At 63.0% G+C, this 56,685-nt stretch carries 53 protein-coding genes and 2 tRNA genes (2 of these 55 only partly in view); 33 read left to right on the forward strand and 22 right to left on the reverse strand.

Annotation, left to right across the window (positions count from 1 at the left end; all coding sequences use genetic code 11):
* Window positions 1-535, reverse strand: partial view of an AEC family transporter gene (locus AC1DXN_RS25470; protein ID WP_477276803.1) — the 5' portion only. The gene continues 416 nt to the left of window position 1, outside the view; only the first 535 of its 951 coding nucleotides appear in the window; its start codon is at window positions 533-535; its stop codon lies beyond the left edge, outside the window.
* A 147-nt stretch (window positions 536-682) separates the two neighbouring features.
* Here AC1DXN_RS25470 and AC1DXN_RS25475 point away from each other — a divergent pair, with 147 nt between their 5' ends.
* From AC1DXN_RS25475 to AC1DXN_RS25520, 10 genes are all read left to right on the forward strand, one after another.
* Entirely contained in the window at window positions 683-3,694 is a 3,012-nt protein-coding gene (locus AC1DXN_RS25475) for a caspase family protein (RefSeq protein WP_477276805.1), read from the forward strand.
* Between the two features lie 94 nt (window positions 3,695-3,788).
* A complete protein-coding gene (locus AC1DXN_RS25480) occupies window positions 3,789-4,337 on the forward strand; it encodes a histidine phosphatase family protein (protein ID WP_477276807.1) in 549 nt (182 codons plus the stop codon).
* Window positions 4,338-4,555: 218 nt separating this feature from the next.
* Window positions 4,556-4,629: transfer RNA gene (locus AC1DXN_RS25485), tRNA-OTHER, on the forward strand.
* 2 nt (window positions 4,630-4,631) lie between these two features.
* Window positions 4,632-4,707, forward strand: a tRNA-Asn gene (locus tag AC1DXN_RS25490).
* Window positions 4,708-5,071: 364 nt separating this feature from the next.
* Window positions 5,072-6,214: a slipin family protein gene (locus tag AC1DXN_RS25495; RefSeq protein ID WP_477276809.1), complete on the forward strand. Its 1,143-nt coding sequence runs from the start codon at window positions 5,072-5,074 to the stop codon at window positions 6,212-6,214.
* 176 nt (window positions 6,215-6,390) lie between these two features.
* On the forward strand, window positions 6,391-6,672 hold the full coding sequence (locus tag AC1DXN_RS25500) for an acyl carrier protein (RefSeq protein WP_006335407.1): 282 nt from the start codon (window positions 6,391-6,393) through the stop codon (window positions 6,670-6,672).
* A 58-nt stretch (window positions 6,673-6,730) separates the two neighbouring features.
* The gene (locus AC1DXN_RS25505; RefSeq protein WP_477276811.1) at window positions 6,731-7,921 is read left to right on the forward strand and encodes a beta-ketoacyl-ACP synthase; all 1,191 of its coding nucleotides are present in this window, start codon (window positions 6,731-6,733) and stop codon (window positions 7,919-7,921) included.
* A 14-nt stretch (window positions 7,922-7,935) separates the two neighbouring features.
* Window positions 7,936-9,207 carry a beta-ketoacyl-ACP synthase gene (locus AC1DXN_RS25510; protein WP_477276813.1) on the forward strand — a complete coding sequence of 424 codons (1,272 nt, stop codon included), beginning with the start codon at window positions 7,936-7,938 and terminating at the stop codon, window positions 9,205-9,207.
* 36 nt (window positions 9,208-9,243) lie between these two features.
* The gene (locus AC1DXN_RS25515) at window positions 9,244-10,272 is read left to right on the forward strand and encodes a zinc-binding dehydrogenase (protein WP_477247852.1); all 1,029 of its coding nucleotides are present in this window, start codon (window positions 9,244-9,246) and stop codon (window positions 10,270-10,272) included.
* Window positions 10,273-10,276: 4 nt separating this feature from the next.
* On the forward strand, window positions 10,277-11,266 hold the full coding sequence (locus AC1DXN_RS25520; protein ID WP_477276814.1) for a lipid A biosynthesis lauroyl acyltransferase: 990 nt from the start codon (window positions 10,277-10,279) through the stop codon (window positions 11,264-11,266).
* A 126-nt stretch (window positions 11,267-11,392) separates the two neighbouring features.
* On the opposite strand, the gene AC1DXN_RS25525 is transcribed toward AC1DXN_RS25520, so the two are convergent.
* Entirely contained in the window at window positions 11,393-12,268 is an 876-nt protein-coding gene (locus AC1DXN_RS25525) for a hypothetical protein (protein WP_477276816.1), read from the reverse strand.
* Window positions 12,269-12,452: 184 nt separating this feature from the next.
* Window positions 12,453-12,884: a L,D-transpeptidase gene (locus tag AC1DXN_RS25530; protein ID WP_477247846.1), complete on the reverse strand. Its 432-nt coding sequence runs from the start codon at window positions 12,882-12,884 to the stop codon at window positions 12,453-12,455.
* Window positions 12,885-13,102: 218 nt separating this feature from the next.
* Here AC1DXN_RS25530 and AC1DXN_RS25535 point away from each other — a divergent pair, with 218 nt between their 5' ends.
* The 5 genes from AC1DXN_RS25535 to AC1DXN_RS25555 all read left to right on the forward strand — a co-directional run bounded on the left by AC1DXN_RS25535 (window position 13,103) and on the right by AC1DXN_RS25555 (window position 19,705).
* Window positions 13,103-14,392, forward strand: coding sequence for an acetylornithine deacetylase/succinyl-diaminopimelate desuccinylase family protein (locus AC1DXN_RS25535; RefSeq protein ID WP_477247843.1), 1,290 nt, complete (start codon window positions 13,103-13,105; stop codon window positions 14,390-14,392).
* Window positions 14,393-14,534: 142 nt separating this feature from the next.
* Window positions 14,535-16,013: an ABC transporter substrate-binding protein gene (locus AC1DXN_RS25540; protein ID WP_477276818.1), complete on the forward strand. Its 1,479-nt coding sequence runs from the start codon at window positions 14,535-14,537 to the stop codon at window positions 16,011-16,013.
* A gap of 259 nt (window positions 16,014-16,272) precedes the next feature.
* Entirely contained in the window at window positions 16,273-17,220 is a 948-nt protein-coding gene (locus tag AC1DXN_RS25545) for an ABC transporter permease (RefSeq protein WP_477276820.1), read from the forward strand.
* On the forward strand, window positions 17,217-18,086 hold the full coding sequence (locus tag AC1DXN_RS25550) for an ABC transporter permease (protein WP_477276822.1): 870 nt from the start codon (window positions 17,217-17,219) through the stop codon (window positions 18,084-18,086). Before AC1DXN_RS25545 ends, AC1DXN_RS25550 begins: the two co-directional genes overlap by 4 nt.
* Entirely contained in the window at window positions 18,083-19,705 is a 1,623-nt protein-coding gene (locus AC1DXN_RS25555) for an ABC transporter ATP-binding protein (RefSeq protein ID WP_477276824.1), read from the forward strand. Before AC1DXN_RS25550 ends, AC1DXN_RS25555 begins: the two co-directional genes overlap by 4 nt.
* A gap of 62 nt (window positions 19,706-19,767) precedes the next feature.
* On the opposite strand, the gene AC1DXN_RS25560 is transcribed toward AC1DXN_RS25555, so the two are convergent.
* The gene (locus tag AC1DXN_RS25560) at window positions 19,768-20,199 is read right to left on the reverse strand and encodes a TerB family tellurite resistance protein (RefSeq protein ID WP_477247833.1); all 432 of its coding nucleotides are present in this window, start codon (window positions 20,197-20,199) and stop codon (window positions 19,768-19,770) included.
* Between the two features lie 112 nt (window positions 20,200-20,311).
* On the opposite strand from AC1DXN_RS25560, the gene AC1DXN_RS25565 reads away from it, so the two are divergent.
* From AC1DXN_RS25565 to AC1DXN_RS25580, 4 genes are all read left to right on the forward strand, one after another.
* Window positions 20,312-21,097 (forward strand): TSUP family transporter, encoded by a 786-nt coding sequence (locus AC1DXN_RS25565; protein ID WP_477247831.1) that lies wholly within the window; start codon window positions 20,312-20,314, stop codon window positions 21,095-21,097.
* 52 nt (window positions 21,098-21,149) lie between these two features.
* Window positions 21,150-21,320 carry a hypothetical protein gene (locus tag AC1DXN_RS25570; RefSeq protein ID WP_477247829.1) on the forward strand — a complete coding sequence of 57 codons (171 nt, stop codon included), beginning with the start codon at window positions 21,150-21,152 and terminating at the stop codon, window positions 21,318-21,320.
* 96 nt (window positions 21,321-21,416) lie between these two features.
* Entirely contained in the window at window positions 21,417-22,250 is an 834-nt protein-coding gene (locus tag AC1DXN_RS25575) for a helix-turn-helix domain-containing protein (RefSeq protein WP_477276826.1), read from the forward strand.
* Between the two features lie 91 nt (window positions 22,251-22,341).
* Window positions 22,342-22,761, forward strand: a complete 420-nt coding sequence (locus AC1DXN_RS25580) for a VOC family protein (RefSeq protein ID WP_477276828.1) — start codon at window positions 22,342-22,344, stop codon at window positions 22,759-22,761.
* Between the two features lie 245 nt (window positions 22,762-23,006).
* Here AC1DXN_RS25580 and AC1DXN_RS25585 read toward each other — a convergent pair whose 3' ends face one another.
* Together AC1DXN_RS25585 and AC1DXN_RS25590 are read right to left on the reverse strand one after the other, a co-directional pair.
* The gene (locus AC1DXN_RS25585) at window positions 23,007-24,482 is read right to left on the reverse strand and encodes a cobyric acid synthase (RefSeq protein WP_477276830.1); all 1,476 of its coding nucleotides are present in this window, start codon (window positions 24,480-24,482) and stop codon (window positions 23,007-23,009) included.
* On the reverse strand, window positions 24,482-25,096 hold the full coding sequence (locus AC1DXN_RS25590; protein ID WP_477276831.1) for a dimethylsulfonioproprionate lyase family protein: 615 nt from the start codon (window positions 25,094-25,096) through the stop codon (window positions 24,482-24,484). The genes AC1DXN_RS25585 and AC1DXN_RS25590 overlap by 1 nt, the downstream gene beginning before the upstream one ends.
* A gap of 163 nt (window positions 25,097-25,259) precedes the next feature.
* Between AC1DXN_RS25590 and AC1DXN_RS25595 the strand changes: the two genes are divergently transcribed.
* A complete protein-coding gene (locus tag AC1DXN_RS25595) occupies window positions 25,260-26,426 on the forward strand; it encodes an isobutyryl-CoA dehydrogenase (protein ID WP_477276833.1) in 1,167 nt (388 codons plus the stop codon).
* Window positions 26,423-27,334, forward strand: a complete 912-nt coding sequence (gene mmsB, locus AC1DXN_RS25600) for a 3-hydroxyisobutyrate dehydrogenase (protein ID WP_477277258.1) — start codon at window positions 26,423-26,425, stop codon at window positions 27,332-27,334. Before AC1DXN_RS25595 ends, mmsB begins: the two co-directional genes overlap by 4 nt.
* Window positions 27,335-27,617: 283 nt before the next feature.
* Here mmsB and AC1DXN_RS25605 read toward each other — a convergent pair whose 3' ends face one another.
* The 6 genes from AC1DXN_RS25605 to AC1DXN_RS25630 form a co-directional block, all read right to left on the reverse strand.
* Window positions 27,618-27,983: a hypothetical protein gene (locus tag AC1DXN_RS25605; RefSeq protein WP_477276835.1), complete on the reverse strand. Its 366-nt coding sequence runs from the start codon at window positions 27,981-27,983 to the stop codon at window positions 27,618-27,620.
* Between the two features lie 144 nt (window positions 27,984-28,127).
* The gene (locus AC1DXN_RS25610) at window positions 28,128-29,507 is read right to left on the reverse strand and encodes an aspartate aminotransferase family protein (protein ID WP_477421711.1); all 1,380 of its coding nucleotides are present in this window, start codon (window positions 29,505-29,507) and stop codon (window positions 28,128-28,130) included.
* Between the two features lie 50 nt (window positions 29,508-29,557).
* Window positions 29,558-29,683, reverse strand: coding sequence for a capsid protein (locus tag AC1DXN_RS25615; protein WP_477276839.1), 126 nt, complete (start codon window positions 29,681-29,683; stop codon window positions 29,558-29,560).
* A gap of 33 nt (window positions 29,684-29,716) precedes the next feature.
* Entirely contained in the window at window positions 29,717-31,786 is a 2,070-nt protein-coding gene (locus tag AC1DXN_RS25620) for a prolyl oligopeptidase family serine peptidase (RefSeq protein WP_477276841.1), read from the reverse strand.
* A gap of 97 nt (window positions 31,787-31,883) precedes the next feature.
* Window positions 31,884-33,044 (reverse strand): MFS transporter, encoded by a 1,161-nt coding sequence (locus AC1DXN_RS25625; RefSeq protein WP_477276843.1) that lies wholly within the window; start codon window positions 33,042-33,044, stop codon window positions 31,884-31,886.
* A gap of 94 nt (window positions 33,045-33,138) precedes the next feature.
* Window positions 33,139-34,314: an MFS transporter gene (locus AC1DXN_RS25630; protein WP_477276845.1), complete on the reverse strand. Its 1,176-nt coding sequence runs from the start codon at window positions 34,312-34,314 to the stop codon at window positions 33,139-33,141.
* Window positions 34,315-34,566: 252 nt separating this feature from the next.
* On the opposite strand from AC1DXN_RS25630, the gene AC1DXN_RS25635 reads away from it, so the two are divergent.
* The 3 genes from AC1DXN_RS25635 to AC1DXN_RS25645 all read left to right on the forward strand — a co-directional run bounded on the left by AC1DXN_RS25635 (window position 34,567) and on the right by AC1DXN_RS25645 (window position 40,164).
* Window positions 34,567-36,144, forward strand: coding sequence for a trimethylamine methyltransferase family protein (locus tag AC1DXN_RS25635; protein ID WP_477276847.1), 1,578 nt, complete (start codon window positions 34,567-34,569; stop codon window positions 36,142-36,144).
* Window positions 36,145-36,232: 88 nt separating this feature from the next.
* On the forward strand, window positions 36,233-38,803 hold the full coding sequence (locus AC1DXN_RS25640) for a GcvT family protein (protein ID WP_477276849.1): 2,571 nt from the start codon (window positions 36,233-36,235) through the stop codon (window positions 38,801-38,803).
* Window positions 38,804-38,808: 5 nt separating this feature from the next.
* Entirely contained in the window at window positions 38,809-40,164 is a 1,356-nt protein-coding gene (locus AC1DXN_RS25645) for a M24 family metallopeptidase (RefSeq protein WP_477276851.1), read from the forward strand.
* Here AC1DXN_RS25645 and AC1DXN_RS25650 read toward each other — a convergent pair.
* Both AC1DXN_RS25650 and AC1DXN_RS25655 read right to left on the reverse strand, forming a co-directional pair.
* Window positions 40,129-40,956: a phosphate/phosphite/phosphonate ABC transporter substrate-binding protein gene (locus AC1DXN_RS25650; protein ID WP_477276853.1), complete on the reverse strand. Its 828-nt coding sequence runs from the start codon at window positions 40,954-40,956 to the stop codon at window positions 40,129-40,131. The genes AC1DXN_RS25645 and AC1DXN_RS25650 overlap by 36 nt on opposite strands.
* Before the next feature lie 91 nt (window positions 40,957-41,047).
* A complete protein-coding gene (locus AC1DXN_RS25655; protein ID WP_477276855.1) occupies window positions 41,048-42,058 on the reverse strand; it encodes a fatty acid desaturase in 1,011 nt (336 codons plus the stop codon).
* 229 nt (window positions 42,059-42,287) lie between these two features.
* Between AC1DXN_RS25655 and AC1DXN_RS25660 the strand changes: the two genes are divergently transcribed.
* Both AC1DXN_RS25660 and bmt read left to right on the forward strand, forming a co-directional pair.
* Window positions 42,288-43,130, forward strand: a complete 843-nt coding sequence (locus tag AC1DXN_RS25660) for a helix-turn-helix domain-containing protein (RefSeq protein ID WP_477247795.1) — start codon at window positions 42,288-42,290, stop codon at window positions 43,128-43,130.
* An 89-nt stretch (window positions 43,131-43,219) separates the two neighbouring features.
* A complete protein-coding gene (gene bmt / locus AC1DXN_RS25665; RefSeq protein WP_477276857.1) occupies window positions 43,220-44,236 on the forward strand; it encodes a betaine--homocysteine S-methyltransferase in 1,017 nt (338 codons plus the stop codon).
* Between the two features lie 8 nt (window positions 44,237-44,244).
* On the opposite strand, the gene AC1DXN_RS25670 is transcribed toward bmt, so the two are convergent.
* From AC1DXN_RS25670 to AC1DXN_RS25700, 7 genes are all read right to left on the reverse strand, one after another.
* Window positions 44,245-44,535, reverse strand: a complete 291-nt coding sequence (locus tag AC1DXN_RS25670) for a hypothetical protein (RefSeq protein WP_477276859.1) — start codon at window positions 44,533-44,535, stop codon at window positions 44,245-44,247.
* A gap of 198 nt (window positions 44,536-44,733) precedes the next feature.
* Entirely contained in the window at window positions 44,734-46,872 is a 2,139-nt protein-coding gene (locus AC1DXN_RS25675) for a vWA domain-containing protein (protein ID WP_477276861.1), read from the reverse strand.
* 2 nt (window positions 46,873-46,874) lie between these two features.
* Entirely contained in the window at window positions 46,875-47,435 is a 561-nt protein-coding gene (locus tag AC1DXN_RS25680) for an RNA polymerase sigma factor (RefSeq protein ID WP_477276863.1), read from the reverse strand.
* A gap of 211 nt (window positions 47,436-47,646) precedes the next feature.
* The gene (locus AC1DXN_RS25685; RefSeq protein ID WP_477276865.1) at window positions 47,647-48,825 is read right to left on the reverse strand and encodes a BaiN/RdsA family NAD(P)/FAD-dependent oxidoreductase; all 1,179 of its coding nucleotides are present in this window, start codon (window positions 48,823-48,825) and stop codon (window positions 47,647-47,649) included.
* Window positions 48,826-48,920: 95 nt separating this feature from the next.
* Entirely contained in the window at window positions 48,921-49,658 is a 738-nt protein-coding gene (locus AC1DXN_RS25690) for a dienelactone hydrolase family protein (protein WP_477276867.1), read from the reverse strand.
* A gap of 106 nt (window positions 49,659-49,764) precedes the next feature.
* Window positions 49,765-50,328, reverse strand: a complete 564-nt coding sequence (locus AC1DXN_RS25695; protein WP_477276869.1) for a hypothetical protein — start codon at window positions 50,326-50,328, stop codon at window positions 49,765-49,767.
* 210 nt (window positions 50,329-50,538) lie between these two features.
* Window positions 50,539-52,113, reverse strand: a complete 1,575-nt coding sequence (locus AC1DXN_RS25700; RefSeq protein ID WP_477276871.1) for a trimethylamine methyltransferase family protein — start codon at window positions 52,111-52,113, stop codon at window positions 50,539-50,541.
* Window positions 52,114-52,378: 265 nt separating this feature from the next.
* On the opposite strand from AC1DXN_RS25700, the gene AC1DXN_RS25705 reads away from it, so the two are divergent.
* Window positions 52,379-53,077 carry a corrinoid protein gene (locus tag AC1DXN_RS25705; RefSeq protein WP_006335533.1) on the forward strand — a complete coding sequence of 233 codons (699 nt, stop codon included), beginning with the start codon at window positions 52,379-52,381 and terminating at the stop codon, window positions 53,075-53,077.
* Window positions 53,078-53,166: 89 nt separating this feature from the next.
* Here the strand turns inward: AC1DXN_RS25705 and AC1DXN_RS25710 are convergent, their stop codons facing one another.
* Window positions 53,167-53,307 carry an EncA/B family entericidin gene (locus tag AC1DXN_RS25710; RefSeq protein WP_477276873.1) on the reverse strand — a complete coding sequence of 47 codons (141 nt, stop codon included), beginning with the start codon at window positions 53,305-53,307 and terminating at the stop codon, window positions 53,167-53,169.
* 64 nt (window positions 53,308-53,371) lie between these two features.
* On the opposite strand from AC1DXN_RS25710, the gene AC1DXN_RS25715 reads away from it, so the two are divergent.
* The 6 genes from AC1DXN_RS25715 to AC1DXN_RS25740 form a co-directional block, all read left to right on the forward strand.
* Complete coding sequence (locus AC1DXN_RS25715; RefSeq protein ID WP_477276875.1) at window positions 53,372-54,001, forward strand: DUF1638 domain-containing protein; 630 nt, start codon at window positions 53,372-53,374, stop codon at window positions 53,999-54,001.
* A gap of 117 nt (window positions 54,002-54,118) precedes the next feature.
* Entirely contained in the window at window positions 54,119-54,694 is a 576-nt protein-coding gene (locus tag AC1DXN_RS25720; protein ID WP_477276877.1) for a DUF4893 domain-containing protein, read from the forward strand.
* Between the two features lie 110 nt (window positions 54,695-54,804).
* Window positions 54,805-55,587 (forward strand): formyl transferase, encoded by a 783-nt coding sequence (locus AC1DXN_RS25725; RefSeq protein WP_477276879.1) that lies wholly within the window; start codon window positions 54,805-54,807, stop codon window positions 55,585-55,587.
* A gap of 137 nt (window positions 55,588-55,724) precedes the next feature.
* A complete protein-coding gene (locus tag AC1DXN_RS25730) occupies window positions 55,725-56,027 on the forward strand; it encodes a virulence factor (protein ID WP_477247767.1) in 303 nt (100 codons plus the stop codon).
* Complete coding sequence (locus tag AC1DXN_RS25735) at window positions 56,020-56,631, forward strand: methylenetetrahydrofolate reductase C-terminal domain-containing protein (protein WP_477247765.1); 612 nt, start codon at window positions 56,020-56,022, stop codon at window positions 56,629-56,631. The genes AC1DXN_RS25730 and AC1DXN_RS25735 overlap by 8 nt, the downstream gene beginning before the upstream one ends.
* Window positions 56,628-56,685: the 5' portion of a methylenetetrahydrofolate reductase gene (locus AC1DXN_RS25740; protein ID WP_477247763.1), read on the forward strand. 1,034 nt of this gene lie beyond the right edge of the window; the window shows 58 of its 1,092 coding nt (coding positions 1-58); the start codon lies at window positions 56,628-56,630; its stop codon lies beyond the right edge, outside the window. The genes AC1DXN_RS25735 and AC1DXN_RS25740 overlap by 4 nt, the downstream gene beginning before the upstream one ends.

The raw sequence follows: 56,685 nt of genomic DNA on the forward strand, positions 1-56,685 counted from the left end.
TGCCGATGATCAAGGGGTTGGCGAACAGTCTTCTCAGAAAGCTCTGGATGATGCGCAGCGGGTGCACGGGCTCGCTGCCACCGCGGCCAAATATCTCGAACATGACGATTGAAGCCATCATCATGGTCGGCAGATGCACGGAAACGAGCAGCGACAGCACTTCGAATCCGCTGGATCCGAATACACCGAGAACGAAGGGAATGCCCAGCAACACCACGTTCGAGAAGGACGACGACACTCCACCGACGATGCCGGTGCGGGCGTCCCGCCCGAAGACCCGCGTCGTCACCAGATGGCCGGCGGCCCATGTGATTGCCACTGCCGTGAAGTAAGCACCCCACAGCGACCAGGGCGCCACGCCGTGGAAATCGGAATTCACCATCGTCCGAAACAGCAGCAGCGGCATCGCCACGTTGATGGCGAATTCGGAGATGCCGTCCCCGCTGGCCGGTTTCAAATAGCCGGTGAGCCCGGTGAGATAGCCGAGCGCGACGAGGCTGAAGACGAAAAGAACGGTTTCAGTGAGCGGCGACATTCTTTTCGGTGATAGGCGAGCCCGGATGGCAGCGCAATCGCCCTATCCCTCGCAAGCCGATCCTCAATTCGGCCAGCGCCTGAATTTGATCATGGTCGGGTGGCAGCGCTATACAGGCTTGGGAACATCGGGGCGGACACAAAGCGAATGGTCGCGACGCCGAAACAGCGTCATTTCAGACAGGCATGGCTGACGGCTTTCGTCGCAGCGATGCTTTGCGTTGCCGCGACGGCGCTAGCGGTTGCGGAGACGAGCCTCAAGGGCGTGGCGCTGATCATCGGCCAGTCGAAATACGAGCACATCACCGCCCTTGCCAACCCGGCCAACGACGCCCGCGACATGGCCAAGATGCTGACCGATCTCGGCTTCGATGCCCGCAGCGTCACCGATCGCGATGCCGCCAAGCTGAAGCGCGACCTCGAACGTTTCGTCGAGGATGCCGAGGGAGCCGATGTCGCCTTCATCTACTATTCCGGCCACGGCATCGAGGCCGGCGGCGAGAATTATCTGGTGCCGGTCGATGCCGACGTATCGTCGCTCAAGAATGCCGATGAGGCGCTGGTGCCGATTTCCGCCGTCATGGACGAACTGAAGAAGACTGTGCCGGTGACGATCATGCTGCTCGACGCCTGCCGCACCAACCCGTTTCCGCCGGATGCTGTCGTGCGCCGGGCGCCGACGGGCTCAGCGTCGCCGATCGGCGCCGGCGGGCTGGAGCCGGTGCGCGGCGCCAAGGCGCTCGGCGATGCGCCAGCAGCAACGGAAAACCTCGGCACGGTGATCGGCTTCGCCGCCGAGCCGGGACGCCCGGCACTGGATGGCGCCGTCGGCGAAAACAGCCCCTATGCGGCAGCACTGCTGCGCCACCTCGCGGCGATGAAAGGCACCGAATTCGGCTCGGTCATGCGCATGGTGACGGAAGAAGTCTATCTCGACACCAGGGCGAAGCAGCGACCCTGGGTCAATGAAAGCCTGCGCAGGCTGCTCTATTTCGGCGTCGCGCCGCCGGAGCCGACCGGCGATGACGGGCTGATCACCGGCGAGCGGCGGCAATTGCTGCTGACCATTTCCGACCTGCCCGACCCCAGGCGGGCGCAAGTGGAACTGGCCTCGCTGCAGGACGGCGTGCCGCTCGATGCGCTCTATGGCGTGTTGAAGGCGCTCGGCACCGAAAAGATCCCCGAGGATCCGACCGACCTGCAAAAGCTGCTCGACACGCAGGCCGAGCGGTTGAAGAAGATGGTTTCCGAGCGCGATGCCTTGCGCACCGACGATCCCGAGATCAAGCGCCTGGTCGCTTCCGCCGACAAGGCCATCGGCCAGGGCGCCATCGTCACGGCGCGCAAATTCCTCGATGACGCAGTGGGCCGAGTCGAGCAGGGCAGCGGCGCGGTCGACCAGGCAGAGGATCTGGTGAAGCGCAAGCGCATTGCCGACGCCGCCATCTATGCCAGGCGGGCCGACGCCTCAGCGCTGGTCTTCGACTACCAATCCGCCGCCAACGACTACGGCAGGGCGTTTTCGCTGGTCGAGAAATGGGACGACAAACTGCGCTGGAACTACAAGAACCAGGAGGCTGAGGCGCTGGGTGCCCACGGCGATGCCACAGGCGACAAGGACGCTCTGCAGCGCGCCATCGACGCCTACCATGTCATCCTCAACTTCATTCCCAATGGCGAACAGAATCGCGACTGGGCGATTACCCGCAACAACATGGCGGTGGTGCTGCAGACCATCGGCGAGCGCGAGACCGACACCGCAAGGCTGGAAGAGGCGGCAGACATTTTCCGTGCTTCGCTGGCCGTGTTCGAGCGTGACAAGGACGACCTTAATTGGGCCGCCGCCCAGAACAATCTGGGCAATGTGCTGTTGAAGATCGGCGAGCGCGAGAGCGACCCGAAGCGCCTGAACGAAGCGGTTGCCGCGATGCGCGCGACGCTGGACAAGCGCCCGCGTGAAAAAGTCCCGCTGGACTGGGCCGCTTCGCAGATGAATCTCGGCCTGGCGCTCTACGCGCTCTCGGAGCGCGAGCCGGGCGGCGAGCATATGACCGAGGCGGAAGCCGCCTATCGGCTGGCGCTCGAAGAATACACGCGGCAAAAGGCGCCTGTGCAGTGGGCCATGGTGCAGAACAATCTCGGCAACACGCTGGTTTCGCTGGGCACGCTGCGCAACGACAAGGCGAAAATCACCGAGGCGGCCAACGCCTTCCGCGCCGCCCTCGAGATACGAACGCGCGAGACCTTCCCGATCTCCTGGGCGACCAGCCGGCTCAATCTCGGCAATGCGCTCAGCAGTGCCGCCCGTTTCGAACTCGGCACCGGCAACCTCGAGGAAGCCGCGGCAGCCTATGGCGATGCGCTGACCATCTTCACGCGTCAGCGTTTTCCGATGGATTGGGCGTCTACACAAAACAATCTCGGCTCGATCTACCAGACGCTCGGCCAGCGTACCCTCGATCCGGCGAAGCTCGATCAATCGGCCTCTGCTTTCCGGGCGGCGCGGCGGGTCTACACCAAGAAGGACTTCCCGCTCGACTGGGCGATGACGCACTACAATCTCGGCAACACGCTGCAACTGCTCGGCGGCCTGTCCGACAAGCCCGAGCACTACAAGGATGCTATCGAGGCCTATCGTGATGCGTTGCGCGAGTACAAGCGCGAGACGACGCCGCGGCAATGGGCGCTGGCGCAAGCCGGCCTCGGTTCGGCGCTGCATTGGCTGAGCATGAGCAATGCCGATCCCAAGACCCTGGCCGATTCGATCGCCGCGCGACGGGCAGCACTGGAGGTGCTGACTTTCGAGACCGCACCCGTCGATTGGGCGAACGCACAGAACGGCATCGGCATGAGCCTGCTCAATCTCGGCAACCTCGAACGCACCGACAAATATCTGAACGACGCCGAAGCCGCCTTTTCGGCGACGCTCAAAGTGTTCACCCGTGAGAGCCTGCCGATGCAATGGGCCTTCCAGCAGAACAATCTCGGCGACGTCAGCTGGAATCGCGGCAGCTATGGCGGCGGCAATGCCGAATACCAGAAGGCCATCGAGTTCTTCGAAAACGCCAAGCTGGGCTTTGCCGAAGCCGGCTACCCTGCCCCCATCGCGCTGACCGACCAGAAGATCGAGTTGGTGAAGAAGCAGATGGCGAAGAAATAGACCTCAGCCCCTGCGCTTGTCTTTCACCCGGCTTTGCCGTCCCTATATGCCTGTCACCGGACCCGCCTGCCGGCGACCGGGAGAAAGATAACTGATGCTTCGACTTGCCCTGGCACTGTTTCTGCTGGTCATTCCCGCCGTGGCCCAGGCAACGGATGCCGGTTGGGCGCTGCTGGCTGATGGCGGACATGTCGTGCTGCTTCGCCACGCAATGGTCACCGGCACCACCGATCCGGCAAATTTCGACATCACCAAATGCGCCACCCAGAGCAACCTCTCGGCACGCGGCCAGCAGCAGGCAAGCAAGATCGGCGCGCTGTTTGCCGCCCGCGCCGCACCCATCGAGCGCGTGCTGTCCAGCCGCTACTGCCGCTGCCTCGACACTGCCCGCATCGCCTTCGAAGCCGAGCCGGAACCCTTCGCACCGCTCGATCTTCTGAAGACCGACGCGACCGAGAAAGCCGCCCAGATCGCCGCGATCATGACCGAGATTCGCGGCTATTCCGGCTCCGACAATCTGGTCATGGTCACCCACCTCGAAAACATCGTGGCACTGACCGGCATCTCGCCGCGCGAAGGGGAAGCGGTGGTGGTCGAGCCGCAGGGCGATGGTTTGCGCGTGCTCGGCCGCGTCACCTTCTGACGGCGCGAACGCCCACAGGCAGGTGTTGCCGAAATACAACCACTGAAAGAAGCCGCAAATCCGCCACGACAATGCCGCTTGCGACAACCCGTCGCAGGGGCTATAGGCGCGCTCCCGGTCACGAAAACCGAAGCGAGCACAACGGTTGGAGCTTTTGTCTCCGCCCGCGCAGGCGGCATTGCCACCCTGTGTACGGCGCCGTTTCGGGGATTGGGATCGCGGATGTAGCTCAGCGGTAGAGCGCCGGATTTGGGTCCGGAGGTCGCAGGTTCGATTCCTGCCGTTTGCACCACGGATAGCTCAGTTTGGTAGAGCATCAGATTGTTAATCTGACTGTCGAAGGTTCGATTCCTTCTCCATTGGCCTTCCAAGCCAAGCACCATGCAGGTGTTATCTGAAAACGGTCCGGGGACTGGAATGCCGAAGACCTGACGGACGGCTCAAGCCTTCGGGTGCGGGCCGGACCTGAAGGGTCTGACGCCATCGGCTCGCGGCCAGGCCGCGGTGACGATCAAGGCGCAGCGTTGCCGGCAAGGGTGGCTTTGGCCTCCGGCGCCCGCTTCGCTGCCTCGCGATCCGCTCCCGAAGGCCCGCTGCGAATTGATGCCACCAGTCTCCGGATCATTCGTGTCCGGACCAGGAAGCAGAGAGACGACGTGAAACGAGAAACGAAAGGATGATCGACGCATGACGTGACGCCTCGCATGGGGCCATGCCCGACAGGAGTAATGACAATGACCATTCTCGATAAGGTTCTTGGACGCGAGCGCGTCCTCGTAAAGGAAAACGAACGTGCCATCACCCTCTACAAGGGGGAGATCAAGGCTGTGCTGCTGCCGGGTGAGCATTGGCTCGCCAACCGGCGCCAGAGCCTAGAGGTGTTCCGGCACGATCTGAAGAACCCGGAATTCGTTTCGGCGTACGAGAAGGCGTTGTTCGACAAGCTCCCGGATGTGGCCGCGCGTCATTTCACCGTCGTTCGCACCGGGCGCACGGACGTCGCAATCATCGAGCGTGACGGCAACCTCCACGCCGTTCTGGCGCCCGATCGCAAGCTCGTGCTGTGGACCGATGCCGGACCGTGGAATGTGACGGTGATCGACACCGCTACCGATCTCGCGATCGACCCGGCGGTCATGCGCCGGCTCGGCCAGAGCAGGAAGACGGAACTGATGTCCGTCCATCCGGTCGTCGACGGTCAGGCCGGACTGCTCTTCGTCGACGGCGCCCTTGTGCGCACGCTGACGGCGGGCGTGCATGGCTTCTGGAACGTTGGACGCATGGTGCAGATCAAGGTCGTCGACCTCAAGCGCCAGTCGCTCGATGTCGCCGGACAGGAAGTGCTGACCAAGGATCGCGTCACGATCCGCGTCAACATCGCCGCCGAATACCGGGTCGTCGACCCGGTCAAGGCGGTGAGCGCTGTGAAGGACTTCTCCGAAGCCCTCTACCGCGCCCTCCAGTATGCCTTCCGCAAGGCCCTAGGAGCGCTCACGCTCGATCAGATCCTCGAAAAGAAGGTGACGATCGACGAGGAGGCTGCCGGCAAGGTCCGTACCGACATGGCCGAGATCGGGGTCGAGGTCAGCGATATCGCCCTCAAGGATGTCATCCTGCCGGGTGAGATGCGCGAGATCCTCAACCAGGTGGTGTCGGCCGAAAAGCAGGCCGAGGCCAACATCATCCGCCGCCGCGAGGAGACGAACGCAACGCGTTCGCTGCTCAACACGGCCAGGGTGATGGCCGAGAACCCGGTGATGCTGCGGTTGAAGGAGCTCGAGGCTCTGGAGACCATCGCCGGCAAGGTCGAGCGGTTGACCGTCCACAACGGAACGGCCGGGCTGCTCAACGACCTGGTCAAGCTCCGCGACAGCTGAGCTGACGAAACGTTAATGGGAAGGGCCGCCGGGCCACCGGCGGCCCCTTCTTGCGTTCGCGAAACGGCCATCCCATCTGTGCCCGGCGTATCAGGCCTTTTCCTGCCGGGAAAAACCGATTAGACAGCGCCCAAACACATGCGGACAGATTCCGCCCGCAACCGAAGGAAAAGCCCTTGTCCACCACGTTCGACAAAGTCGCCAAGATCATCGCCGACACCAGCGAAATCGATATCGACACCATCACGCCTGAAAGCCACACCATTGACGATCTCGGCATCGACAGCCTCGACTTCCTCGACATCGTCTTTGCCATCGACAAGGAATTCGGCATCAAGGTACCGCTCGAAAAGTGGACCCAGGAAGTCAATGACGGCAAGGCTTCGACCGACGACTATTTCGTCATGAAGAACCTGTGCGCCAAGATCGACGCGCTGGTCGCGGCCAAGAACGCCTGATGTGGTCCAAGCCGCGCGACCTTGACGCGCCTTGCAGCCTGACCCACAACAGCCGCCCATGAGCCCCCACGACGTCGTCATCACTGGCATCGGCCTTGTCTCCTCGCTGGGAGAGGGTCCGGATGCGCACTGGCAGAAGCTCGCCCAGCCGGGTCTGACCCCCGTGCTCGAAGCCGCGCGCTTCTCGCCCTACACCGTCCATCCCCTGCCGGAGATCGACTGGAACCTGCAGATCGTCAAGCGCGGCGACCAGCGGCAGATGGAAACCTGGCAGCGGCTCGGCACCTATGCCGCCGGCCTGGCGCTGGACGATGCCGGCATCAAGGGCAATGACGAGCTCTGCGCGACAATGGACATGGTGGTGGCTGCCGGTGGCGGCGAGCGCGATGAGGCCGTCGACGCCGCCATTCTTGCCGCTTCGGAAAGCCGCAACGACCGCGACGTGCTGCTCAACGAGAAGCTGACCACGGAACTGCGCCCGACGCTGTTTCTAGCCCAGCTTTCCAACCTGCTCGCCGGCAACATCTCGATCGTCCACAAGGTGACCGGTTCCTCGCGCACCTTCATGGGTGAGGAAGGGGCAGGCGTCGCCGCTGTCGAGACGGCTGCCGCGCGCATCCGCTCCGGCCAGTCGACGCATATACTGGTCGGCGGCGCCTTCCAGACCGAACACTCCGACATGCTGCTTGGCTATGAACTGGCCGGCTATCTGCACCGCGGCGCCTGGAAGCCACTCTGGCAAAGGCAAGGTGCAGAGGGCGGCGGCGTGGTGACCGGATCCGGCGGCGCCTTCCTGGTTTTGGAACAGCGCGAACACGCGACAAACCGCGGGCGAAAAATCTATGCCGAACTCGGCCCGGTCGTGTCCGGGCGCGCCAGGCGCCGGCAGGGCGAACTCGACGCCAGCATTGCCGCGCTCATCAAGCAGGCCGCATTGCCGAACGGCGAATTGCTCGCCATTTCCGGCGCGTCCGGGGCACATGCCGCGACCGCAGCCGAGAAATCGGCCCTCGACGCCAATCCGGCGATATCAGCGCGCGGTTTCTCGACGCTGACCGGCCACATGAAGGAAGCGCAGTTTCCCTTCGCCGTGGCGTTGGCGGCGCTGGCCGTCGACCGTAAGGCCGCCTACCCCGCCTTCGATGCCGCTGCCGAGAAGCCATTTAAAGGCGTTCCGAAGACCGTGCTTGCAACGGCGATCGGCTATCACCAATTCGAGGGCTTGGCGCTGGTCAACGCTGCCGACTGAGGGTTCAAGAAAAAATGGCCAATCTGAACGATCATATGGGCAGGCCGATCGTCGCCGTCACCGGCATCGGTGTGGTGACCTCGCTCGGCGTCGGCAAGACCGACAATTGGGCGGCACTGACCTCCGGCAAGTCCGGCATCCATCCGATCACACGCTTTCCGGTCGATCATCTGAACACGCGCATCTCGGGCATGGTCGACTTTCTGCCGTCCAGTTCCAAGGGAGCCAGCCTCCTGACCTACGAACTGGCCGAGACCGCCGCGCGCGAAGCGGTCGCGGAATCCGGTCTTGATTCCGGCGATTTCGGCGGACCGCTGTTCCTCGCCTCACCGCCGGTCGAACTCGACTGGAGCGAACGATTTTCGCTCTACAATTCTGACAGCCAGGATGCCGGCGCCGAAAGGCTGCTGCGGGTGGCGCGCGGACTGAAGGAATTCGACATCTTCGAAACCACCCAGTTCGGGTCGATCGCCGACCGGCTTGCCGACGCCTTCGGCACACGGGGCCTGCCGATCACGCTATCGACGGCTTGCGCCTCGGGCGCCACGGCCATCCAGCTCGGCGTCGAGGCGATCCGCCGCGGCGAATGCGACCGGGCGCTGGCGATTGGCGCCGATGGCTCGGCGACCGCCGAGGCGCTGATCCGCTTCTCGCTGCTGTCGGCGCTGTCGACCCACAACGACATCCCGGAGAAGGCATCCAAGCCGTTCTCCAAGGACCGTGACGGATTCGTGCTGGCCGAGGGCTCGGGTGCGCTTGTGCTGGAATCGCTGGAAGCGGCTCTTGCCCGTGGCGCGACCATCCTCGGCATCCTGCGCGGCTGCGGCGAAAAAGCCGACGATTTCCACCGCACCCGCTCCAAGCCCGACGGTTCGCCGGCGATCGCCGCGGTTCGCGCCGCCCTTGCCGATGCCGGTTTGAGCAAAGACGAGATCGACTACGTCAACGCCCATGGCACGTCGACGCCTGAAAACGACAAGATGGAGCATCTGTCGCTGTCGACCGTGTTCGGCGATCGGATCGGCTCGATGCCGGTCTCGTCGAACAAGTCGATGATCGGCCATACGCTGTCGGCGGCAGGTGCCGTCGAAGCGGCGTTTTCGCTGATGACCATGCGCGAAAGCGTCATCCCGCCGACCATCAACTACGACAATCCCGATCCGGCGATCGTGCTCGACGTGGTGCCCAACAAGAAGCGCAACGCCGAGGTTGGCACCGTCTTGTCGAACTCCTTCGGCTTCGGCGGCCAGAACACTTGCCTTGTCATGGCGCGGGAACCGGTCTAAGCGACCTCTTTCCGCCAATCAGAACCGACAGGCTCAATGCGCGCATTGCAACTTATCGAGGATCGCCGTCTTGAGACGGTGGACCTGCCGTCTCCCCCACCGCCTTCGCTCGGCGAAGTCACGCTGCGCATCAAGGCGGTGGCGCTGAACCACATAGATGTCTGGGGCTGGCGCGGCATGGCTTTCGCCAAGCGCAAGCTGCCGCTCGTCGTCGGTGCCGAAGCTTCGGGCGAGGTCGAAGCCGTCGGCCCCGGTGTTTCCAATCTCCTTCCCGGGCAATTGGTGTCGATTTATGGCGCCCGCACCTGCGGACTCTGCCGCGCCTGCCGCGAAGGCCGCGACAATCTCTGCGAGCATGTCTCCGGCGTTCATGGCTTCCATCTCGACGGCTTTGCGCAGGAGAAAATCAACCTGCCGGCGCGCCTGCTGGTGCCGGCCCCGCCCGGCGTGACCGACATTGGCGCGGCCGTCGCGCCGGTTACCTTCGGCACCGTCGAGCACATGCTGTTCGACAATGCCAGGCTGCAGCCCGGCGAGACCATTCTCGTCCATGCCGGCGGCTCCGGCATCGGCTCGGCAGCCATCCAACTGGCGAAGAAGATGGGCTGCACGGTGATCACCACCGTCGGCTCGAACGACAAGATCGACAAGGCCAAGGCTCTAGGCGCCGACCATGTCATCAACTACCGCGACGACCGCTTCGAAGGCGTCGTGCGCAAGCTGACCAAGAAGAAGGGCGTCGACGTCGTGTTCGAGCATGTCGGCGCAGACACTTTTGCCGCCTCGATGCTGTGCCTGAAGCGCGGCGGACGCCTGGTGACCTGCGGCTCGACTTCCGGCGTGTCGACGCAGATCAACCTGATGCAGCTGTTCCAGCAGCAGCTGAAGCTGCTCGGCTCCTTCGGCTGCCGCATGGAAAACATGGCCAACGCCATGCAGAAGATGGCGGCGGGTCTCGTCGCGCCGGTCATCGACACCGAAGTCGGCTTCGGCGATATCGACGCCGCGCTGAAGCGCATGGAAGGTCGCGACGTGTTCGGCAAGATCATCCTGCGCGTCGGCTAGAACCTTGAACAAACTCTTCAAGAAAACCCGCCGGGACCTGGGGTTTCGCTACGGCCGGCGGCTTCGCCAGATGGAGCATTGGCTGGTCGCGCGTGTCGCGATGACGATCATCTCCTTGCTGCGCCTGCTGCCGGCCGACAAGGCGCTCAATTTCGCCGATCGCGTCGCCCGCCGCATCGGGCCGCTGGTCGGGCGCCACCGTGTCGCGACCGGCAATCTGCGCCTCGCCTACCCCGAAAAGAGCGACGCCGAGATCGAAGCCATCGCCTCCGACATGTGGGGCAACATGGCTCGCCTTGCCGCCGAGTATATCTTCCTCGACGTGCTTTTCGACTACGATCCGAAAGCCACGAAACCTGGCCGGGTCGAAGTTGGCGGCGCCGATCATTTCCTGCAAATCGCCGGCGAGGAAAAGCCGCATATTCTGTTCACCGGCCATCTGGGCAATTTCGAACTGCTGCCGGTGGCGGCGGCCACCTTCGGCATGAAGATAACCGCGCTGTTTCGTCCGCCCAACAATCCCTATCTGGCCGATTACATCCTCTCGACACGCCGTTCGACCATGGGCGCCCTATTGCCGTCTGCGACCGGCGCTTCATTTGCGCTTGCGGCCATTCTGGAGAATGGCGGCAATATCGGCGTGCTGGTCGACCAGAAATTCTCGAGTGGGCTGGAGACCACCTTTTTCGGCCGTACCTGCCAGAGCAATCCGGTGCTAGGGATGCTGGCCCGCCACTATGACTGCGACGTCTATCCCGCGCGCTGCGTCCGGCTGCCGGGCAACCGTTTCCGCCTGGAGATCGAAGACAAGCTCACCTTGCCTCGCACCGAGGCCGGCAGCGTCGATGTTCCCGCCACCACCCAGCTTCTCGCCGATGTGGTCGAACGGTGGGTGCGCGAGGATCCCGGCCAGTGGATGTGGTTCCACAAGCGGTGGGAGATCAGCGGCCGTCGGCGCAGCCGGCGCGGACATGCAAAGGAAGACGCGAACTAAACCAATAGCTGCTTTATGAGCGCAGATCTGCCGGTCGCGACAAACACACCACAGGACCACAAAGCAAAAGCCGCGAAGGTTGCCCTCCGCGGCTTTGTTGTCCGTATTCTTTGACCCTTGGGACCCTTATCCCCCGAATGGCAGGATGATGTTTGGCCGATAGGTATCCATCGTGGCGCCGTTGCGATCTTCGTCGAGCAGCGTGTCGGAGCCGAAGCTGGCGCGCAGCCCGAACACATATTTGTGGATGTTCTCGCTTTCGCCACCCGCGGAGAGATGATCGAGCTGATAGCGCCCGAACGCCGAGAATGGCGTCCCGGAAAACCGGTACATGGCCTGCAGCGCGCCGGTAACGGTGTTCAGGTGCTCGCCACCCAAAGAAACGGTCGAATAGCCAAGTTCGCCGTCGAAGCGAAGATTGTCTTGGGCGAAATAGCGCACCACACCGCGCCCACCCCAATTGTCGAAATGTTCCGACTGTCCACTAGCCCGCAACTGGCCATAATAAGCTTGGCCATAGAGGGTCACATTGCCCATGTAGACTTGCGCCTCGGGTCCGACCGAGAAGCTGTAAAGACTCACACCGCCAAAATTATCACCGCCATAGCCGGTGATCGAGGCGAAGCCGCCAAGCGCATAGGCGCTGGGGTCGCGGTAGTAGCCGTGAACGGCGCCACCATAGCCATAGATATTTTGGCCCTCGGCCCAAAGCGAATCGACAAACGCGTCAGTCTGGACGTTCCAGCGGGAATCGATCGGGAAATTGACTCGCCCTGTGCCGCCTGCAGTCGTCGCCGTCGCGTGGTCCCCCGAAAATGTTACATAAAGTCCACCGACATAAGCCTCAAGGTAACCGGAAATATGTGGCTGAGTGACTGCCGGATCCATGACGATCGGAGCGACGGCATCGGCGGCGAAGGCCGATGTGGCTGTTGCAGCAAGCGCCGCGCCAAGAAGAAGTCGATACATCACAGAGCCCCCTCGTGTTTGCCTGTTCGGCATCTACCATTACTGTCCACTCATGCAAGCATAAGTAGCGCCAAACCAGACGCACGGGCCAAGTCCGTTGGCCAATGCGATATTCCTGCAACATTTGGCGCGCCAGAGTTGTTTGAAAACACGCGAACAACCGCGTGCCACCCAGACGGCTGTGGAAACAAGATCGACTGTCTTGTCGTGCGCCGAGCTAGTTGGTGACGACGATCCGCGTGTTGCCGAAACCGACTTCGCGTACCATCGAATAGAAGGTTGCCGCGTTGGCGGTGTGCAGCCGCACGCAGCCATGCGAGGCCGGACGCCCAAGCTGCCTGACCGCACCCGTGCCGTGGATGGCGTAGCCGCCGTGGAAGAACACCGAATAAGGCATCGGCGACATATGGTACTTTTTCGAATACCACATTTTCGCCGTGCGTTGCGGCCGGTAGGTGCCGCGTGGCGTGAAATAGCCAGGACGAGCAGTAGAGACTGTCCATCGGTAGATCGACATTCCATATCTGACAGTCATCGTCTGCGACGACACGTCGATACTCGCTTCCAACATGGCCGCGTAACTTGCGGTCGGCGCACCAAACAGCGCGGTTGCCAGCATCACTGCTGCTACTAGAATGGACTTCTTCATGCGATCAAACCCCTTTGATGCCCTTTGCCTGCCCAGCTTCACGCCGTATTTCATTTTTTTAAAGACAGGTGAATGAAGTAACACACACTCATTGACAAATTCGCCAATCCAAAGCAGCGAATTTGAACGATTTTCCCGCCATAGTTGCTGCGACGACCCGCAGCATCGACCGGGTGGCAGGCTTGCAAAACCACCCCTTTGCCTGCTCAAATCGCCGGATGAACGAACGACTCCTGAAAGCAATCGACGATCGCGTCGATGATCTGGTTACGCTGACTGCCGAGCTGATCCGCTTTCCGACCATCAACCCACCCGGCGAGGCCTATCGGCCCTGCGCCGAATATGTCGGCGCGCGACTGAAGAAGCGCGGCTTCGAAATCGAATTCATCCGCGCCGAAGGCACGCCCGGCGACAGCGACCGCTATCCGCGCGTCAATGTCGTCGCCCGCTTCGACGGCCGCTCGCCCGGCGCCTGCGTCCATTTCAACTCGCACATCGACGTCGTCGAAGCCGGCGACGGTTGGACGGTCGATCCCTTCGCCGGCATCGTCAGGGACGGCAAGGTCTATGGTCGCGGCGCCTGCGACATGAAGGGTGGCCTGGCCGCCTCGATCATTGCCGCCGAAGCCTTCATGGAAGTCTTTCCGGACTTTCCCGGCGCCATCGAAATATCGGGTACGGTCGACGAGGAGTCCGGTGGCTTCGGCGGCGTCGCCCATCTGGCCGGGCTCGGCTATTTCTCAAAACCCAAGGTCGACCATGTCATCATCCCCGAGCCTTTGAACAAGGACCGTATCTGCCTTGGTCACCGCGGCGTCTGGTGGGCGGAGATCGAGACCAAGGGCGAGATCGCGCATGGCTCGATGCCCTTCCTCGGCGACAATGCGGTGCGCCACATGGGTGCCGTGCTGCAGGCCTTCGAGGATGAGCTGTTTCCCGCCCTCGACCGCAAGATGACCCGCATGCCAGTCGTGCCCGAAGGGGCAAAGCGCTCGACCATGAACATCAACTCGATCCATGGCGGCCAGACCGAGGATTTCCGGCCCGGCCTGCCCTCGCCCAACGTGCCCGATTCCTGCCGGCTGACCATCGACCGCCGCTTCCTGCTGGAAGAGGATCTGGGCGCCGTCAAAAGCGAAGTGACCGATATCCTCGAGCGGCTGAAGCGCGAGCGCAAAAAATTCAACTACGAGATCCGCGACCTGATGGAGGTGCTGCCGCTGATGACCGAACGCGACGCGCCGGTGGTCAAGGCGGTGGCGCAAGGCATCATGGCGATCTTCGACCGCGAACCCGACTATGTCATTTCGCCGGGCACCTACGACCAGAAGCACATTGCCCGCATCGGCCACATCTACGACTGCATCGCCTACGGTCCGGGCATCCTCGACCTCGCCCACCGCCCCGACGAATGGGTCGGTATCTCGGACATGGTGGAATCGGCGAAGGTGATGGCGATCGGGCTCAACGTGCTGCTCAGGGGCGCCGGCCCCGGCGGCACGCTTTGATTGGCCAGGCCTACAGTTTGAGAAAAACATTCCCCCCGACAGGCCCGCGCAGCATGAAACGCGATTTACTATGGCTGAAAATCACGCTTCTATCCCCCTGGTTTTGAGCACATTGGGTTTTGAGCACATTGGGAGTTGCACGATGAAATTGTGGAAAACCATTCTCGCTGCTGCAGCACTGGCGCTGGCCACCGGCACCTCGGCTTTTGCCGCGCGGACCGACCTGGTCATCGGCATTCCGCTCGAACCGCCGCATCTCGATCCGACCGCCGGTGCCGCGGCGGCGATCGACGAGGTGCTCTACGCCAACGTGTTCGAGGGCCTGACGCGTATCGGTCCGAATGGCGAGGTGCTGCCGGATCTGGCCGAGAGCTGGACCATTTCCGATGACGGCAAGACCTACACTTTCAAGCTCCACACCGGTGTGAAATTCCATGACGGCACCGACTTCAATGCCGACGATGTGAAATTCTCGCTCGACCGCGCCCGCGCCGACAATTCCGTCAACGCGCAAAAGGGTCTGTTCGCGGCAATCGACAAGGTCGACGTGGTCGATCCGGCGACAGTGAAAGTCACGCTGAAGAACCCGCAAGGCTCCTTCCTCTACAATATGGGCTGGGGCGACGCGGTCATTGTCGCGCCCGAGACGGCCGAGACCAACAAGGAAAAGCCGATCGGTACCGGTCCGTTCAAATTCCAGAGCTGGGCCAAGGGCTCGTCGATCACGCTGGTGAAATCCGACAATTACTGGGGCGCGCCTGTTTCTCTCGACAAGGCCGAGTTCCGCATCGTGCCTGATGCCGCTGCTGCCGTACCGGCGCTGCTTTCGGGCGATATCCAGGCTTTCCCGTTCTTCGATCCCGACAGCGTCGCGCAGGTCAAGGATGACCCGCGCTTCAAGGTGGTGATCGGCGCCACCGAGGGCGAAACCATCCTCTCGATCAACAACAAGAAGCCGCCCTTCGACAAGCTGCAGGTCAGACAGGCGATCTCCTACGCGCTCGATCGCAAGGCGATCATCGACGGCGCCTCGGCCGGCCTCGGCGTGCCGATCGGCTCGCACATGTCGCCCGCCAGCAAGGATTATGTCGACCTCACCGGCCGCTATCCGCACGACGTGGCGAAAGCCAAGGAACTGCTGAAGGAGGCGGGCCTGGAAAATGGCTTCAAGGCGACGCTGAAGCTGCCGCCGCCCTCTTATGCCAGGCTCGGCGGCGAGATCATCGCCTCGCAGCTTCGTGACGTCGGCATCGACCTGGAGATCATTCCGGTCGAATGGGCGCAGTGGCTGGATCAGGTGTTCACCAAGAAGGATTACGACCTGACCATCGTCTCCCACACCGAGCCCAACGACATCGATATCTATTCGCGCAAGGACTATTATTTCAACTACGACAATCCGGCCTTCGACAAGATCATCGCCGACCTCAACTTCACCTCCGACGAGGCCAAGCGCAAAGAGCTGCTGGGGCAGGCGCAGAAAATCCTGGCGGACGATGCCGTGGTCGGCTTCCTCTACGAACTGCCGAAAGTCGGCGTCTGGGACGCCAAGCTGCAGGGTCTGTGGGAGAACGCACCGATCCAGGCCAACGACCTGACCAAGGTGAAGTGGAGCGAGTGAGGCTTACTCGGTTTCGTCATCCTAGGGCGAAGCAGCGAGCGCAGCGAACTGCGTAGACCCTAGGATCCATTCCGTGACTTACTAGCGCCCCTGCGGTGCAGAATCTGGGAGACATAGCTGTGGGGACAGAGAGAGGCGACGCTGGTTTTGGACCGTCGCGCTCTTTGACCTCCGTCACGGCATGGATCCCGGGGTCTCCGCAACGTCGCTTCGCTCCTGCTTCGCCCCAGGATGACGATGCTACTGTTGTCCTGCGCCGATGACCACCTACCTCCTCAAACGTCTCATCATCGCCGTGCTCACGCTGGTGCTGGCTTCGATGGTGGTCTTCGCCGTGCTGGAGATCATTCCCGGCGATCCGGCGCGGCTGATGCTGGGCCTGAACGCCAGCGCCGACCAGGTCGAGTTGCTGCGCAACCAGATGGGCCTCAACGCGCCGCTTGCCCTGCGCTATTTGCATTGGGCCGGCGGCTTGCTCAGCCTGGATTTCGGCCGCTCCTACACCTATTCGGTGCCGGTCATCGACCTCGTTCGCGAGCGCATTGTCGTCTCGCTGCCGCTGGCGCTAATCGCGCTCGCTCTCTCCACGGTGATTGCCATACCGGTCGGGCTGTTCTCTGCCAGCCGGCGTGGGCGGGCCGGCGACACGATTGCAATGGGCGCTGCCCAGCTTGGCGTCGCCGTACCGAACTTCTGGTTCGCGCTGATGCTGATCTACCTGTTTGCCGTCTGGCTTCGGCTGGTGCCGGCCGGCGGCTTTCCCGGCTGGAGCGCCGGTGTGTGGCCGGCACTGAAATCGCTGTTGCTGCCGGCGGTGGGGCTTGCCTTGCCGCAAGCGGCGATCCTGGCCCGCGTTACCCGTTCGGCGCTGATAGAAGTGCTGAACGAGGATTATATCCGCACCGCCCGCGCCAAGGGCCTGCCCTATCGCAATGTGCTTTGGCGGCACGCGCTGCGCAACGCCATGATCCCGGTACTGACCATTCTGGGCCTGCAATTCGCTTTCCTGCTTGCCGGCACCATCATCATCGAGAATGTCTTCTACCTGCCCGGCCTTGGTCGGCTGGTGTTCCAGGCGATCACCCAGCGCGACCTGATCGTCGTCGAAAGCGTCGTCATGCTGCTGGTCGCCGCCGTCATCGCCGTCAACCTCGCGGTCGATCTCTCCTATGCGGTCATCGATCCGCGCCTGAGAAGCCGGCAATGACGCTTCGCTTCGACATTCCCGAGGAGAATCTTGCCGGCATTCTGGCCAAGGCATTCAAGAACCGCTCGTTCCTCGCCGGCTTCATCATCACCGCCTTTGTGGCGGCGATCGCGGTCCTCTCCTACGTCTGGACACCCGACGACGTCACCAAACTGGTCATATCGGACAAGACCCAGGCGCCCTCGCTGGTGCATTGGTTCGGTACCGATCATTTTGGCCGCGATATCCTGTCGATGATCATGGTCGGCGCTCGCAACTCGATCGCCGTGGCGCTGGTCGCCGTCGGCATCGGCATGGGTGTAGGCGTGCCGCTCGGCGCCTTTGCCGCGGCACGTGGCGGCCTCGTCGACGAAGCGGTGATGCGGTTGAACGACCTCGTCTTCGCCTTCCCTGCGCTTCTCTCGGCAATTATGATCACCGCCATCTTCGGGCCTGGTGCGGTCAACGCCATCATCGCCATCGGCATCTTCAACATTCCGGTATTTGCGCGTGTCGCCCGCGCCGGCGCGCTGGCGATCTGGCCGCGCGAATTCATCCTCGCGGCGCGTGCCGCCGGCAAGAGCACGACGCTGATCACCATCGAACATGTGCTGCCCAACATCGCCACGCTGCTTCTGGTGCAAGGCACCATCCAGTTTGCGCTCGGCATCCTGGCGGAAGCCGGGTTGTCCTATGTCGGCCTTGGTGCTCAGCCGCCGATGCCGAGCTGGGGCCGCATGCTGTTCGACGCGCAGACCCGCATGGTGGTGGCGCCATGGATGGCGATCTTTCCCGGCATGGCGATCGTCATCACCGTGCTTGGCCTGAACCTACTCGGCGACGGCATCGCCGACATTCTCGATCCAAAATCGCGGCGGCAGCGATGAGCCTGCTCGACATCGAGAACCTGTCGCTGACGATCGGCGACACACCGATCCTGAAGGGCATCGAGCTGTCCGTCGCGCCCGGCGAAGTGATGGGGCTGGTCGGCGAATCCGGCTCAGGCAAGTCGATGACGGCGCTGACGGTGATGCGGCTGCTGCCCTTCGCGGCACGCGCCACCGGGCGCGTCAGCTTCGACGGCATCGACATCCTGGCGGCGAGCGAAGACCAGATGTGCGCCTTGCGCGGCGACGACATCGGCATGGTGTTCCAGGAGCCGATGACGGCTCTGAACCCGGTCAAGACCATTGGCGAGCAGGTTGCCGAAGGCATACGCTGGCACACCAGGGCCAGCCGCGCCCATGCCGAGGAGCGGGCGCGAAAAATGCTCGATCGGGTCGGCCTGCCCTCGGCAAAATTCCCGCTGTCGCGCTATCCGCACGAGCTGTCCGGCGGCCAGCGCCAGCGCGTCGTCATCGCCATCGCCTGTGCGCTGAAGCCCAAGCTGCTGATTGCCGACGAGCCGACGACGGCTCTAGACGTTGTGCTGCAGGCGCAGATCCTCGACCTTTTGCGCGACCTGGTCGCGGAAAGCAGCATGGGCCTCCTGCTGATCTCGCATGACCTCGCGGTCGTGACCGAGATGGCGGACCGCATCACCATTCTGCGCCATGGCGAGGTGATGGAGGCCGGCGACACCGCGCGCACGCTGTCCGAACAACTGCATCCCTACACGCGCCAGCTGGCGCAAGCGTCGATGCATGTGCCGGCGCGTCCCAGAACGCACGATTCTGGCCAGGGCAAGCCTCTGCTTCAGGTCGAAAGCGTGACCCGCGATTATCCGGGGCGGCGCACCTCCCTGTTCAAGCACGCGGTTCCGATCCGCGCCGTCGACGATGTGTCTTTCTCGATGGGGCCGGGCCAGTCGGTGGCGCTTGTGGGACGCTCCGGTTGCGGCAAGTCAACACTTGCCCGCATGATCCTGGCGCTGGACCGATCGACGTCGGGGACAATACGGTTTCGCGGCGAGACCATCACCGGCAAGGGCGAAGCCGAGCTGAAGCCCGTCAGGCGCGACATGCAGGTGGTCTTCCAGGACCCCTATGGCTCTTTCGACCCGCGCCAGAAGGTCGAAAAGCTGGTGGCCGAACCGCTGCATGTGCTGGAGAAGAAGCCAGCGCCCGGCGAGCGGCGCGAAATGGTGGCCCATGCGTTGCATGAGGTCGGCCTCAGCCCACGCGACATGGACAAATATCCGCATGAGTTTTCAGGTGGCCAGCGCCAGCGGCTGTCGATTGCCCGCGCCATCATCACCCGGCCGAAACTGGTGGTCGCCGACGAGCCGGTCTCGGCGCTCGACGTCTCGATCCGCGCCCAGATCCTCGACCTGTTCGCCGAGCTCAATCAGAAACTCGGCATCGCCTATCTGTTCATCACCCATGATCTGACCGTCGCCCGCGCCATCACCGACGAGGTGTTGGTGATGCATGAAGGCAAGATCGTCGAGCGCGGCAGGACCAACGAGGTGCTCGACCACCCGCAATCCGAGGCGGCCAAGGCGCTGGTCACGGCTGCCCCCGATTTGCACCGCGCGATCGCACGCCGGATGCAAGAGCAAGGGTGAGCAGCCGGTTCGCGAAGCGAAGCAGCGGGAACCCGGTCGGGCAGCCGATCGTTCAGTAAGACCTATTCTTCCGGCTTCACCACATCGACCGGGCTGATGTCGAGCAGGTCGAGCGTACGGCGCAACAGCCGCACCTCGCTCTCGGCAAGGTGCGAATCGGCCTTGGCGATCTCGGCCATATGGCGGGCGAGCAGCTTGCGCCTTTCGATGTCGAGGTCACGGAATTGCGCGATGGCTTGCGAGCCGTTGGTCTCGTAGCCGAACTCGTTGAGATACTCGATGACGTTGTCGATGCTGGCTTCCGGAATGCCGAAGGCTTCCTTGCAGATGCGCCTGAAGGCGACCATTTCGCTCTCCGAGACCGAACCGTCGGCCAGGATCATGCGAAACAGCATCAGCAGTTCCGCCGACAGCACCGGATCGTCGGCAACCTTGCGCACGCCGGGGTCGCCCTCGAAGATCGAACGTATCTGGTCGAGCAATGCCATCGCCATCAATCCCTTTTCGAATCGTCCATAGGTAGCGCGGAATCGGCCTTGCGCAAACTGGGTGGTCGTGGTCGAACCCGCTGCACCGTTTTCCCGCCCGAACGCATTCCGAAATCCGATGTTCGACCTCGCCACCCAGACCGTCGCCATGCTCGCCTTCGCCGGCTTTGCCGCCGGCTTTGTCGATTCAATCGCCGGCGGTGGCGGCCTGATCACCATTCCAGCGCTGCTTCTCGCCGGGTTTTCGCCGGTCGCGGCACTGGGAACCAACAAGCTGCAGGGCATGTTCGGCTCCGGCTCGGCGACCATCCACTACGCCTCGAAAGGCCATGTCGACCTTCGCCGGCAGCTTCCCTCGGCGCTGCTGGCGCTTGCCGGCAGTGCTGCCGGTGCCTTGCTGGCGACCATCGTGCCGGGCGATTTCTTGCGGGCGCTCCTGCCGCTGCTGCTGATTGCCATTGCGCTCTATTTCGCCCTCAAACCCAACATGGACGACGTCGACCGCGCGGAGCGCCTGTCGCCGTTCGTGTTCGGGCTGACGGTCGCGCCTTTGGTCGGCTTCTATGACGGTCTGTTCGGACCGGGCGCGGGCTCCTTCTACATGCTGGCCTTCGTCACCCTTGCCGGCTATGGCGTGCTGAAGGCAACCGCACACACCAAGCTGCTCAATTTCGCCTCCAACATCGGCGGCTTCATCGTTTTCGCTTCTGTCGGCGTCGTCTACTGGAAGATCGGCCTGATGATGGGTGTCGCCCAGTTCCTTGGCGCCCGCGTCGGCGCCAGCCTTGCCATCCGCATCGGCGCCAGGCTGATCAAGCCACTGCTGGTGATCGTGTGCCTGGCGCTGGCGATCAAGCTGCTGGCGGACCCCGCCAACCCGTTGCGCCAGCTGATTGGTGTATAATCACGCGCCTGATACAATGTAACGGTACGAATCATGTTGAGGAGGACCACACATGAATCTCAGTGCACCTACGCAAATCATTTTTATTATTTCCCTTGTCATCGCCATCATCGGCATTCTCGCCGCGCTTGGCGTTCTTGCGTTCATTCCCCTCGCATCGGTGTGGATTGTACTCATCGCCTACATCGTGCTGGCCGCCGGCTGCATGATGCGCGGCGCCTAAACATCTCAGGCAACTCGGAGCGCCCGGCCACAAGCCGGGCGCTTTTGATTCTGGCGCATGGTCTGCTAGGTTCGTCCCGGACATGAGGAACGGCCAATGCCGGTCGAGACAGAGCGTCACGAGGACCAGGACCGACCGGTCGCCGATCGGTTCGAGATGGTGCGGCGCGCAGCGGGCGATCGGCTCCAGGGTGCGGTGACGGACATATGCGGCTATCGCGAAACGGCGCCCGGCCATTTCCGCAACGTCGAATACGCCTCGCTGACCGTGCCGCTGGTCATCAGCTTCGCCGAACCTTTTTCCATCGGGCTTGGCAAGGACCCCGGCGACAATGACCGCTTCGCCAGTTTCGCTGCCGGCCTCTATGCCGGGCCGGTGGTGATCGAATCCTTCGGCGGCGCCTGCTGCATCCAGATCAATTTCACCCCGCTTGGTGCCCACCGCTTCTTCGGCCAGCCGATGAGCGAGTTGACCGACAGCATGGTTGCCCTCGACGATGTGCTCGGCCTTGAAGGCATCGCGTTGCGCGATAAGCTCGGCAATGCGCGGGACTGGAACACGCGCTTTGCCATCGCCGAAACCTTCGTCGCCAACCGGTTGACCGAGGCCCGCGAAACGCAAGCCGAAATCGCCTGGGCCTATGACAGGATCACCGCTTCGGGCGGCCGCATTCGCATTGCATCGCTTTCCGACAGATTGGGCTGGAGCCGCAAGCATCTTGCCGGAAAATTCTGCGACGCGATCGGCGTCGGACCCAAGACGCTGTCGCGCATCGTCCGCTTCAACCGCGCGCTTGGGCTGTCGCGACAGGGCGAGAACGATTGGGCCGACATCGCCGCCAACTGCGGCTATGCCGACCAGGCGCATCTGGTGCGCGAGTTCCGCGACCTTGCCGGCCAGGCGCCGACCATGCTTCCCGTCCAGGCATAGACGCGCCGTGCCGAGGTAACATTTCTTCAAGACGGGGGAACGGCCTTCGAACAGAGTGGGTTATCGACCAACCCAGATGAAGGAGGTTTCCATGCCCACCACCACTGAGGCGCCCCGGCTCTACCCTGCCCTGCGCTACCAGAATGCGGCCAAAATGATCGACTGGTTGGGTGAGGCGTTCGGCTTCAGCGTCCGCGCCCGCTACGGCGAAGGGGACATCGTCCACCATGCTGAGCTGGTTTTCGGTTCCTCGATGATCATGCTCGGCACCGCGCGCAGCGACGACTACGGCAAGATGGTCGGCGAGCCCGGTTCCGGTGGCGGCAAGTCGATCTACGTCGCCGTCGACGACGCCGATGCCACCTATGCCAGGGCCAAGAAAGCCGGCGCCACGATCATCCAGGAATTGACCGACCGCGACTATGGCAGCCGCGAATTCATCTGCCGCGACCCGGAAGGCAATGTCTGGTCGTTCGGCACCTATTGGCCAAAGGCGGGCGAGAAGGCCTGAACCGGCAGCGCTGGGGGGGTTCGAGATTGGCCGAAGCGCCCCCACCTTCGTCATCCTAGGGTGAAGCAGTCGCGAAGCGACGTCGCGGAAACCCTAGGATCCATGCCGTGACCTTTGTCGAAGGATGCAGCGGAGCAGAATTCTGAACCGTTGCAACGCCTTAACCTCGCGGCACGGATCCTCGGGTCTGCGCTGCGTCGCTTCGCTCCTTGCTCCGCCCGTGGATGACGAAACGATAGGCGGCTCTACCTCGCCAGCCCAAAAATCGCGTCGCAGTCGAGATGGGTTTCCAGCTCGGTTGCGACCTCGTCCAGCGCCCGTTCGACCTCGGCGCGATAGTCGATGCCGCCACCTTTGACGCCGAGGTTTTCGAGGAACCTGGCGCGAAAGGCGTCGGCGGAAAACAGTCCGTGCAGATACGTGCCAGACACCCTGCCGTCGGCAGAAATGGCGCCGTCGTCGATGCCGTTGATGACGGCTGACGGCCGAGCCATGTCCGCACCGGTGGTGCGGCCGAGATGGATCTCGTAGCCCTGAAGCGGCAGGTCGAACGGCACCGAATGGGCGCTGACATTGCGCACCGTCTTTTCCGGCTCCATCACCGTTTCGATATCGAGCAGGCCGAGCCCCTCGGCTTCGGTAACGCTACCCTCGATGCCGTCGGGATCGCGCACGACTTTCCCCAGCATCTGGAAGCCGCCGCAAATGCCGACGACATGGCCGCCGCGTTTCCTGTGAGCGAGCAGATCGCGGTCCCAGCCATTCTCGCGAAATTTCAGGAGATCGCCGATCGTCGATTTTGAACCGGGAATGACCACCAGCCCGGCATCTTCAGGTAAGCGTTGACCGGGCGGCACGAACACCACTTCGACCTGCGGTTCGGCCTTCAGCGGATCGAGATCGTCGAAATTGGCGATGCGGCCAAGCATCGGCACCGCGACCTTCAGCGCCCGCTTCTCGCCCGACACCAGCCGTTCGAGCACAACCGAATCCTCAGAAGGCAGTCGTGCCGCCGCCTTCAGCCATGGCACGACACCAAAACAGCGCCAGCCCGTGAATCTTTCGATCGCCGCGATGCCGTCATCGAACAGGGAGACGTCGCCGCGGAACTTGTTGATGAGGTAGCCGACAATCATGCGCCGGTCCTCCTCCGGCAGGATCAGATGCGTGCCGGCGACAGAGGCGATGACGCCGCCCCGGTCGATGTCACCGACCAGGATCACCGGCACGTTGGCGCGCGTCGCAAAGCCCATATTGGCGATGTCGCGGCTTCTCAAATTGATCTCGGCCGGCGATCCCGCACCCTCGACGATGACCAGATCGGCGCCCTCGCCGACCTTCGCCCAGGACTCCAGAACAGCGTCCATCAGCCGGCCCTTCAGCGCCTGATAGTCGCGCGCCCTTGCCTCGCCAAACACCTTGCCTTGCACCACCACCTGCGCGCCGATATCGGTCTGCGGCTTCAGCAGCACCGGGTTCATGTGGACGGTTGGCGTCACACCGCAGGCGATCGCCTGCAGCCATTGGGCACGGCCGATTTCGCCGCCGCCGGCATTGTTGTCACCCGGAATGTCGGCGACCGCCGCGTTGTTCGACATGTTCTGTGGCTTGAACGGCCGCACCTTTAGCCCACGCTTCTTGGCCGCACGGCAAAGACCCGCGACCAGAACCGTCTTGCCGACATCGGAGCCGGTGCCTTGCAGCATGATCGCCTTGGCCATCAGTCCTTGCCCTGCGAAACGGTTCCGGTGATCGTCGACTTCGCCGCCAGCGGTCCGCCGCGCCAGATGTAGAGCGCCAGCAGCGGCTCCTTGCCGGTGCGCATGGCGTGGTTCACATCAGACGCATGGTGGATCACCTCGCTTGCCTGGCGAACGCGAAACCCGCTCTCGCCCATGCGCCACTCGGTGCCGCCGGTCAGCGGGATGTAGATTTCCTCGGCGATGTGGTGATGGTCGGGATAGACGAAGTCAGGTCCAAGGATCAGCAGGCCGGCCGCGACCTCGTCATTGACGAAGTGGCCGCGCGTGCCGAACACCTCCAGCCAGCCGTAGTTGTCGATGAACGCCTTGCCGAAATCCGCCTCACTGTAGGTTTGGCCCCAGCGGAAATCATTGCGACGCTCCGCCAGCAGCCGCGCCAGCGGCCTGGCGCTCGCCGGCGCCAGTTCGACGATGCGGTCGAGTTGGTGAAGGCAGGCGAGCGGATGCGGGTCGAGCGGTCGGGCCTGCATGTCCCAGCCGATCCTGGCCACGGCATCGCACACCAGCCCGTCATCAAATGTCGAGAGAAAGCTGCGGAAGCCTTCGAGCAGTTCATCGAAATTTGCCGTCACACCTTGCTCCGAGCATCCATTCGCGCACAGCCGCTCCCCAAATGGTCGGTCGAGTTGGCCGGGTTGCGCGGCGGCATCATTGGTCTAGATTGGTGCGCGCGCAAAGCCAAAAACAACAGGCCAGCAAGCCAACCCCCAGTTGGGGAAACACAGGGAGCACGCCATGGACGCCGCTGTCGATGCGAGCACCAGCCAGTTCGAACTCAACGAGGACCAGCGCGCCATCCAGGAGATGGCCGAGGCCTTCGCCGCCGATCGCGTCGCGCCCAACGCGCTCGAATGGGATCGCAACAAGCACTTTCCCGCCGATGTGATCCGTGAGACAGGCCCGCTCGGCCTTGGCGGAATTTATGTCCGCGACGATGTCGGCGGCTCGGGGCTGGGCAGGCTCGACGCCGTTTTGATCTTCGAGGCGCTGTCGCGCGCCGATCCGGCGTTTTCATCCTTCATCTCGATCCACAACATGGCGGCGTCGATGATCGACCGCTTCGGCAGCGACGAGCAGCGCCAGCGCTTCCTGCCCAGGTTGACCTCGATGGAATGGCTGGCCAGCTATTGCCTGACGGAGCCCGGTTCCGGATCAGATGCTGCAGCATTGAAGACGCGCGCGGCCAAGAGCGGCGGCGACTATCTGCTGAACGGCGCCAAGCAGTTCATCTCAGGCGCGGGAGACAGCGATCTCTATGTCGTCATGGCGCGCACCGGCGCCGACGGGCCGAAAGGGATTTCCACCTTTGTCGTGCCAAAGGATGCGCCCGGCCTGTCCTTCGGCGCCAACGAGCACAAGATGGGTTGGCACATGCAGTCGACCCGCCAGGTCATTTTCGAGGACTGCAAGGTGCCGGCCGAAAACCTTTTGTCGACGGAGGGTGCCGGCTTCGGCATTGCCATGGCCGGGCTCGACGGCGGCCGGCTGAACATCGCCGCCTGTTCGCTGGGCGGAGCACAGTCTGCGCTCGACAAGGCGCTGTCCTACACCGCCGAGCGCAAGGCATTCGGTTCCAAGATCAACCAGTTTCAGGCGCTGCAGTTCAAGCTTGCCGACATGGAGACGGAGTTGCAGGCGGCGCGCATTTTCCTCTACGCCGCAGCTTCGAAACTCGACCGCAAGGCGCCGGATGCAGGCAAATGGTCGGCCATGGCCAAGCGTTTCGTCACCGACATCGGCTTCAACATCGCCAATGACGCGCTGCAACTGCATGGCGGCTACGGCTATCTGCACGATTACGGTGTCGAAAAGCTGGTACGCGACCTGCGCGTCCACCAGATCCTCGAAGGCACCAACGAGATCATGCGCGTTATCATCGCGCGCGCTTTGATTGGCCGCTGACGGCAACAATTCAGGAGAAATCAATGAGCACTGTCGCCTTCATCGGCTTGGGCAATATGGGCAACCCGATGGCTGCCAATCTGGTCAAGGCGGGGCATACGGTGAACGGTTTCGACCTGATGTCGGAAAACCTCACCGTCGCCCGTGAACATGGCGTGACGGTGATGGCCAATGCCGTTGCCGCGGTGAAGGACGCGGACGTGGTCATAACCATGCTTCCCGCCGGCAAGCACGTGCTCTCCGTCTACGAGGACATCGCACCCAAGGCGAAAAAAGGTGCCCTGTTCATCGATTCCTCGACCATCGACGTGGAGTCGGCGCGAAAAGCCCACGCCATCGCCAACAGGCACGGCCTGCTGTCGATCGACGCGCCGGTTTCCGGCGGCACCGGCGGTGCCACCGCCGGCACGCTAACCTTCATGGCCGGCGGCTCGAAGGACGCCTTTGCCAAGGCAGAGCCAATCCTCAAGCCGATGGCCGGCCGCATCGTCCATTGCGGCGATGATGGCGCAGGACAGGCGGCAAAGATCTGCAACAACATGATCCTCGGCATTTCGATGATCGGCGTCGCCGAAGCCTTCGTTCTGGCGGAAAAGCTCGGCCTGTCGCATCAGGCGCTGTTCGACGTCGCCTCGACATCCTCGGGCCAATGCTGGTCACTGACCACCTACTGCCCGGTGCCCGGCCCCGTGCCGGCATCGCCCGCCAATCGAGACTACAAACCCGGCTTTGCCGCGGTACTCATGTTGAAGGATTTGAAGCTGTCGCAGGAAGCAGCACAAGGCGCCGGTGCGGTGACGCCATTGGGCGCAGAGGCCACGCAACTTTACGCGCTGTTCAATGCCCAGGGACATGCCGGCGCCGATTTTTCCGGCATCATTAATTTTCTGCGCGGTAACCCGGCGTAAGTTTCGAATTTTACAGCGATTTTGTCGATTTTTTTCAGCAAGAAAAATCGCAAATTCAGATTTGCTTAAGCTCTCAATAACCTGACGGTAACGATGTCCCTATAAAACGGATTTCGAGGCGGACATATCGCATCCGCCCGGCGCTCCGGATCAGGTCTCGCGTACCGGAGCCCGTAAGTTTCGCAGTGTTTTGTTAGCGAAACGCCATGCGTATCTGGCAAAGCCGCGTTCCCGATGGAGCGCGGTTTTTGCGTTTCCGGCCGACGCATCTGCTTCCTGTAGGTCAGGATTTTGTTGATAGCCGGCGAAAATTGGCTTTGACGGCACGGCTGGCTGGCTTCAGCGCGGCGCTGATCGACCGCTCCGCTGCGACACCGCTAAAAAGCGATGGCATGCGGCCGGAAAAAACCTCCGGCCAGAAGCGCGTCGTCGATTGCAGCAGCGCCATTTGCGCGGCAAACGCACCCTCCGCCATCGCCATGGTCTTTTCACTCATCGCGCGTGCGGTCTCTGGGCTCCAGCTTCGTCCATTTTGGGCATCCGCGGCCATCAGCGGCAAGCGCATCATCGCCACAAGGGGCGCCAGCATCAGGTCGTTTCCGATCGCGACCGCTTCCAGCGCCCGTTGGCTCTTGGTGGTTTTTGTCATGAAAATTGTCGCCCAGAAATGCAGCCGGTGTGGCCGGTCCCAGAACACTACGCGCGACGAGGGCTATTCGTTCCCTGATGGCACAACGAAAGGTGCATTAGAGGCCGGGCGTGCCGGTCGCGGCACGCCCGGCTCTGGTTTGGCTTATCGGCTGCGCAGATCCGCCAGCGCCAGGTCGAGCGCCTTGGCGATACGGTCGCACGCCATGTCGATCGTCTCGCGCGTCCAGATCAGCGGCGGCGACAGGATCATCGTGTCGCCGGTGGCGCGCAGCATCAGGCCCTGGCCAATCGCGTGGTCACGAACGGTCACCGCAGCACTCCCCGAGGGCAGGAAGCGTTCCTTGGTCGCCTTATCCCTAACGATCTCGATCGCTCCCATCAGCCCGATCGAACGCACCTCGCCGACCAGATCGTGGCCGGCGATCCGCTCCTGCAACGCCTGGGCGAAGTAAGGTCCGGTGTCGTTCTTGACCCGCTCGACCAGGCCCTCGCGCTCGATGATCTCGAGGTTCTTCAGCGCCACCGCACAGGCCACCGGATGCCCGGCATAGGTATAGCCGTGATAGAACTCGCCACCCTTCTCGACCAGCGTCGCCGCGATGCGGTCGCCGACCAGCAGCGCCGACAGCGGCTGGTAACCGGAGGTCAGCGCCTTGGCCGTGGTGATGGTGTCGGGCTCGATGTCGAAGGTCTGCGCGGCAAACCACTCGCCGGTGCGGCCATAGCCGGTGATGACCTCGTCGAGCATCAAGAGAACATCGTATTTGCGGCAGATGCGCTGCACTTCCGGCCAGTAGCTCATCGGCGGGATCTTGACGCCGCCTGCCCCCATCACCGGCTCGCCGATGAAGGCGGCAACCTTGTCGGCGCCGGCTTCGAGGATGGCGTCCTCGACGGCCTTAGCCGCGCGCAGGCCGAAATCATGGTCGCTTTCGCCGGGCAGAGCCAGTTCATACGCATAGGGCATCATCACATGGACGATGTTGGGCACTGCGCCGCCGAGCTGCTTGTGCATCAAATCCATGCCGCCGAGCGAGGTGCCGGCGATGGTCGAGCCGTGATAGCCCATCTTGCGCGAGATGATGCGGTTCTTCTCAGGCTTGCCTTCCAGCGCCCAGTAGTGGCGGACAAGCCGCAGCGCCGTGTCGTTGGCCTCCGAGCCGGAGGAACCATAAAACACCTGGTTGACGCCCTTGGGCGCCAGTTCCGCCAGCTTCTCGGACAACAGCACCGGCGTCGGCGTCGAACATTTGAAGAAGGAGTTGTAGTAAGGCAGTTCCTTCATCTGGGCGTAGGCCGCGTCGGCCAGTTCATCGCGGCCGTAGCCGACATTGACGCACCAAAGCCCGGCCATGCCGTCGAGGATTTCGGTGCCGTCGGCATCGTAGATGAACGGCCCGTTGGCGTGGGTTATGATGCGCGAGCCGGCCTCACGCAATTCCTTGTGGTCGGTGAACGGATGCAAATGATGCGCGGCGTCGATCTGCTGAAGCTGCTTCAGCGAGTAATTCTGATAAGTCATGATTTGACCTTCCTCTTTGAACCAATCCGGCTAGTGCCGGGGCGGATTCTTCAGAGGCAGGCAGGGGGCGAATAGCCAATGCGGGCGCACAGCCGCAGAAGCTCGGCGCGCAGCGTGCGCGGCGACGGCGTCACCGCCCCCCCAAATGCGCAGACCAATGTCACTACCGGAGCCATGAAAGGCACCTTAGGCTGTCTGAAGCCCTCAGTTCAAGTCGTACTGCTCAGCGCCCGCTGCAGGAAGACATACTTCATCGCCGCCTGTGCCGCCTGCGGCCGGCGATCACCGCGCCCGCCATGGCCGCCCTCGGTTTCCTCGAAGAACAGCGTCATGTCGTGACCGGCAGCCTGCAGGCGAGCCGCCATCTTGCGCGCGTGGCCGGGGTGAACGCGGTCGTCGGCGGTCGACGTGGTCAGCAGGACCGGCGGATAGGCCACATCGGCGGAGACGTGCTGATAGGGCGAATAGGCGGCAAGCCAGGCCGCCTCTTCCGGTTTCGCCGGGTCGCCATACTCGGCCATCCAGGAGGCGCCGGGCGGCAGCTCGGTGTAGCGCAGCATGTCGAGCAGCGGCACGTCGATGATCACGGCGCCGAACAGTTCCGGGTGCTGGGTCAGCGAGACGCCGGTCAGCAGACCGCCATTGGAGCCGCCCTGGATGCCGAGGGTGGCCGGCGTGGCAATGCCGCGCTTCACCAGGTCCTGCGCCACCGCGGCAAAATCGTCAAAAGCGTTCTGCCGGTTGGCCTTCAGCGCCGCCTGGTGCCAGTTCGGGCCGAACTCGCCGCCGCCGCGGATGTTGGCCTGCACATAGGCATTGCCCTTCTCCAGCCACAGCCTGCCGCGCACACCGGCATAGCCGGGCAGCAACGGCACTTCGAAGCCGCCATAGCCGTAGAGCAGCGTCGGCACCGGACCGTCCTGGTCGCGTCGCCTGACGACGAAATACGGAATCTCCGTGCCATCCTTCGAGCGTGCCTCGAACTGTTCGGAGATGAGATGCGATGCATCGAACCGCGCCGGCTGCGCCTTCACCGTCGTCAGCGTCTCGCCGTTGTCGTCCGACCAGATGATCGAACTCGGCGTCAGGAAATCGGTGAAGGAGAAGGAGACGCTGGCGCCGAAATGCTCGGCATGGCTGATGCCGACATTGCCGTTTTCAGGCAGTGCCACGGGCCTCAGCGACCAACCGTCGGCGGTGCGTTCGCAAACGACGACCTTGCCCCGCACATTGTCCATCAGGTTGATGAACAGGCGGTCCTGCGTGCGGGTGATGCCGGCGATCGAGACGCGATGCGCCGGCTCGAGCAGGGTTTCGACAGGCCCGAACGCACCCGTTTCGATCCAGCGCCCGAAATCCAGCGAATAGAGGCCATCCGGCTGGCACGACGTGCCGTCCGGCGCCGTCCACGCGGTGCGCACGCCAAAGACAAGCTGACCTCTAAAGAGCGCTGTGTCGGTGGCGTCGTCCGGCAGCGGGATGCGGCGGTTTTCACCGGAGGCCAAGCGCAGAAAGCTGTGCGAAGCGAAGAAGTCGAGCGTTCGGGCCAGGAAGACATGCCGCTTGTCGCCATCGAATTCGACGGCGCCACCGGCGGCGAGATCATCCTTCTGCACCTCGAAGATCGGCGCCGCATCTTCCAGCCTGGTGCCGCGCGTCCACAGCTTGATCACGCGCGGATAGCCGGATTCCGTCTTGTCGGCCTCTTCGAACGCCGCCGAAACGATGACCGTGTCCTTGTCCAGCCAGGAAAAACCCGACTTCGAGGCGGGCGCGCGAAAGCCATCCTCGACAAACGACTTGGTCGCAATGTCGAATTCGCGCATCTCGCTGGCATCGCCACCATCCGGCGACATCGCCACCAGGCAAAGATTGAAGTCGGGGTAGAGACGGCTGGCGCCGCTGAACACCCACTTCACCCCCTCCTTGGCCGACAGCACGTCGAAGTCGATGATCGTTTCCCATTCCGGCTTCTCGGTCTTGTAGGAAGCAACACTCGTGCGCCGCCACAGGCCGAGTACATTGGTCTTGTCCTGCCAGAAATTGTAGACATGGCCGTTAAGTGCGGCACCGACGGCGATGTTGTCTTCGGCCGTCATCAGGTCTAGCGCGGTTTCGAACGACGTCTGGTAGGACGGATCGCCCTGCAATTCGCCGACCGTAAGCTCGTTCTGACGATGCACCCAGTCGAGCGATTCCTTGCTGGTCCGATCCTCCAGCCAAAGGAACTTGTCCTCGGCGGCGGCTTCAGTCTGGCGTTTTGTCGTCGATTGGGTCACGCGTGGTCTCCAAGCTATTGTCTGGCGGCCCTGCCTACATCGCGTCGTAGGCGGCTTTATTCAAGATGGTGACGCCAGGTCATCAGGTAGCTTTGCCTCACGCCATCCGGCGACGCAGAACCGTGGCAACCGTCAGGGCCAGGCAAATCGCCCCCAGCGTGATCGGCAACCCGCCGGCGCCGAGAATGTCCATGGCGCTGCCCGCCAGCGGCGGAACAGCCATGCCGCCGACGCCCCACATCAGCGAGAAGGCAGCGTTGCCGGCGACCAGTGTCGAACCGGTGAAGCGCTCGCCAAGCTCGATGATCGACATCGTATAGATGCCGTAGGAAACGGCGCCCCAGATGAAGACGCCTGTCCAGATCAGCGGCGTCTCGATCAGCAGCGGCAACAGCGCACATCCGAGCATCGTCAGCGACACGCAAATAAGGCGTACCAGGCGCGCGGATAATTTTTCGGCCAGCAGACCAAGCGGCACCTGCATGGCGATGTTGCCGGCGATCATCGCCGACAGCAGCGCCGACATGCGGGCCTCGGCGATGCCGTAATGCGCTCCATAGACCGGCAGCAGCGCCAGCACGCCCTGTTCGAAACCGGCGGCCACGACAACCGCGGATACCAGCAGCCAGGCCTTCGGTACGAAGCCCATCACCGAAACCCGGTGCCCGGCCTCGTCGACCTTCGGCAGTCGCCGCAACACCAGCGCCAGGCAGAAGCCGCAAAAGACGAAGGCGGCCATGCCCACCAGAAATGGCGGCCACCCTTCGGTGCCGACGGCAAGCAGGCAAAGCGGGCCGGCCGCGAACCCCGCTGAAATAACCGTCGAATACACCCCCATCACGCGACCGCGGCGCGCCGGCGGCGCCAGCGCGATCATCCAGATCTCACTCAGCACATAGAGAGGATTGGTCACCACGCCGATCAGGAAGCGCAGTGGAAACCACAGATAGAAATTTTGCGTCCAGCCGATCAGCGCCAGCACGATTGCCGAGAGCGCGGCACAGGTGAGCGCGGTGCGCCCTGCCCCGAACCGGCGCGCCAGTGCCGGGATCGACGGTGACGACAGGATGAAGCCGACGGGCGTCATCGCCGCCGACAGGCCGATCATCGCCGGCGAAACGCCCTGGCGCTGCAGGATGAAGCTCAACAGTGGAAAGCTCAGCCCTTGCGCGATGGCGAACACCGACACGGTCGCGATCACGCCGGTGATCGCCGCCCATTGCATGGTTTCGTCGCTGTTCGATTCCGCCAGAGCCATGATCCTTACCCACTATCGCGACTCAGGATTAACGTTCGGTTCCAGCGCGGTAAGTCCCCTGCCTGCCGAAACCGCTTGCTCCGGCCAACGGATGTCAGGAGGCGCGGCGCACGGACGAGCGGTAGAGCGCGAACGTCACCAGCAAAATGTCGAGACCGCCGATCACCACCGGCAAGCCCAGCGGGCCGATGAACTGCATCAGCGTGCCGGCGCCAGGCGGGCCGACGATGCCGCCGGCGCCCCACATCAGCGCGAAGGCGGCATTGCCGGCGACAAGTGCTGTTCCCTTGAACCGGGTGCCGAGCTCGACCAGCGCCATCGTGTAGACGCCATAGCCGACCGCGCCCATCACCAGAAGCACGAGCCAGATCGCCGGCGTCGTGATCAGCAGCGGCAGCAGAGCCGCGCAAACTGCCGTCGCCAGCGCGCAGAAGATGATCATCGCCCGCCCGCCGAAACGTTCCGCCAGCAGGCCGAGCGGAATTTGCAGGAAGATGTTGCCCAACGACAGCGCCATCACCAAAGCGGCCAGCACCCTTTCAGGCAAGCCATAGGCAGAGCCGAAGACCGGCATCAGGGCATAGGTGCCCTGCTGGACCGCCGCCGAAACCAGCACGGCAAACAGCAGCGCCGGCGCCAGCCTGGCAAAACCGAAAAAGCCGCCGGAAGACTGTCCGTCATCCTCGAAGCCGGCAAGGCTTGATGAAACGCTGCGCAGGATGGCGGCGCACAGTGTAAAGCCGCCGATGCCGACCAGGAAAGGTATCCAGCCCGCCGTGCCGACCGCGGTCAGCACCAAAGGTCCGGCCGCGTAGCCGGCGCCGAGCACGGTGTTGAACGCACCCATCACCCTGCCGCGGCGCGACGGCGGCGCCAGCGACAGCGCCCAGACTTCGCCAAGGATGTAGAGCGGGTTGATGACGACGCCGATGATGAAGCGGATGACGAACCAGGCCACCCAGTCCTGCAGATAGCCGATGCCAAGGAAGGACAGCGCGCCGATCAGTGAACAGCCGACGGCCAGCGTGCGGGCGCCGACCAGCCGCACGGCGGCGGGCACGAACGACGCCGAGAGGATCAACCCAAGCGGCATCATTGCCGCCGACAGGCCGATCAGCGCCGGCGACATGCCTTGCTTCTGCATCAGCAGGGTGAACAGCGGCGAACTCAACCCTTGCGCAGCGCCGAACATGGCCAGCGCCGCGGTGACGCCGGCAAGTGCCGCCCATTGCGTTGCCGCTTCGCCATCGCTCGAGCCGGTCGCGGCCATGCTGTCATCCGTGTGAGTTGCCGACCGTACGGCCAGCCGACCACCCAGCTACCGGTTCGATTCCGGGAAAGGAAGGGCCGGACAACGAAATCCGCTTGCGCCAAGCCGCTGGTGGTGCCGGTGCCGCGACGATCCCGCCGGCTGCCGTACCGGCATGTCGCTTCCCTCGCTCTAGTGGTCGCCGCCTCCGCAATGGCTGGACAGCCGGCGGTCCATATTGCAGCCGCACTGTCGCAGCGTACGAGGCCATCCATGACCGCCGCCCTTCATCCCGCCGAACCGGCATTGGCAACCGACCGTGCCCGTCGCGGCGGGCGCGCGGGCAAGCGCGCCGGCGGCTCGGCGGCGTTCGAGCAGCCAGCCTTCCGCCAGCTGAAAAACCCGCTGACGCCGACCAGGCTGGTCTCGGACGACGAACTGGAATCGATCCACCTTGCCTCGCTGCGCGTGCTCCGGGAAATCGGTGTCGACGTGCTGCATGACGAGGCCCGGCGCATCATGAAGGCGCACGGCGCCGACGTTCGCGACGGCAGCGAGCGGGTGCGCTTCGACAGCGACATGATCCTCGACCTTGTCTCGAACTGCCCGTCGGAATTCACCGTCCATGCCCGCAATCCGGCGCACAATGTGCGTTTCGGCGGCAACAATGTGATCATTTCGATGATGGCGTCGGCGCCCAACTGCTCCGACATCGATGGCGGCCGCCGGCCCGGCAACCAGCAGGATTACCGCAACTTCCTCAAGCTTGCGCAGATGCACAACATCCTGAACTGCACCGGCGGCTATCCGGTCGAGCCGACCGATATCCATCCGTCGGTCCGCCACCTCGAATGCATACGCGATCTCAGCGTGCTCACCGACAAGGTGTTCCACATCTATTCGCTCGGCAAGGAGCGCAATGTCGACGGCATCGAGATCGCCAGGATCGCGCGCGGCATCAGCCACGAGCAGATGCTGGAAGAGCCGTCGGTCTTCACCATCATCAACACCAATTCGCCGCTCAAGCTTGACGTGCCGATGATGGAAGGCATCATCCAGATGTCGAGCAAGGGCCAGGTCGTTGTCGTCACGCCGTTCACGCTGTCGGGCGCCATGGCGCCGGTCACCATCGCCGGCGCGCTGGTGCAGCAGAATGCCGAGGCGCTGTCCGGCATTGCCTTTGCCCAGATGGTGCGCAAGGGCGCGCCCGTCGGCTATGGCGGCTTTACCTCCAACGTCGACATGAAGTCCGGTTCACCAGCCTTCGGCACGCCGGAATATATGAAGGCGCAGCTGGTCGGCGGCCAACTCGCCCGCCGCTACAACATCCCCTACCGCACCTCCAACACCTGCGCCGCCAACACGGTCGACGCGCAGGCCGCCTATGAAAGCGTGTTCTCGCTGTGGGGCGCCATCCAGGGCGGCGGCAATCTGATGATGCATGCGGCCGGCTGGCTCGAAGGCGGCCTGCGCTGTTCCTATGAGAAGACCATCGTCGACATCGACCTGTTGCAGATGGTGGCCGAATTCCTGACCCCGCTCGACCTTTCCGAAGAGGCGCTCGGCTTCGATGCCATCCAGTCGGTCGGCCCCGGCGGCCATTTCTTCGGCACCCAGCACACGCAGGACCGCTACAAGACCGCCTTCTATTCGCCGATCATTTCCGACTGGCGCAATTTCGAGACCTGGGCGGAAGCCGGCTCGCCGACGGCGATCGAAAAGGCCAACCGTGTCTGGAAGGAACGGCTGGCATCCTATGAAGAGCCCTACATGGACCCGGCCATCCGCGAAGAGCTCAACGCCTTCGTCGCCAAGCGCCGCTCCGAAGGCGGCGCACCGACCGATTTTTGACCAACGCGCAGCGACGGGTTTGACTCCGGCGCTGCTCGCCGCTGACCAAAACATCTGATTCAGTTTACGCAAAAACGGACTTATCTTCATGAAATCTCACGCAAAAGCGGTTGTCATCGGCGGCGGCGTCGTCGGCTGCTCGGTGCTCTATCACCTGGCCAAGGCCGGCTGGACCGATATCATGCTGATCGAGCGCTCGGAGCTGACCTCCGGCTCGTCCTGGCACGCGGCCGGCGGCTTCCACACGCTGAATGGCGATCCCAACGTCGCCAAGCTGCAGGCCTACACGGTGCAGCTCTACAAGGAGATCGAGGAGCTTTCCGGCCAGTCCTGCTCGCTGCACCTGACCGGCGGCGTGATGATGGCAGACACGCCCGAGCGCATGGACTTCCTGCGCCTTGCCCACGCCAAGGGCCGCTATCTCGGTATGGACACCGAGTTGATCACGCCGTCCGAGGCCAAGGCGATGTTCCCGCTGATGGACGAGACGAATTTCGTCGGCGCCATGTGGGATCCGGTCGAGGGCCATCTCGACCCTTCGGGCACCACCATCGCCTATTCGAAGGCGGCGAAAAAGCTCGGCGCCGAGATCGTGCTGCGCAACCGCGTCGTCGAGCTGACGCAGGAGGTCGACGGCACCTGGAACGTCGTCACCGAGCAAGGCACGGTGAAGGCCGAGCACGTCGTCAACTGCGGCGGCCTGTGGGCGCGCGAAATCGGCCGCATGGTCGGCGTCGAGCTGCCGGTGCTGGCCATGGAGCATATGTATCTTTTGACCGAGCCGATGCCGGAGGTGGAGGAATTCAACAAGTCGACCGGCCGCGAGATGATCGGCGTGCTCGACTTCAAGGGCGAGATCTACACCCGCCAGGAGCGCAACGGTATCCTGCTCGGCACCTATGAAAAGGCCTGCAAGCCGTGGTCGCCGGTCAACACGCCCTGGGATTTCGGCCATGAACTGCTGCAGCCCGACATCGACCGTATCGCGCCGTCGCTGGAAGTCGGCTTCAAGCACTTCCCCGGCATCGAGAAAGCCGGCATCAAGCAGATCATCAACGGCCCCTTCACCTTCGCGCTGGACGGCAACCCGCTGGTCGGCCCGGTGCAGGGCCTGACCAATTTCTGGTGCGCCTGCGCCGTCATGGCCGGCTTCAGCCAGGGCGGCGGTGTCGGTCTGGCGCTGTCGAACTGGATGGTCAATGGCGATCCCGGTTTTGATGTTTGGGGCATGGATGTCGCCCGTTTCGGCGAATGGGCCGGCCTGCGCTACACCAACGCCAAGGTGCGCGAAAACTACTCGCGCCGTTTCTCGATCCGTTTCCCCAACGAGGAACTGCCGGCCGCACGCCCGGCGCAGACGACGCCGCTCTACGACACCATGCTCGCCAACAACGCCGTCATGGGCGACTCGTGGGGGCTTGAGACGCCGCTCTGGTTCGCGCCGAAGGGCAAGGAACCCAAGGACATCGTCTCCTTCCACCGCTCCAACGATTTTGGGCCGATCGGCGAGGAAGTGCGCGCCACCCGTGAAAAGGTCGGTGTCACCGAGATCGCCAACTTCGCCAAATATGAAGTGTCCGGCCAGGGATCGGAGGATTTCCTCAACCGTCTGATGACCAACCGCATGCCGAAGACCGGCCGCATCGTGCTGACCCCGATGCTCAATGAGTACGGCCGCCTGATCGGCGACTTCACCATCGCCAAGGCCGGCGAAGACCGCTTCATGATCTGGGGCTCGTCGGCCGCACAGAAATATCACATGCGCTGGTTCGAGAAGCACCTGCCGAAGGACGGTAGCGTGCGCATCCACCGCTTCGACCAGACGCTGGTCGGCCTGTCGATCGCCGGACCGAAATCCCGCGACCTGCTTCAGAAGCTGGTCGACGTCGACATCTCGACCAAGGCTTTTCGTTTCATGGATTTCCGCGAGATGGCGGTCGGCGGCGCGCCTTGCCTGGTCAACCGCATCACCTACACCGGCGATCTCGGCTACGAGATCTGGATGGCGCCCGCGTACCAACGGTTGGTCTACAAGGCAATCAAGGAAGCCGGCGAGGAATTCGGCCTCGTCGATTTCGGCATGCGCGCTCTGCTGTCGATGCGCCTGGAAAAGAACTTTCCGACCTGGTTCCGCGAACTGCGGCCGATCTACGGGCCGTTCGAAGGGGCGATGGATCGCTTCATCAAGCTGGAAAAGAACGATTTCATCGGCCGCGAAGCCGCCGCCAAGGAACAGGCGGAAGGGCCAAAACTGCGCCGCGTCTCCTTCATCGTCGATGCCGCGGACGCCGACGTGATGGGCGACGAGCCGATCTGGGCCAAGGTCAGCAAGGATTACGGCACGGTTGAAAAGCCGCATGGCTATGGCGCGCCGCGCTTCGACACGTCAGGCAAGGAAATACGCGGCTCCAAGGCTGCTCAAGGCGCATCCGCCGTGCGCGGCATCGTCGACGGCGACTGGCGTGTGGTCGGCTGGGTGACCTCGGGCGGCTATGCGCACTATGTGCAAAAGTCGATGGCGCAAGGCTATGTGCCAGCAGCGCTGGCTGAGAACGAGACCGCCGGCCTGTTCGAGATCGAAATCCTCGGTCACCGGCGCCCGGCCCGCATCAATGTCGAGCCGCCCTTTGATCCGAGCGGCGACAAGATGCGGACTTAAGGGTCATGCACAGCGAGGCGCCAAAGGGAAGCTTCGGCCGCCATCGCAAGATCATGCCGTTTGTATCAGGCTCGATCGAGGCCTTGCGCGAGAACTCCCGCCAGAAGGCCGCCTCGCTGAACCAGCATGTGCTGGGCTATGGCGCGCAAGCGGAAGCTGAATGGGCCGCGGCAGGCATTGCCGCTCCCGATCTGCCGGCGATGCGAAAGTACCGGCTGGAGCGCATCCGCGCCGAGCTGAAACGGCGTGGCTATGCCGGCGCCCTGCTCTACGACCCTGTCAACATCCGCTACGCCACCGACAGCACCAACATGCAGCTATGGGTGGCGCACAACCCGACGCGGCATTGTTTCGTCGCCACCGAAGGGCCGGTGGTGCTGTTCGACTATTTCTCCTGTGAGCACCTGTCCGATCATTCCGGCGTCGTCGACGAGGTACGGCCGGCGGTGTCGTGGATGTATCTCTATGGCGGTGAGCTTACGGAGCAAAAAGTCCGCCGCTGGGCCGGCGGCATCGCCGATCTGGTAAAAGAACATGGCGGCGGCAACAGCCGCATCGCCGTCGATCACATCAATCCCGAAGGCGTCGAGGAATTGGCTCGGCTTGGTATCAGCATCGGCAATGGCGAAGCGGTGATGGAGAATGCCCGGCTGATCAAATCGCCCGACGAAATCCTCGCCATGCGCCGGTCGATCGTCGCTTGCGAAGCGGCGATGGGCGAGATGGAGCAGGCCTTGAAGCCTGGCATTTCCGAGAATGAACTGTGGGCCGAGCTGCATCGCGGCAACATCGCGCGCGGCGGCGAGTGGATCGAGACGCGTCTGCTCACGTCAGGTCCGCGCACCAATCCCTGGTTCCAGGAATGCTCCGCGCGGAAAATCGAGGCCGGCGATCTCGTCGCTTTCGACACCGACCTGATTGGCCCCTACGGTTTTTGCGCCGATCTGTCGCGCACCTGGCTTTGCGGCGGCAAAAACCCGTCGAACGAACAGCGCGATCTGTTCCGCATCGCCGCCGACCAGATCGCCCAAAACACCGCTCTGATGCAGCCGGGCATTTCATTCCGCGACCTTGTCGAACGCTCCGCGGTGCCGCCGGGCGATTGCTTCCCGACGCGTTACGGCGTGCTCTATCACGGCGTCGGACTGGCCGACGAATACCCGACCCTGCCGCATGCCAGCGACTGGACAGCCGATACGCCCGATGGGGTACTCGAACCGGGCATGGTGCTGTGCGTGGAAAGCTATATTGGCAGGCTTGGCGGACGCGAGGGTGTCAAGATCGAGGAGCAGATCCTGATCACCGAGACCGGCAACGAGCAGCTCTCAACCTACCCGCTGGATGCGAGGCTGCTCGGCTAATCCAGCAAGCACTTCACGCATTGCACGGACCGTCTTTTCCAGCGTCCTTGCGGCAGTAATGAACGGCAGGCCCTTGCGCCGCCCGGTCCAGCCGACGACCATCACCTTCTGCGCGGCAGGCTCAAAACGCTGGGCCAGCGCCCAGCTCTCGCAGTCGATGGCCGCAACATCCGACCTGCCCTCGGCAATGGCGACGATGGAGCCGCGGTGTCCGCCGCTCGCACTGCGTGATGCAAAGATATCCAGACTTTCGCCCATCGTTTCCAGATCGCGCTTCAGTCCGAGGAAGCCCGACATTGAACCGGTGTCGTTGAAGGTGAAACGCTTGCCCCGCAGGAGGTCGAGCGGGATCAGCGGACTGCCGTCATCCGGCGACGCAACAGATGGCCCGCCATCAGCGCGCATCACCAGCGCGCTCGAATAGAGTTCGCCCTGCCCGCCTTCGTAGGCGTCATAGCTCGGCTGGCCAATCACCTGGACGTGCCTGGACAGGCCAAGTTCCATCGGCCCCCAGCAGGTTTGCGCAAACAACAGCGCCGGATGCAGCCAAAGCTTGTGATAGTCGAGTTCGTCCGGCGGCAGGGTCACCGGATCGGGCGCGATCAATGCTCCTGCAGCATCATGAATACCGCCTGGCACCGGCGGCAGGTCGCCATTGACGCGAGCCAGGCTTTCCGGCGCGTCGATGCCCTTTTGCCGAAAGGCCTCGCGCAATCGTGCCCATTGCGCATCGACCTCGCCGCGCACTTCGGGCCAGTCATACATAGGCAACGCCGCAACCAATTCACTCATGCCGACACTCAATCATCATGTCTCAGGAAAGGATCGCAAAAACGCGGCATCCAATCAGAATTGGCCGACACGGAATCCGGATGCCCCGGAATTATTCCTTGGGCGGCTCGGCCGGAACCGGCGCGCTGCCAAGCCCGCTGATGCTGCGCGCCCTGACGCGCGGCTTGAACGCCCTGCCCGGCTCTGGCGCGCGCCGCAGCACCGGATGGACGATCGGCTCCTTCGCCTTGAAGGCGTAAGCCCTAATCAGCGCGAAATAGTTCGGATAGGCATAGCCATTGTTCATCCGCAGCCATTCGTCACGGCGGTCGCGAAACAGCTTTGGCAGCCGGTACCAGGCCACCGTCGGGCTCTTGTGGTGGACGAAGTGCAGATTGTTGTTGAGGAACAGGAAGGACAGCGGCGAGCGCTCGACGATCACCGTGCGTCCCTCAGGATGTTCCGACCATTGATGCTCGGCAAAGGTGCGGATCGAGATCAGCGACTGGCCGAGCCACACCGGCACCAGAATGTAGAGCCACAGCGGAATGCCGAAGCCGAACTGGACGACCGGCAGCACTATGGCGAGGCCGATGGCGTGCAGCAGCCAGGCCTTGCGGATCGCCTTGTCGCCCGCAGCCATCTGCTTGGCGTCGTCGATGAAGAAGCCGACGCAGGACAGCCACGGGCCGAGCACGAAGCGGCCGGCCATGGTGTTGTTGATCTTCAGCAGGAATTTCATCAGCGGCGGCAAATCATCATGCTGCCATAGCGCCCGGTAGTAGCTCTCGGGATCATCCAGTGGATCGGTCAGCCTTTCGTCGGCGTGGTGGCGCAGATGGATGGTCTTGAAGCGGCGGAACGGCCAGACCAGGCCGATCGGCAGGAAGACAAAAGCTTCGTTGAGCTGCGCGTTTCGCGTCGGATGACCGTGCAGCACTTCGTGCATGATGGAGGATTGCAGCGCGGCGGTGACGGCCAGGATGGCAAGCGCCAAAAGCGGATAGGAGGGCCAGATCAAAAAGCCGGTGACGAGCCATAGTCCGTAACAGAAGAAAGCGAGAACCACGGTCGGCCATTCGATGGCCGGTGCGCCGCTTCGTCTCTTACCCATGCTTGTCATGCGATCGACCACTGCCTTTCAGTCGCCGGAACCATTTTTGATTCCTGACAGTATTGTGTCAGGAGCCTTGGGTTGCTGCAACGCGACAAAGCGCACAAACTGTTGCGATTGCGCATTTTAAGCCGCATATGTTATCTATTGTGAACAACCTTAGGGATTCATTTACGCCTGAGGCGCGGTCTCGGCAGCTTCGGCGCAAATTTTTCCTCCAGCCGCTGGAGCGAAGCACATGGACAAGCGCGACCTGTCGACGATCTTTCGCGAGCGCCTGAAGATGCTCCTGACAAGGTCGGACCTGAACCAGTCGGCCTTCGCGGCCGCCGTCGGCATCGACCGTTCTGCACTGTCGCAACTTCTGTCCGGCGCCTCGACGCGCCTGCCGCGCGCCGAAACGCTGCTCAACATCGCCGCCGAGTTCAAGGTGTCGCTCGACTGGCTGCTCGGACTGAGCCAGGACGAAGGCGTCACCGGCGAGATCCGCGAGAGCCTGGAGATCGAGGAAGCCACCGGCGGCTTCGACCGCACTTTGCTGGCCAGATGGCATTCGGAAGCCGCCGGCACAAAAATCCGCTACGTGCCGGCCGGCATTCCCGATCTTTTGCGCACCGAGGCGCTGGTCGAGTACGAAGCCGGCATCACCAACAAGAGCCGCGAGGCGCAGGCCGGCGAAACGCAATACCGCATCGACTACAACCGGCGGCCGGAAACCGACATGGAAGTCTGCATGCCGCGCCACACGCTGGAGATTTTTGCGCGCGGGCTGGGCGTGTGGGATCGTTTCCCGGAAGCCGACCGCCACCAGCAGCTTCTGCACATGGCGACGCTGCTCGACGACCTCTATCCCACCTTCCGCCTGTTTCTCTATGACGGGCGCATGCGCTATTCGATCCCCTACACCATTTTTGGGCCCTATCGCGCCGCGATCTATGTCGGCGACATGTATCTGGTGCTGAACGCGACCCAGCCGATCCAGACGCTGACCCGCCATTTCGACAATCTGATCCGCGCCGCCGACATCAATGCGCACGAGGCGGCCGGCTTCGCGCACAAGCTCGCCGAAATGCGATTTTGACCGTAGGTCACGCCCGCCGACATTGACTAGACATAAAGAGTTCTTTATATCCTTATCTCAATAGAGATGTCCGGAAGGCGTTTTCCACCATGACCAACCCGATTGACGCGCTGCTTGCCGAAAAGGGCATTCTGCTGGCCGATGGCGCCACCGGCACCAATCTGTTCGCCATGGGCCTCGAAGCCGGCGAAGCGCCCGAGCTGCTGAACGAGACCGCACCCGACACCATCACCAACCTGCATCAGAATTTCGTCGACGCCGGCGCCGACATCATCCTGACCAATTCCTTCGGCGGCACCCGCCACCGGCTGAAGCTGCACCATGCGCAGGACCGCGTGCACGCGCTGAACAAGCGCGCCGCCGAGATCGCCCGCGCCGTTGCCGACAAGGCCGGCAGAAAAGTCATTGTCGCTGGCTCGGTCGGCCCGACCGGCGAATTGCTGGTGCCACTCGGCGCCATGACCTATGACGAGGCTGTCGACGCCTTTGCCGAGCAGATCGAGGGCCTGAAGGAAGGCGGCGCCGAAGTCGCCTGGATCGAAACCATGTCGGCGCCGGACGAAATCCGTGCCGCCGCCGAAGCCGCCATCCGCGTCGGCTTGCCCTACACCTATACCGGTTCTTTCGACACCGCCGGCCGCACCATGATGGGGCTGCTGCCCAGGGATATTCACGGCGTCGTCGATGGGCTTTCGCAGCGCCCGCTCGGTGTCGGCGCCAATTGCGGTGTCGGCGCCTCCGACATCCTTGCCTCGCTGCTTGACATGACCGAGGCGAAGCCGGAGGCGACGGTGATCGTCAAAGGCAATTGCGGCATTCCGGAATTCCGCGGCACCGAGATCCATTATTCCGGCACGCCCGAATTGATGGCCGACTATGTCAGGCTCGCCGTCGATGGCGGCGCAAAGATCATCGGCGGCTGCTGCGGCACCTCGTTCCAGCACCTTGCCGCCATGCGCAAGGCGCTCGACGCACACACCAGGGCGGATCGGCCGACTGTTGCGACGATCGTCGAGCGCATCGGCCCGATGCGCAACAAGGTGGCGACTGAAAACACTGCCGAGACCAGCGAAGCCCGCCGCGAGCGGCGTCGCAGCCGCGCCTGATCCTTCGGCTATTCGCTGTTTTCAGCGTAGCGGGACAGCGCAGTCTTGAAATCGGTGGCGGCGCTGTCGGCATCGCCACCCATCATCACCAGCGCACCCGATGTGCCGGGATCGGTGATCTGTTCCAACATGACGCGGAAGCGGTCGTTGTTCAGCGCCGACATCGCGGTTTTGCGAGCCGCGTTGACGTCGTCCGTGATGCGCCTGGATTCCGATGAAGGCGTCTGCGATGCCGTCGGGCTGGGTGCCTGCACGTCCCTAGCCGTCGGCGTCGGGTTCGTAATGTTCCTGATCAGCAATTCCGGCCCCCCTCAAGCCCAAACGTGACTTGTTAGATAGCAAGAGGAAATTGCGATCGCGTACCGGAAATGTCGCGCAATTTAACGATCTCGAAAAAAGGCCGGCAAGGTTTCCCTCGCCGGCCTGCCTCACCCGCCCATCGGCCGGTTTCTCGTGTCAGAACGATCCCATCTGAAAGAAACCGGCCGTCATCGCCACTACCGGTTACCGCCGAGCGCCGAGGCAAGGCGCACAAGCGAAAGGAACTCAGACCTGTACCCAAACGGGTCGGCTCCTCGGGCAGCAGTGGCAATCTCCATGATCTTGTCGTAACCGAACTTCGCGGTCGCATCCTCGTCGCGCAGCTTCTGGCCGAAGGCGGCGACAGCGATGGAGAAACGCTGGTCGGTGCTGGCCTGGTCGAAGGACTCGACCTCGTTGGCGGACGTGACCGGCGTGGTGATCAGCTTCGAGATGTCCTCGTTGGGCAGCTTGTAGCGGATCTTGACGAACGCATATTCGTCCGCATTGGCGACGCCGCCATTGTTCACCGTCGCCTGGCCATAGCGTAGCGGGTCGATCTGCTCGCCGCCACTGCCCTTGGGCGTGATCTCGTAGATCGCGGTGACCGAATGGCCGGAGCCAATATCACCGGCATCGACGCGGTCATTGTTGAAATCTTCGCGATTGAGCGCCCGGGTCTCATAGCCGATCAGGCGGTATTCCGAGACCTTGTCCGGGTTGAACTCGACCTGGATCTTCACGTCCTTGGCGATGGTGAACAGCGTCGACGACGCATCCTCGACCAGCACCTTTTCGGCCTCGGCGAGCGTATCGATGTAAGCGGCGGTGCCGTTGCCGTTCTGGGCGATGGTCTGCATCATCTGGTCGTTCAGATTGCCGCGGCCGAAACCGAACACCGACAGGAAGACGCCCGTCTTGCGCTCGCTCTCGATCAACCGCTTCAGGTCGTCGTCATCAGTCTGGCCGACATTGAAGTCGCCGTCGGTGGCCAGCATCACACGGTTGACGCCGTCCTTGACGAAGGATTGCTGGGCAAGCTTGTAGGCTTCCTTGATGCCCGCCTCGCCGGCCGTCGAACCGCCAGGCGTCAGATTGTCGATGGCGTTGAGGATCTTGTCCTTCTCGGTGACCTTGGTCGGCATCAGCACGGTGCCGGCCTCACCCGCATAGGTGACGATCGAGATGGTGTCGTCCGCCTTGAGCTTGCTGACCAGCAGCCGGAACGCCGACTTGAGCAGCGGCAGCTTGTCCGGCTCGTCCATCGAACCCGACACGTCGATCAGGAACACCAGATTGGCCTTGGGCTGCTCGACCGGCTTGACGTCGAAACCCTTGATGGCGACGTGCATCAGCTTGGTATGCGTGTTCCACGGCGTCGGCATGACGCTGACGGTCGAGTTGAACGGCGTCGAAGCGGAGTCCGGTCCCTTCCAGTCATAGGGGAAGTAATTGACCATCTCCTCGACGCGCACCGTATCGGCCTGCGGCAGGTAGCCCTGCTTCAGTGAGCTGCGCACGAACGAATAGGATGCCGTGTCGACGTCGATCGAGAAGGTCGAGACCGGATCCTCAAGTGCTGCATGCACCGGATTGGTCTTGAAATCCTCGACCCGATCGCGGTTTTCCTCTTGCGGCAGCAACTGGTCGGCCGGCGCGGTCGAAGGCTGCGGCGCCATCAGCTTGGACTCGGCCGTTGTGCCAACCCGCGCCGCGTCTGCCCTTGGCGCAGCTGCACCACCATCCAGCGCGAACTCGCCCGTCGGCTTGGGCGGAGGGGCAAGATTCATCGTCACCCGTCTGCCGCCAGCGGCATCCTGTTGGGGAGCGCCATTTGAAGCCGATTCCTGCTGGGCCAGGCCGCCGGCGACGGTCGACTCGGATTTCGGCGGCGAGGCTGGTTTCTCGAGCGCCACGCTGACGTCACGGCTTTCGGTGTCGGCGTCGGCCTTCTTCTGCTTGTCGCCCTCGGCAACAGGCACCGGCTTGACCGTCGCCGGCTTGTCGGCCAGCGTCTCGGTGATCTTCTCGTCCCCGGCGAATTTGGAAGGCTGCTCCTGCAGCATATGGAAGGTGGCGTATCCGGCGATCGGCAGGGCGACGAGCCCGGCAATGGCCGGCGTGGCGTAGAGTTTCTTTTGCATGATCTCGCTCCAGAGCTTTTGTGCTCGCTCTGTGAGACGAAGCCCGGCAGCCGATCCTTGGGCGGCGGGAGAAGTTTTTTCGTCCATGTCGTAGGCGCGCATGGCGGCCGTGAAGGCGCGGGCCTTCGCGTCGCTGTCGGGTGCCGGTATTGCTGCGTGGCGCAGCCTGTTGAGTTCGTTGTCGTCGACCATGGTCACACTTCCCCGGCTGAGAGCATGAGCACTTTCAGCCGTTTCTTCGCTTCATGGATGTGCCAGGAAACCGTCGTCTCCGAGATTGCCATCGCCTCTGCGGCGGCCGCGTGGCTCAAGCCTTCGCCATAGACCAGCAGCACCGCGTCGCGCTGCTTGTCCGGCAGCTTTCGCACCGCCGCCCACAGAGCCTCAGTGGGATCTTCGGGCTCGGTTGAGGCCTCCCCCGATATCATGCTGTAGGCGCCGTAGGCTTCGGTCTTGACGTTCTCGCGCGTGGTCTTGCGCATCATGTCGCGCGCCGCGTTCAGCGTCATGGTGTAGAGCCATGTCGTGAAGGCGCCGCTGCCATGATAGTCGCGGATCGCCCGGCCGAGCCGGACGCAGACTTCCTGAGCGATATCCTCGGCGTCGGCCTTCTTTCCGCACCAGCGATAGGCGGCGCGATAGACAAAGTTGTAGTGCCTTTCGAGCAATTTGCCGAAGGCACCCCTGTCTCCGCCCTTCGCCCGCCCGATCAGATCGGCGTCGGAGGCTTCGCTTTCATCCAGCATCATCGCCATCATTTGCCTGTTGGACGAAGGCTAATGGCCAATCCTTGGGGTTATGGAAAGATTTTTTTCGGATTGGCTCTTCCGAACCTCAGGCGTGTTGAGATTCGGGTCAGGCCGAGCCGAGGATGCTGGGTTCCGAGAACCGGAGCGGAGTGTACTTCAGTACGTGAGCATCAGAAGCGCAGGAGACCATGGCTCGCAGGCCGGCCTCACCCGAATATCAACACGCCTGCCCCGCGACCCAGCCCGACGACCACGCCCACTGAAAGTTATAACCGCCGAGCCAACCCGTGACATCGACCACTTCGCCGATGAAAAACAGGCCCGGCACCGATTTCGCCTGCATCGTCTTCTGGTCCAGCGCGTTCGTGTCAACGCCGCCAAGCGTCACCTCAGCGGTGCGGTAGCCCTCTGAACCGGCCGGTTTGATGCGCCAGTCGTTGACGGCGGCATCGACGGTCTTCATCTGCAGGTCCGTCAAATCGGCGAGATTGCCGTCGAGCCCGCTGCGTTCGGCGACCGCTTGCGCAAGACGCTTCGGCAGATGGCTTGCCAGAACCGTCTGCACCGCTTGCCTGCCATTGACGCGCTTTGCCGTGCGAAGCAGCTCGGCGACATCCACCCCGGGCAGCATGGCGATGCGGATCTCGTCACCTTCGCGCCAGTAGGACGATATCTGCAGGATGGAAGGCCCGCTTAAGCCGCGATGTGTGAACAGCATCGCCTCCGAAAACCGCGTCTTGCCGCAAGCGACTTCGGCGTCGACGGCATTGCCGGCCAGCGGCGCCAGCCGCTCGAGCGTCCTTGCGTCGAAAGTCAGCGGCACCAAAGCCGGGCGGGTTTCGGCCACGCCCACGCCGAACCGCGCCGCCAGTTCGTAACCGAAGCCAGACGCGCCCATTTTGGGGATCGACTTGCCGCCGCAAGCCACGACCAGCGACCGGCAGGCGACCGTGCCCGTGGAGAGCGCCAGGACAAAACCCTCATCGGCTTTGTCGACACCCCGGACCTCGGTCGACAGTACCAGTTCCACGCCCCGGCCCTGCATTTCCTGGACCAGCATGTCGATGATCAGGCGTGCCGAGCCATCGCAGAAAAGCTGTCCCAGCGTCTTCTCATGATAGGCGATGCCGTGCCGTTCGACGAGCCCAATGAAGTCGCGCTGCGTGTAGCGGCTGAGCGCCGAGATACAGAAATGCGGATTGCCCGAGAGAAAATTCTTCGGGCTCGTATGGATGTTGGTGAAATTGCACCGGCCACCGCCGGAGATGCGGATTTTTTCGCCGGGCTTTGCCGCGTGATCGAGCACCAGAACCGAACGGCCGCGCTTGCCGGCCTCGATGGCGCACATCATTCCGGCCGCGCCCGCGCCGATCACCACGACATCATAGGATTGCATCAGGCCAACGTTCCCGCTCGGCCGGCGCTATTCTGGCGGCCGCTCCAATGGTTCTGCCTCTAGCGCGTCAGGCAAGCAACCGGCAAGACCAACAGTCAGGCCAGCGTCTCGGCAAACAGCGTCGTCAATCGCTTCCAGTGGCGCTCGGCGCCGATGGCATTGAAGACGCTGTGGTCCGACACGCACCAGCCATGCGCCATGCCGGCATAGTTCTCGATGACGTGGTCGACTTCCGCCACGCGCAGCGCCTCGGCCAGTCGCGCCGACTGCTCCGGCGGAAAGCTGCGGTCGACACCGGCAACGCCGACATAGACCCGCGCCTTGATCGAGGTTGCCTTGCGGTGCGGGCTGTCGGCATTGTCGCCAGCCAGATTGCCGCCATGGAAGCTGGCCGCGGCGACGATGCGATCGGGATAGGTCGCGGCAGCATTCAACGCCCGCGCGCCGCCCATGCAATAGCCGACGACGCCGACCGGCCCGGTGACGCCTTCAGCAGCGAGCGCATCGAGAAAGGCGCCGCTGTCGTTGATGGTCATGTCCTGCGTCGTGCCCCTGACCAACGCCATCAGCGCCGCCTTCGTCTCCTCCACGACGAAAGCGGTCTTGGCATCGAACGGCCCATAAGGGGCGTTGCGGTAGAAAAGATCCGGCACCAGCACCGCATAGCTCTCAGCCGCAAGCCTTTCCGCCATCCGGTCGAGCGCCGGTCGTGGGCCAAAAGCGTCCATATAGAGAATGATGCCGGCCTTCGACGAGGAAGCGGTCGCCGAACGGAACAGCCCGGCTTTCGCTACGCCGTCCTCGGTCTTGATCTCAATGTCCTGCTTTGCCATCGCCCGCTCCGTTGACTGTTGGGCGATACATATCTGCAGGCATTGTCAGGGCAAGCCGTTCCCTGACAATTGCGTTCAACATTTTGTGCGGGCGTTCAACACCGCTCTAGAGGCCGGCAAAGCTAGCCATATGAAGGGCCTGAACCTCAGCGGGATAGCGATAGTCGGTGCCATACGGACAGGCGTTGCGGTCGAGGCAGCCGCCGCTGCGGCACGGTTCGCCATTCGCTCCCCGCACATGCGCCAAGCAAGCCTCATAGGCGAAACCATCCGCGGAATAGGCGTCGACCGGACAGGATTTCAGGCAAGGCTTTGCGATACATGCGTCGCAAAGGTGAATCACCTCGCGAGGTTCTGGAAGCGCGATCTCATCCTCGAACAGCAATGCGCCGCGATAGGCGTGCCAGAGCCCGTATTGCGGATGCATGAGAATGCCGAGCGGCGACGGTCTCAAACCCTCGGCCCGCATCGCCCATTGCTGGAACGGCAGATATGGCCTGTCGGACGGCGAAACGGCGCGCGCCCCGAATTTTTCCGCCACCGCACCGATCACTTCGCGTGACCACGTATCGAGCGGATTGGCGATGGCCTCTGGTTGGTTCTCCCGCCAGCGCAGGAAATGCGACCAAGGTGCCGCACCTGCCTGCCCGACCAGCACCACGGATTTCATGGGAGCGTCGGAGACGCCGGTTGGCAACGTTTCGCCCGCGGCGAAGTTGAAGCCACCGCGAAGGATAAGGCCGTGGGCGGAAAGCGCCGTCGCTATTTCCTCAACGGCGCGCAAACATCATCCCTTCTTGTCCGGGTCGGAGAAGGCGCTCCGCCAGACTTCCTTGTGGATGATGTTGGCGACTTTAGCCCCGCCTGACTCGGGCTCCTTTCAAGTGAAGGCGTCAGCCATCGACGCCTTCTTCGTCGCGATGTAGTCCTGCAGCCCGTCGTCGATGCCCGGATCGAGATAAGGCGCCTCATAGGTCTCCAGCCAGCGGCGGGCGAGCTCGTTGGCGCGCTGCGGCGCGGTCTTCTCGCCCTCGGCCAGCCACTGCTCGTAGGAATTGTTGTCGGCAATGTTGGAGCGGTAGAAGGCGGTCTGGAAATTGGCCTGGGTGTGATCGCAGCCGAGATAGTGGCTGCCGGGACCGACCTGGCGGATGGCATCCATCGCCTGGCCGTTTTCCGAGAGATCGACGCCTTCCGAGAACTTCTGGGTCATGCCGAGCTGGTCGATGTCCATCATGAACTTTTCGTAGCAGGAGGCGAGCCCGCCCTCGAGCCAGCCAGCCGAATGCAGCACGAAATTGGTGCCGGCCAGGATGGTCGAGTTCAGCGTGTTTGCGCTTTCATAGGCCGCCTGCGCATCCGGGATCTTCGAGGCGCAGAGCGAGCCGCCGGTGCGGAACGGCAGGCCAAGCCGGCGCGCAAGCTGTGCCGCGCCATAGGAGACCAGCGACGGTTCCGGCGTGCCGAAGGTCGGCGCGCCCGACTGCATCGAGATCGACGAGGCAAACGTGCCGAACAGCACCGGCGCGCCCGGCCGGATCAATTGCGTGAACGACGCACCGGCCAGCACTTCGGCCAGAACCTGCGTCAGCGTGCCGGCGACCGTCACCGGGCTCATCGCACCGGCGAGGATGAACGGGGTGACGATGCAGGCCTGGTTGTGACGCGAATAAACTTTCAGCGCCCCCAACATGGTTTCATCGAACACCATCGGCGAGTTGGCGTTGATCAGGCTGGTCAGCACCGTGTTGTTTTCGACAAAGTCGTCGCCGAACACGATCTTGGCCATGGCGACGGTGTCTTCGGCACGCTCCGGTGCGGTCACCGAGCCCATGAACGGCTTGTCCGAATATTTGATGTGGCTGTAGACCATGTCGAGGTGACGTTTGTTGACCGGCACGTCGACCGGCTCGCACACCGTGCCGCCCGAATGATGGATCGACGGCGCCATATAGGCGAGCTTCACGAAATTGCGGAAATCCTCGATCGTCGCATAGCGCCTGACGCCATCGAGGTCGCGCACGAAGGGTGGGCCGTAGACCGGCGCGAAGACCGTGGCGTTGCCGCCGATCTGCACCGAGCGCTCGGCGTTGCGGGCGTGCTGGGTGTAGATGGGCGGCGCCGTCTTCAGCAGCGAGCGGCAAAGGCCCTTTGGAAAGTGCACACGCTCGCCCTTGACGTCGGCGCCGGCCTCTTTCCAAAGCTGCAGTGCCTCGGCGTCGTCGCGAAAGATGATGCCGATCTCTTCGAGCACCGTGTCGGTGTTCTTCTCGATCAGCGCCAGGCCTTCCTCGTTCAGCACCTCATAGACGTTGATCTTGCGCTTGATGTAGGTGAGCTGGGTGCCGGGACCGCCGCCCGAACGCGCCGCGCGCCTTGCAGCAGCGCCGCCGCTGGCGGCGCGTCCGCGCCGTGCGTTTGACGCTTCCTGATCGACTGGCGCGTTCTCACTCATGATCGTTCTTCCCTGAAACTTTGAAAACCGTTGTGGCCGCGTCTCGCGGCATCTGGCCGGATCGTAGCCATGCACCCTATTCGAAACGGCCCGCCAGCGCCAACGCCTGTCGCAAAATCGACAAGAAAACCAATAGATTTCCAGTCGCTTTCCTTTTGCGGGAAGTCGCAAATCAGCTATGGCTCGATGCCCGTAGCGGGTTAGGTATTGAAATGATATTTGAGGCCTCGCAATTGCATCCGCGTGGCAGGGAGCTGAATTAAAAATGGCCGACGACGAGATCATCCTTTCCGAGCTTTCCGACGACGAGTTGGTGCAGCAGATGCACGACGACCTCTATGACGGGTTGAAGGAAGAGATCGAGGAAGGCACCAACATCCTGCTCGAGCGCGGCTGGGTGCCTTACAAGGTGCTGACCGAGGCACTGGTCGAAGGCATGCGCATCGTCGGCGAGGATTTTCGCGACGGCATCCTGTTCGTTCCTGAAGTGCTGCTCTCCGCCAACGCGATGAAGGCCGGCATGTTCATCCTGCGCCCGCTGCTCGCCGCCACCGGCGCGCCGAAGCAGGGCAAGATGGTGATCGGCACCGTCAAGGGCGATATCCACGACATCGGCAAGAACCTCGTCGGCATGATGATGGAAGGCGCCGGCTTCGACGTCATCGACCTCGGCATCAACAATGCGGTCGAGAAATACCTCGACGCCATCGAAAAGCACCAGCCCGACATCATCGGCATGTCGGCGCTGCTGACCACGACCATGCCCTACATGAAGGTCGTCATCGACACGATGAAGGAAAAGGGCATTCGCGACGACTATGTCGTGCTGGTTGGCGGCGCGCCGCTAAACGAGGAATTCGGCAAGGCCGTCGGCGCCGATGCCTATTGCCGCGACGCGGCCGTGGCGGTCGAGACCGCCAAGGACTTCATGAAGCGCAAGCACAACGTCCGCGCTTCAGCCTGATCTCTACGCGAGGCGTTTGGCCAACAATCAAAGCCGCGCCTTGCAGCGCGGCTTTTTTGTTCCCAGATGTTGGAAACAGATCGCGGCGGTCAGGGTTTGGTGACGGTATCCTCAACGGCTTTGGCCGTCGATTTGACATCCCTGCCGACGCCGCGCACCGTATTGGCGCAGGCCGACAGCGCCAGGGCGCAAGCAAGAATGGCAATCGGCACAGTGGTTGACAGTTTCATGAACGGTTTATCCCTCTCTCGATAGATTCGCCCCACAGCAACGGAGGCCGGCTCGACAGGTTCCATGGTCAAGGTGCAAAAACCCAAACCGAATCAAACCGACAGGCTGCTTGTCATCGCCTGCGGGATGATTGCGCGCGAGGTTTTGGCCGTCAAGGAACAGCTGGGGCTCGATCACCTCGAATTGACCTGCCTGCCGGCGGAGTTCCATTTCTATCCCGATCGCATTGCGCCGGCCATGGACAAGGCGATCGAGAAGGCCAAGGCCGAAGGCTACAGCAACATCTTCGTCGGCTATGGCGATTGCGGCACCGGCGGCCTGCTCGACCGCGTGCTGGAGAAACATGGCGTCGAGCGGATGGCCGGGCCGCACTGCTTTGCCTTCTACCAGGGCATGGATGCCTATGCGAAGGTCGCCGACGACGACATGATGTCGTTCTACATGACCGACTTCCTGTGCCGGCAGTTCGACGCCTTCTTCATGAAGCCGCTCGGCCTCGACAAGCACCCGGAGCTGATCAAGGACTATTTCGGGAATTATGAGCGCCTGGTCTACATCGCCCAGACCGACGACCCGGAACTCGACAAGGTCGCCGAGAAAGCCGCCAAAATGCTCGGCCTCGCCTATGAGCGCCGCTCGACCGGCTATGGCGATCTGACTGCAGAGCTGGCGCAAGCCGGCGCCCACGCCTGAAGCAATTCTTCAGCCACAATGCCGTCAAGCCTGGATGACACGCCGCCGCGATCGGGTAAGTTGTGTCCCCAGACGCACAGCCAGGCTGCTCTCAGCCAAGAAACCGGGAACGCACCGATGATCATCCGCCCCTTGCTTGCCGCTCTCGGCCTTCTCTGCTTCGCCCTGTCCGCTTACGCCGATGGCGAGGTGCAGAAATTGATCACGCCCGCCGACAAGGTGCGACTCGACAAATATGGCGAGACGCGCAAGGCAGCGCTTGCCGAAGCCAAGGCCGGCGACCCCGCCGACGTCAAGCAGCTCGACGCCTTGCTGGCAAAGCCTTTCGTCGCCTTTTCCGACAAGGACCTGACCGGCAACTGGAAGTGCCGCACCATCAAGGCCGGCGGCCTAGGCCCGCTCGTCATCTATGGCTGGTTCAAGTGCAAGGTGACCGACGATGGCTCCGGCTGGCGGCTGGAAAAGGTGAGCGGTTCGCAGCGCACCAAGGGCCGCTTCTTCGACGATGGTGAAAAACGCGCCATCTATCTCGGCTCACTCTCGGTCAACGACGATCCGGCAAAGCCCTATGGCAGCGGCCCGCAAAGCGACCAGGTCGGCTACGCCTTCCGCAACAGCGCCAGCGAATGGCGCATCGAATTCCCGGCGCCCTACTACGAATCGAAGCTCGACATCATGGAATTCAAGCGCTGAGCTGCGCCTCCTTGACCGGCACGCCGATCACCAAGGATTAACCCGGACGGCCTAGCATCCCGAGCTCTGGCCGGCATCGGCTGCATATTCCCGGGCGGCGGTTGCGAACCATGGAACCCCAAAACTCAAATCCACGGCCGATCGTCGTCGTCACCGAAGGCGGCCCGCATATCTGGGCCATCGTCAACGCCATCGCCGACACGCTCGGCCCTGTCAGCGTCATCCTCGAAAGCCCTGAATCCAAAAAGCAATTGCTGCTCGGCCGCGCCCGTCGCCAGGGCTGGATTTCCGCGGTCGGACAGCTCGGCACGATGGTGCTGACGCGGCTCGGCAAACGGTTTTTTGCCGGCCATGCGACACGGTTGATTGCCCAACACAAGCTGCAGACCGAACCGGAGCCGGGACAGACGATCATCCGTGTCCCCTCAGCCAACGCTCCCGAGTGTTTGCAGGCGATCGCGGAAATCCAGCCGGGCGTCGTGCTGCTCGCCGGCTGCCGCCTGCTGTCGAAGCAGACGCTGGCAAAAATGCCGTGCCCGGTGCTCAACTACCACGCCGGCGTCGCCCCGAAATACCGCGGCATGAATGGCGGCTATTGGGCGCTGGCCTCGGGCGACGCGCAAAACTTCGGCACCACCGTGCATATGGTCGATGCCGGCGTCGACACCGGCGGCGTGCTGCGGCAGGCGCGCGGCAAAGCCGAGCCTGGCGACACCATTTCAAGCTATGCGCTGCGGCAGGCGGCGTTCTCGCGCGAGGTCTGCGTCGACGCGGTCCGCGATGCGCTGGCGGGAAAACTTGCCATCTCGGATCCCGGCCTGCCCTCCAAGCAATGGTATCATCCGACGATCTGGTTCTATCTCTGGACCGGCGTCAAAAGCGGCGTCTGGTAGGCCGGCCATCCCAAGGATTTTCGCCTTTCTTTTTGCGACCGCCAATAGCGTCGCTTTTGAATGCGCGCGCGTCGTCCCATAACAAGCAGCCCAACTGCGCTTGCGGCAATGCTCGAAATCACGAGGAGTAGGAATTCATGGCCGATCTGATCGTCGTCTACTGGCGCGACATCCCCGCCCAAATCATCGTCAAGAAGGGCCGGCAGAACGCCAAGCGCGAACTGCCGCTGCGCTTCACCGAGGCGATCGACATGTGCGCCATGCGCACCGGCGCCGGCGGCACCGACGATTATCTCGCCGAATGGCGCAAGGCCGACCCGATTGCGGTTGGGGACGACCTCGAAGCCGAGGTCGAAAAGGCTTTTCAGGACCTCGATACGAAATACGACCGCGAGCGGCTGGTCGCTCTGGTGAAGGCGGGCGGGAAAGAAAATGTCTGACACCCAACCGGCGATTACCCAAGCCACCCTCAACAAGAAGGCAGCGCCGAAATCCGACTACAAGCCGGCCGACGTGTCGCCGCAGCGGCGCGTGCAGCGCTCTTTTGCGGTACGGCTTTGGTCGATCCGGCACTCGCGGCTGCTCGAATGGTTCTATTCCCGGTTCGCCGACATGTTCCTGCTTCTGCATCCCCTCTGGAAAGGCATCGGCTACGGCCGCGTCGAAGGACCGATCAAATTCGTCGAAAAGCGCGTCAAGGGCTTCATGTTCGACTGCCGCATGTGCGGCCAGTGCGTGCTGTCCTCCACCGGCATGTCATGCCCGATGAACTGCCCCAAGCAATTGCGCAACGGACCCTGCGGCGGCGTCCGCGCCAATGGCAATTGCGAGGTCGAGCCGGACATGCCTTGCGTCTGGGTCAAGGCCTGGGAGGGCTCGCAGAACATGGTGCATGGCGACAAGATCCTCGACGTGCAGAAGCCGGTCGATCAGTCGCTGCGCGAAACCTCGGCATGGCTGCGGGTGACCGCGCAGGCCGCAGCCGCCCGCGAAGCCGCGCAAGCCGCCAAGAATGGTGCGGCAAACACCGGAGCATCGGCATGATCGGCCGCCAGCTCGACGAGAACCCGGCCGGCATCCACCTGCCGCTCGATCCCC

It is taken from the genome of Mesorhizobium sp. P2_H9, assembly GCF_056403215.1.

Excerpts from the sequence above, each read along its gene's own strand:
- AC1DXN_RS25550 (WP_477276822.1), top strand. The coding sequence starts at position 17,217 with ATGACGCTTCGCTTCGACATTCCCGAGGAGAATCTTGCCGGCATTCTG.
- AC1DXN_RS25540 (WP_477276818.1), top strand. The coding sequence starts at position 14,535 with ATGAAATTGTGGAAAACCATTCTCGCTGCTGCAGCACTGGCGCTGGCC.
- AC1DXN_RS25560 (WP_477247833.1), bottom strand. The coding sequence starts at position 20,199 with ATGGCGATGGCATTGCTCGACCAGATACGTTCGATCTTCGAGGGCGAC.
- AC1DXN_RS25565 (WP_477247831.1), top strand. The coding sequence starts at position 20,312 with ATGTTCGACCTCGCCACCCAGACCGTCGCCATGCTCGCCTTCGCCGGC.
- AC1DXN_RS25715 (WP_477276875.1), top strand. The coding sequence starts at position 53,372 with ATGGTCAAGGTGCAAAAACCCAAACCGAATCAAACCGACAGGCTGCTT.
- AC1DXN_RS25705 (WP_006335533.1), top strand. The coding sequence starts at position 52,379 with ATGGCCGACGACGAGATCATCCTTTCCGAGCTTTCCGACGACGAGTTG.
- bmt (WP_477276857.1), top strand. The coding sequence starts at position 43,220 with ATGACCAACCCGATTGACGCGCTGCTTGCCGAAAAGGGCATTCTGCTG.
- AC1DXN_RS25730 (WP_477247767.1), top strand. The coding sequence starts at position 55,725 with ATGGCCGATCTGATCGTCGTCTACTGGCGCGACATCCCCGCCCAAATC.
- AC1DXN_RS25575 (WP_477276826.1), top strand. The coding sequence starts at position 21,417 with ATGCCGGTCGAGACAGAGCGTCACGAGGACCAGGACCGACCGGTCGCC.
- AC1DXN_RS25480 (WP_477276807.1), top strand. The coding sequence starts at position 3,789 with ATGCTTCGACTTGCCCTGGCACTGTTTCTGCTGGTCATTCCCGCCGTG.
- AC1DXN_RS25700 (WP_477276871.1), bottom strand. The coding sequence starts at position 52,113 with ATGAGTGAGAACGCGCCAGTCGATCAGGAAGCGTCAAACGCACGGCGC.
- AC1DXN_RS25710 (WP_477276873.1), bottom strand. The coding sequence starts at position 53,307 with ATGAAACTGTCAACCACTGTGCCGATTGCCATTCTTGCTTGCGCCCTG.
- AC1DXN_RS25695 (WP_477276869.1), bottom strand. The coding sequence starts at position 50,328 with ATGAAATCCGTGGTGCTGGTCGGGCAGGCAGGTGCGGCACCTTGGTCG.
- AC1DXN_RS25495 (WP_477276809.1), top strand. The coding sequence starts at position 5,072 with ATGACCATTCTCGATAAGGTTCTTGGACGCGAGCGCGTCCTCGTAAAG.
- AC1DXN_RS25610 (WP_477421711.1), bottom strand. The coding sequence starts at position 29,507 with ATGACTTATCAGAATTACTCGCTGAAGCAGCTTCAGCAGATCGACGCC.
- AC1DXN_RS25585 (WP_477276830.1), bottom strand. The coding sequence starts at position 24,482 with ATGGCCAAGGCGATCATGCTGCAAGGCACCGGCTCCGATGTCGGCAAG.
- AC1DXN_RS25645 (WP_477276851.1), top strand. The coding sequence starts at position 38,809 with ATGCACAGCGAGGCGCCAAAGGGAAGCTTCGGCCGCCATCGCAAGATC.
- AC1DXN_RS25545 (WP_477276820.1), top strand. The coding sequence starts at position 16,273 with ATGACCACCTACCTCCTCAAACGTCTCATCATCGCCGTGCTCACGCTG.
- AC1DXN_RS25735 (WP_477247765.1), top strand. The coding sequence starts at position 56,020 with ATGTCTGACACCCAACCGGCGATTACCCAAGCCACCCTCAACAAGAAG.
- AC1DXN_RS25690 (WP_477276867.1), bottom strand. The coding sequence starts at position 49,658 with ATGGCAAAGCAGGACATTGAGATCAAGACCGAGGACGGCGTAGCGAAA.
- AC1DXN_RS25725 (WP_477276879.1), top strand. The coding sequence starts at position 54,805 with ATGGAACCCCAAAACTCAAATCCACGGCCGATCGTCGTCGTCACCGAA.
- AC1DXN_RS25650 (WP_477276853.1), bottom strand. The coding sequence starts at position 40,956 with ATGAGTGAATTGGTTGCGGCGTTGCCTATGTATGACTGGCCCGAAGTG.
- AC1DXN_RS25555 (WP_477276824.1), top strand. The coding sequence starts at position 18,083 with ATGAGCCTGCTCGACATCGAGAACCTGTCGCTGACGATCGGCGACACA.
- AC1DXN_RS25660 (WP_477247795.1), top strand. The coding sequence starts at position 42,288 with ATGGACAAGCGCGACCTGTCGACGATCTTTCGCGAGCGCCTGAAGATG.
- AC1DXN_RS25680 (WP_477276863.1), bottom strand. The coding sequence starts at position 47,435 with ATGGCGATGATGCTGGATGAAAGCGAAGCCTCCGACGCCGATCTGATC.
- AC1DXN_RS25655 (WP_477276855.1), bottom strand. The coding sequence starts at position 42,058 with ATGACAAGCATGGGTAAGAGACGAAGCGGCGCACCGGCCATCGAATGG.
- AC1DXN_RS25630 (WP_477276845.1), bottom strand. The coding sequence starts at position 34,314 with ATGGCCGCGACCGGCTCGAGCGATGGCGAAGCGGCAACGCAATGGGCG.
- AC1DXN_RS25615 (WP_477276839.1), bottom strand. The coding sequence starts at position 29,683 with ATGGCTCCGGTAGTGACATTGGTCTGCGCATTTGGGGGGGCGGTGACG.
- AC1DXN_RS25605 (WP_477276835.1), bottom strand. The coding sequence starts at position 27,983 with ATGACAAAAACCACCAAGAGCCAACGGGCGCTGGAAGCGGTCGCGATC.
- AC1DXN_RS25515 (WP_477247852.1), top strand. The coding sequence starts at position 9,244 with ATGCGCGCATTGCAACTTATCGAGGATCGCCGTCTTGAGACGGTGGAC.
- AC1DXN_RS25580 (WP_477276828.1), top strand. The coding sequence starts at position 22,342 with ATGCCCACCACCACTGAGGCGCCCCGGCTCTACCCTGCCCTGCGCTAC.
- AC1DXN_RS25530 (WP_477247846.1), bottom strand. The coding sequence starts at position 12,884 with ATGAAGAAGTCCATTCTAGTAGCAGCAGTGATGCTGGCAACCGCGCTG.
- AC1DXN_RS25595 (WP_477276833.1), top strand. The coding sequence starts at position 25,260 with ATGGACGCCGCTGTCGATGCGAGCACCAGCCAGTTCGAACTCAACGAG.
- AC1DXN_RS25535 (WP_477247843.1), top strand. The coding sequence starts at position 13,103 with ATGAACGAACGACTCCTGAAAGCAATCGACGATCGCGTCGATGATCTG.
- AC1DXN_RS25635 (WP_477276847.1), top strand. The coding sequence starts at position 34,567 with ATGACCGCCGCCCTTCATCCCGCCGAACCGGCATTGGCAACCGACCGT.
- AC1DXN_RS25510 (WP_477276813.1), top strand. The coding sequence starts at position 7,936 with ATGGCCAATCTGAACGATCATATGGGCAGGCCGATCGTCGCCGTCACC.
- AC1DXN_RS25675 (WP_477276861.1), bottom strand. The coding sequence starts at position 46,872 with ATGGTCGACGACAACGAACTCAACAGGCTGCGCCACGCAGCAATACCG.
- AC1DXN_RS25475 (WP_477276805.1), top strand. The coding sequence starts at position 683 with ATGGTCGCGACGCCGAAACAGCGTCATTTCAGACAGGCATGGCTGACG.
- AC1DXN_RS25570 (WP_477247829.1), top strand. The coding sequence starts at position 21,150 with ATGAATCTCAGTGCACCTACGCAAATCATTTTTATTATTTCCCTTGTC.
- AC1DXN_RS25640 (WP_477276849.1), top strand. The coding sequence starts at position 36,233 with ATGAAATCTCACGCAAAAGCGGTTGTCATCGGCGGCGGCGTCGTCGGC.
- AC1DXN_RS25685 (WP_477276865.1), bottom strand. The coding sequence starts at position 48,825 with ATGCAATCCTATGATGTCGTGGTGATCGGCGCGGGCGCGGCCGGAATG.
- AC1DXN_RS25720 (WP_477276877.1), top strand. The coding sequence starts at position 54,119 with ATGATCATCCGCCCCTTGCTTGCCGCTCTCGGCCTTCTCTGCTTCGCC.
- AC1DXN_RS25625 (WP_477276843.1), bottom strand. The coding sequence starts at position 33,044 with ATGGCTCTGGCGGAATCGAACAGCGACGAAACCATGCAATGGGCGGCG.
- AC1DXN_RS25505 (WP_477276811.1), top strand. The coding sequence starts at position 6,731 with ATGAGCCCCCACGACGTCGTCATCACTGGCATCGGCCTTGTCTCCTCG.
- AC1DXN_RS25525 (WP_477276816.1), bottom strand. The coding sequence starts at position 12,268 with ATGCCGAACAGGCAAACACGAGGGGGCTCTGTGATGTATCGACTTCTT.